Origin of the sequence: Rhizobium sp. Root1220 (assembly GCF_001426265.1) — a bacterium.
GTDB lineage: Bacteria > Pseudomonadota > Alphaproteobacteria > Rhizobiales > Rhizobiaceae > Rhizobium.
Genome location: NZ_LMDG01000010.1, coordinates 1 through 57,152, shown reverse-complemented (window position 1 = coordinate 57,152; position 57,152 = coordinate 1). Strand labels below are relative to the sequence as shown.

The following is a 57,152-nucleotide window of genomic DNA, read 5'->3' as shown; positions in this document are numbered from 1 at the left end:
GTACTTTGACTATATACCATCTTTTGGAAAAACTGGCAGTCCCTCATATGTTGATCAGTCAACCATGCCGGCAAGACCGGCCGATCATTCGAGGCACATCATGCCAATAGCTCTCTTTGCCCTGACGATCGCGGCCTACGCGATCGGAACTACGGAGTTCGTCATCGTCGGCTTGCTGCCGACCGTGGCAACCGACCTGCACATAACGTTGCCCCTGGCAGGGTTGATCGTCAGCGTCTATGCCCTCGGCGTCACCTTCGGCGCGCCGATACTGACCGCCCTTACCGGGCGGATCGAACGGAAGCCGCTGCTGCTTGGCCTTATGGCGCTCTTCGTTGTCGGCAACGGCATGGCCGCTCTCAGCCAAAGCTACTCGCCGCTGCTTGTCGCGCGCGTCCTTTCGGCCTTTGCGCACGGCGTCTTCTTCTCTGTCGGATCGACGATTGCCGCGGATCTCGTTCCTGAAAACCGTCGTGCCTCCGCCATTGCGATGATGTTCATGGGATTGACGGTCGCCATCGTCACCGGTGTTCCGCTCGGCACCTTCATCGGCCAGGTGTTCGGCTGGCGCGCAACCTTTGCTGCCGTCGCAGGCCTGGGGGTGTTCGCCTTTCTTGCCATCGCGCTGCTTCTCCCGTCGAACCTGAAGAAGGCACCCGCGGCAACGATCGGCGATCAGATAAAGGTTCTTGGCAGCGGCCGTCTCCTCATCGTCTTTGCCATGACTGCGCTTGGATATGGCGGCACCTTCGTCACCTTCACTTTCCTCGCATCGATCCTGCAGGAGGTCACCGGCTTCGCAGAGTCGACTGTCGGCATCATCCTCGTGCTCTATGGCATTGCCATTGCAGCTGGAAATGTCATCGGCGGCCGGCTGGCCAATCGCGATCCGGTACGGGCGCTGACAGGCCTGTTCATAGCCCAGGCCGTGGTCCTCGTGCTGTTCAGCTTCACGGCCGTCTCACCATGGCTGGCGATCCCAACACTGGCGGCACTTGGCTTCCTGTCCTTCGCCAATGTCCCCGGCCTTCAGATCTACGTCGTGCAGCTTGCCAAGCAGGTGCGCCCTGCCGCCGTGGATGTCGCCTCGGCGTTGAACATCGCTGCGTTCAACCTCGGCATCGCTGCCGGAGCCTGGATCGGCGGCCTGGTGGTCGAATCCTCGCTTGGTCTCGGCGCAACCCCCTGGGTCGGGGCGATCCTCGTCGCCGCTGCCGTAGGCCTCACGCTCTGGAGTGGCGCCCTGGACCGCCGCTCCCAAGGAACCGCCGGCACTGCCACGCAACCCGCCTGAACCAAGAACAAAGGAAGCAATCATGAAATTCGTCACCGCAAACGGCGCCTCGATACCGGCCCTCGGCTTCGGAACGTTCCGCATGCCCGGTCCCGATACCGAACGCATGGTGTCGCACGTACTGAAGAACGGATATCGCCATATCGACACGGCGCAGATCTATGGCAACGAGGCGGAGGTTGGTGAGGGGATCATGCGATCCGGCATTTCGCGCACGGACGTCTTCCTGACCACCAAGGTCTGGGTTGAAAACTATGCACACGCAGCATTTGTCGCCTCCGTGGACGAAAGCCTGAAAAAACTGAAGACAGACTATGTCGACCTTTTGCTGTTGCACTGGCCAAACGAAACGGTGCCTTTGGCCGAGCAGGTCGCTGCGCTGAATGATGTCGCCAATGCCGGCAAGGTGCGACACATCGGCGTATCCAATTTCACCGCGGCCCTGATGAAACAGGCAGTCGGGCTCAGCGCATTGCCGCTTGTTAACAATCAGATCGAGTATCATCCCTATCTCGACCAGACGCCGGTCGTCGATGTTGCCCGCGAATTGGGAATATCGCTGACCGCATATTACGCCATGGCGGACGGCAAGGTCCTCGTCGATCCCGTCTTGAAGGCCATTGCGGCGGCCCACGGAAAATCGGTCGCGCAGATCGTCCTTCGCTGGATCGTCCAGCAGGGCTTTGTCACTCTATCGAAGACAGTGTCGGAAAAGCGTGCGAGCGAGAACGCCGCGATCTTCGATTTCGAGTTGAATGCCAGCGAGATGACGGCGATCCATGCTCTGGCCCGGAGCGACGGTCGCATCGTCAGCCCGGACGGTCTTGCCCCGGTGTGGGACAAGGCAGCCTAGCCGTCCACTCGCAATCGGACCCAAGCGCCGTAGGGCGTGGCCCGCAAGCCGCGCCCTACATCCGGGAGAGAGTGACGATCGGCATTCCCCCGGCATCGAGAAGCAAGAGCTTGCCTGTCGCAGAATCGATACGCCAGCCGCGAACATCCTTTAACGCTGCATGAAACTTGGCTTCCTGATCCATGACGGCGGGTGGGCAAGCCATCCGGGTGCTTCCAAGCAGGCCGAATGTGATCTTGTCGCCGGTAATCGTTGCGTTGCCGAACATCCGATTGCAGCCACCGCTGCCACTGACGCTGCCATCCGCTGCCAGTTCCAGAACCGTCTGAAGATCATCGATGACGCCGCGGCCGCGGATATCCTCGGCCAGCCAGTGTCCTGCCAGCCCGACCTGCTGCTGCGGTTTGGAGGCGACCCGGGCGACGCGTTCGCGATGCGGGACCGTACCACTTGGTGTTTGCATTTTTGCGATTGCGGGTGCGGCGGTGATCGCTAGTACGCCCAAGACCACGAGCAGCCGCGACAAACCCTTGACACGCATTATTGTCTCCTCCCAGACGTGACCGACGCCGAAAAGCTAGGTCGTACGAACGCGTTTGCTATGGAGCGCCTGACACATGGCGTTGCATGAACGCTCCGGCAGTGGCAAGCGCGCGTCGCCCCGGCTCAAGATGGGCGTTCCATAGCGGCCATGCATGGATCATGTGCGGCCAGATTTCCAAGGTGACGGCGACATCCGCGCCGCCTGCGGCGGCTGCAAGGCGGGTAGCGTCGGCAAGCAGCGTCTCGGCGGAGCCCACCTGCACGAGGAGAGGGGGCAGGCCTTTCAGATCGGCATGGAGCGGCGAAACGCGTGGGTCCGTGCGGTCTATGCCCAAACCGAGATAGGCATCCGCCAGCTCGCCGAGATAGGCCGTGTGGATGATCGGATCGATTGCGTCCTTGGTCGCCAGCGTCGTGCCCGACATTGTCAGGTCGGTCCATGGCGAGATCAGCCAGCCACAGGCAGGCAACGCTGCCCCTTCGTCTCGCAAGCCGGTGAGGAGCGAGAGCGTGATCCCGCCACCGGCGCTGTCGCCGCCGACAACGATGTTCTCTGCAGCAAAGTCCTGGCGGCGCAGGAAACGCCAGGCGGCTATCGCGTCTTCAAGGGCCGCCGGGAACGGGTTTTCCGGGGCAAGGCGATAGGCGACGGCAAGTGTGCGTATACCTGCCGCACGACCGGCTTCCGTTACCAGACGGCGATGGCTTTGGATGGAACCCGAGCAATAGCCGCCGCCGTGAAAGAAGAGCAGGACGCGCGAGGGATCGCTGCCGGGCGCGAGGGACCATTCTCCCGATATGCCGTCCACGTCTACTGGTTCGAGATCGATGTCTTCTTCTACCGGCCAGATCGAGCCGACTTCATCGAGCCTCTGTCTTCGCTCAGCCCACCCCACGGGGCGGGGCTTGGAACCGAGTAACGTACGGATCGCATCGACTTCGCTTTGGTCAGTCATTTTTGAATCCACCCGGGAGCCCAAGCTTCGTAGCCTGAAAGCCTTCATCGACGGGATACGGTTGTCAATGGGTGGGCCCGGGCCGAAGAACACTGATGCCCGTCTGCATCTAGGCACAATTTTCCGCCGGCAGGCAGAGGTCCGCGAGTGCTGTCTGCCTTGACCTATTGGCGATTAGGGTTCATAGGATTCGAAATATATTGAAAGCCTAATGCACCGTAAGGTTGACGACCTGGAGCCGAGGGGGCTCATCCATGGCAGCTGTAGTGCGTGTAGTGACGGCCAGGATTTCTCGTTCCAATATCAGCCAGACTTATTGTGATTTCGTGGGTTGCGGGTTGGTTCGCGACCTCGGAAACCGTGTTGCACGGGAGTAAGCTGACGCCTCGTAGGGAGGGCGTCTGATCTGAGAGGGACAAGGGTCATGAGGTTTTATGCAAGGGGTGCCGCCGTTGTCGTGTTGGGCGTGACGGCGATCTGCGGTTCGGGTAGAGCAGCCGACGTTACTCAGCTTCTCGCTCCTGGCGCCGAGCAGGTGGAGACACAAAGCGGTTGGACGTTCACGCTGGCTCCATATTTCTGGGGTGCGGGCATGTCCGGCGATATCGCCCAGTTCGGGTTGCCGGAAGTGCATGTCGATGCGAGCTTCAGCGACATCTTCGACCACCTCGATTTTGCTGCGATGGCAATCGGCGAAGCGCGATACGGACGCTATAGTGTCTTTGGCGACGTCATCTATACCAAGCTTTCCAATGATGCCTCGACGCGGCGCGGAATCGTCGCCGACAGCATCGAGGTCACGTCCAAGACATTCGCAGGCCTATTGGGAGCGGGGTACACTGTTGTTGAAGGTCCGAGCGGCAATCTCGACGTCGTAGGTGCGGCGAGGCTCTGGTCGGCGGATACGACAATCTCCTTCAACGGTGGTCTTCTTGGCGGTGTCGAAAGGGACGACGACGCCACGTGGGTCGATGCTTTGGCGGGCGTCAAAGGAAGTTTCTTCTTTACACCGAGCATTTACGCAACAGGCTGGGCGATGGTCGGCGCAGGCGGGGCTGACCTCGATTGGGATGTGATGGCGGGCGTCGGCTACAAGTTCAACGAAACCGTTTCAGCGGTCGCCGGCTACCGCGCGCTGGGTGTTGACTACCGCAACGACGGCTTTGTCTTCGACGTCGTCCAGCAAGGACCTATCCTTGGTGTCGCGATCCGTTTCTAGGGGTCGCCGGCACGCTTGTACAAACCTGCAATGGCGCCTGAAGGGAGGTGGCATGGCCGAAGTTGAGGAGTGTGGCGGGCGCGTCCGCCGGGCGTCCGGTTGTGCCTGGCTGGGTTGGATCGTATTGACGCCGTTGTTGATCGGTCTGTCGGGCTGCGGCGGCCATCCCAGAGACGTACTGTTGCCGGTGGCCGACACGGCCCCGTCATCGAGCAAGGTGGACATGTTGGTGGCGACCACGCGCCGTTCGTCCACGGTACCGGGTGAAATGTTCTCCGGCGAACGCGGGCTAGCTCCAGCTTTTGCCAATATCACCGTTTCCATTCCACCGACGACAGTCCGGAAGGAGGGCGACGTTGCCTGGCCCAAGCGGCTGCCCGCCAATCCGGCGACCGATTTCGCGACGATGAAGGCGGAGGAAATTCCCGTGGATGCCGCAAAGGCGTGGCTCAATGCTTCGGTGAAGAAAAGCCCGGACCATAGCGCGCTTGTTTTCATCCATGGTTTCAACAATCGATTCGAGGATGCCGTCTACCGGTTTGCGCAGATCGTCGAGGACTCGGGTGTTCACAGCGCACCCGTTCTGGTGACCTGGCCGTCGAGGGGAAGCCTGCTGGCCTATGGATACGACAGGGAAAGCACGAATTATTCGCGCAACGCGCTTGAAGCGCTGTTTCAATATCTGGCGCGCGATTCACAGGTGAAGGAGGTTTCCGTACTCGCTCACTCCATGGGCAACTGGCTCGCGCTGGAAGCGCTGCGCCAGATGGCGATCCGCAATGGCGAACTCCCGGCAAAATTCAAGAACGTGATGCTCGCGGCTCCCGATGTGGATGTCGATGTGTTTCGCTCGATGATCGCCGACATGGGCAAGCCGCATCCGCAGTTTACGCTTTTCGTGTCGCGCGACGACAAGGCGCTGGCGTTTTCGCGCCGGATCTGGGGTGATATTCCTCGCCTGGGGGCAATCGATCCGGAGCAGGCTCCCTACAAACAGGAACTGGAATCCAACAAGATCACGGTCATCGATCTGACCAAGATTAAAGTTGGTGACAAGCTCAATCACAGCAAGTTCGCCGAGTCCCCGCAGATCGTTCAACTCATCGGCCAGCGCATCTCCGAAGGGCAGACCTTGACCGACAGTCGGGTAGGTCTCGGCGACCAGATCCTGGAAGCGACGACCGGGACGGCTGCCGCGGCCGGCAATGCCGCCGGCTTGATCCTTGCCGCACCGGTCGCGATAGTCGATCAGAACACACGCGACAACTACGCCAACCAGGTAGGCCAGTTGGCCGGGTCGGCAAACAGCCATGCGAAGGCCACAGCAAGCCCGACCTGCAATAACGGACAGAACGTTACGCCGCCATGCCATCGCTAGGTGGATATCCCGACGCCTACACGAGCAGTAAGAAAGCCAATGCGCCACCAAACGTGGTTGCTTTTTTAAGGCCAGAAGACCGAACTCACGCAAGCATCGAGTTCGGCCTTCGTATCAGTGAGGGCGTTGCTCGCTTCAAGTCCGGAGTGAGCGGAATCCTGCCCGCAATTCGTCGCAGAACACTTTCGGCTGCTCCCAGGCGGCAAAGTGCCCGCCCTTGGCCAGTTTGTTGAAGTAGATCAGGTTTGGATAAGCCTTCTCCGTCCAGCTCCGCGGCGCCGCGTAGATCTCGTCGGGAAAGACGCTGACTGCGACCGGTATCCTGACGTCCTTCGGCTGGAAGAACGCCAGCTTGTTTTCCCAGTAAAGACGTGCGGAAGACACGGCGGTGTTCGTCAGCCAGTAGAGGGTCACATTGTCGAGAATGTCGTCGCGCGACAGACCTTCGGATGTTCCGTCGAACACGCGCGCGATCAACTCGTAGCTCCGGATGTCGTGGTCGATCATCCATGCCGCCAGACCGACAGGTGAATCGGTGATGCCAACGAGTGTCTGGGGCCGGTTCGCCATTTCAATCGCATATCCAAGACCATGGGCGTAGAAGTCCGCGAGCTGGTCGTAGGCATGAGATTCGTCGGCCGACAAACCATCCGGCTTTTTGCCGCCCGGTTGCAAAGCAGTCGCGATGTCAGCCGGTACGGTCGCCGGCATGTTGACGTGAATTCCGAGAAGTTCAGGTGGCGCGATGAGTGCCATCTGCTCGGTGATTGCGTCCCCCCAATCGCCACCTTGCGCCACGTATCGGGCGTAGCCGAGGCGCTTCATCAACTCGATCCAGGCGTGGGCGATCCGAACGGGATCCCAACCCTTTTCCGTTGGCTTTCCCGAGAAGCCGTAGCCCGGAATCGAGGGGATGACGACGTCGAACGCGTCGGATGGCGAATCGCCGCCAGATGCCGGGTTCGTTAGCGGCCCGACGATCTTCATCTGCTCGATGATCGATCCTGGCCAGCCATGGGTGACGATGATCGGCAGCGCAGCTTCGTGCTTGGACTTCACGTGGATGAAGTGAATTTCAACTCCATCGATTGTCGTGACGAACTGGGGAAGAGCGGCGAGCTTTGCCTCGACCTTCCGCCAGTCGTAGTCCGTGGCCCAGTATTTCGCCAGTTTCTCGATGGTCGCGGACTGAACGCCTTGCGACGTGTCGTTGACGATTTCTCGCTCGGGGAAACGTGTGGCCTTGATGCGGCGGCGAAGTTCCTCGAGCTCGGCGTCGGTCGCCTTGTACTTGAACGGACGGATTTCTTTCCCATCGCTCTTGGCGATCGCGGCCTTCAACGGAAGCACACTTAGCGCCCCAGCGACGGCAGCAGTGGCAAGAAGGGTTCGACGAGTGACTGATTGTGTGGGCATGCAACTCTCCATTTGTTGGTAACCGGACGTGCCGGAGCCTCCCACTCGCAGTGGGCGCGATCTATTGCACCATGGTGTCGCCTATACCATTGGATCGGAGCGGTCCCGGTCGCACCGATGGCCGCCGAGGCCAAGGCAGCCGTCACGGGTCATCGAGCAAGTCAGACTCGATACCGGCGGCTGCGGCGGCCCTACGACCGCGAGTAATTCTCGCGACGCCTTTCCAGATAGAGACCCATCCGGAAAGATAGCCGGTTCAATTCGGCAGGGTCTCGCCGGACTGCTCTTTTACGAGGTAGTCGGCGTACCATGCCGGCCAGGCGTCGTCATGCTTGCCACCCTGGCGTTTTTCATGCTCTCCGTGGGCGACGGCGGCCCTTTGCAGTGCGCCGGCAAGATCGCTGGCCGACGAGAACGCCGCACCTTTGCCGTCGATACGGCCCGGAAATCTTGTCGTGACCTCCTGGAACAACCAGCCGTTACCGTCCGGATCGGAGAAGGAGGCGAAGGAGCCGTAGCTGGAACGCGAGGGATGCGGTCCAGGCAAGCGCCCTTCGGCGCCTTTGTGGTGGAAGACGCCGTCTGCATCGTGGAAGACGACGCTCATCTCCGCACCGCGAGAGGCGAGCGCGGCGTGGGCTTTCTCGATGTCGGATACGACGAGGTGCAGCCCTTGCGCGGAGCCTGGCGCGGCGGCCGTCACCTTCGATCCGAAAATGACTGAGCAGGGCGAACCGGGTGGCGTCACCTGGACGACCCTGAAGCCGTCCTTGCCGGAGACGTCGGCATCGAGCCGCCAGCCTAGGCGGGTGTAGAAGGACTTTGCCCGGTCGACGTCGGATACGGGAATGACGACGACCTCAAGCTTCATGTCGATGCCGTCGACACGCGCGGCCGTCGGTTTGTCCTGATCCTGGACGGTCATTTCGATCTCCCTCGTTTGGAATGCGTCAGCGGCTTTCTCGCCACGCCGGGGACGATGCGCCCATGCCGGGTGACTGTCCATTGTGCGAAGGTGTCGGAACGGCAAGCGCGCGGCAAACCGGTCCATAGGTACCGGCAATACCTTGGTGCAATAGCGTCCGGGCCGAAGCAGGCCGATCCCTGTATGGCACATAGACGAAGGACGTCATGTCAGTTGGAGCGGAGCCAGGACTGCCCAAAGGCGCCACCTCGCCGCGTGGGACGAGCCCGGACTGCGCTGACGATCCAACACGTGATGCTTAAGACAGGAGAGACAACATGACGAAACTGCTCAAGGGTACCGCGCTCATCACGGGCGCGTCTTCGGGGATCGGGGCGTTCTATGCCGACAGGCTGGCGCGACGCGGCTACGACCTTATAATTGTGGCGCGGAACCAGGAATCGCTTTCAAGGGTGGGCGAGGATATTGCGAATGCGACGGGTCGAAGCGTGACAACCGTGCGAGCTGACCTAGGTTATCGCGAGGATCTCCTGAAGATCGAAGGAATTCTCCGGAGCGATGCGTCGATCACCATGCTCGTCAACAATGCCGGCGTCGGCGCCGTAGAACCTCTCTTGATGTCGGATGTGGACGCCATGGAGCGCATGATCAGTGTCAACGTCACGGCGTTGACCCGCCTGGTCTATGCCGCCGCTCCTTCCTTCGTGGCGCGCGGGCACGGAACGATCATCAACATGGCCTCCGCATTGGGGATCGCACCCGAAGTCCTCAATGGCGTCTATGGCGCGACGAAAGCATTCGTTATCGCCCTGACATTTTCCCTTGAGAAGGAACTGGCGCAGAAGAACATCCGCATCCAGGCGGTTCTTCCCGGCGCCGTCGAAACTCCGTTCTGGGAGTCCTCTGGAGGCTCGCTCGACCGCCTGCCCGACCAGATCGTCATGAAGGCGGAGGACGCGGTCGACGCAGCGCTTGCGGGTCTGGACATGGGCGAGTTGATCACTCTTCCGTCGGTGCCCGACATCGACGATTGGACCGCTTACGAGGCAGCGCGCCAGAAGCTGATGCCGAATCTCTCGCGGAATATTCCGGCTCGACGCTATATGGAAGCGGCACTCGCTTCCCGATGAAAGCGTCGACGCGTACGACCTCAATGAAAGCACTCCAAATGCGAGATGAGCGATGCCCAACCGCGATCTATTGAAACGCTTTGCGCGCGTGTGCCTGATGCAAGGACCAACGCCGATCCAGCGGTTGGCTCGTCTCGAGCAGGTGCTTGGCGAACAACGACGAGGCGTTTCCATCTGGGCAAAGAGGGACGATCTCATGGAACTCGGCGGCGGAGGCAACAAGCTCCGGAAGCTCGAGTTTCTGATAGGCCAGGCGAAGTCGGAAGGGTGCGACACGGTCGTGGCGATCGGCGGGGTTCAGTCGAACCTCGGCAGACTGGCCGCCGCTGCCTGTGCGCGGACCGGGCTCGCCTGCGAACTGGTGCTGGCGCAGATGGTGGCCCGTGACAGCGAGATCTACAAACGCAACGGCAACGTGCTGCTGGATGAGTTGTTTGGCGCACGGGTTCATATCCTTTCGAGAGGTGACGATCCAGCTGAATTCGCCTCGCGTCGCGTAGCCGAGATCGCCACTTCGGGGCGGAAGGCGTTCATCGCGACCCTCGGCGGTTCGACGCCGGTCGGGTGTCTCGGATATGTCGATTGCGCTTTCGAAATTGCGATGCAGTCGGCCGAGATGGGCACCGATTTCGACCATGTCGTCATTCCGAACGGTAGCGGCGGCATGCACGCCGGCCTCGTGGCCGGAACGGTGATCGCCGGCAGTGATCTTTCCCGGATCAAGGCCCACACCGTTCTGTCACCTGCGGACGCATGTGTCCTTGCCACAGTCGAGAAGGTCAACGCGGTTTTCGAGATCCTATCGAGGGATGACCGTGTAGAGCCGAAAGACTTGACGATAAGCGGCGCCCAACTGGGTGGCGGCTACGGGGTGCCGACGCCGGAGATGATCGAGGCGGTGAGGCTCGTCGGTCGGTCGGAAGGCCTGCTTCTCGATCCTGTATACGGGGGCAAGGCGTTCGCCGGTCTGCTTTCCGACATTGAAGGCGGCATCATCGCGCCAGGATCGAACGTCCTGTTCGTGATGACAGGAGGTACACCCGGGCTCTATGCATATGCTGATGCCCTTAACGGACACTGATCCCCGACAAAGAATCGTCAACACACTAAGAGGATACCATGGCACTGAAACCAAGAATCGCCGTCATCATCGGCTCCACCCGTCCCACTCGCTTTGCCGACAAACCGGCACAATGGATACTGAAACAGGCGAGGGCGCGCGACGATATCGACGTCGAACTGGTCGACCTGCGTGACCATCCTTTACCGTTCTTCGACGAGGTGGCGTCAAACGCGTGGGCGCCAAGCCAGAGTGCCGAAGCAGTCCGCTGGCAGGAGACCGTCGGTCGTTACGACGGCTACATCTTCGTCGTCGCGGAATACAATCGCTCGATCACAGGCGTGCTGAAGAACGCGCTCGACCAGTGCTACAAGGAATGGGGCCGCAAACCGTTCACCGCTATCGCGTATGGCAGCACCGGAGGATCGCGCGCGCTCGAACACCTGCGAGGAATTGGTGTCGAACTGCAGATGGTTTCCACGCACGCAGCCGTTCATATTGGCGGTAGCGATTTCTTCACGGTAGCCGCGATGGGCGGCAACAAGCCGATCGAGGAGATCGAAGCGAACCTCCTGCCGTCAGCCAAGACTGCGCTCGATGAACTGGTCTGGTGGGCAAAGGCCACGATGGCTGCCAAAGCCGCGGAAATCTGACTTCTGGACAAAGATCGGCGTCGTGGAAGTTGAACAACTTCCAGACGCTTTTTTTTCATTGTGAGGGAACCAAGCGATGGAGGCTGACTAAAAAGGTGGTAGCATCGTGAAGAGTTATCCGGCGAGCATTCATTCACTCGGCGGAAGTCGGCTGCGTGCCGACTAGGCGACTTGAGCCGTCGAAGAGATTGCAGCGACCGTCTCCCTGGTGTCGACGATCGCGCTGGCATAGCTCGGGAGGTTGACCTCCAGCGCCGCGTGCATCATTTCCGGCGAGTAGTCCGCGACAGCGTCCTTCACGACTGTCACGTCGTAACCAAGTTCCGCGGCGTATCGGACCGTGGCCTCGATGCAGGTGTGGGCGACAAGCCCGATGACGATGACCCTTTGTATACCGTGCCGCTTCAGCTCGAGCTCGAGATCGGTGTTGGCGAAGCCGCTGGAGCACCAGTGCTCCGAAGCGACGACCTCGCCCGCCACTGGGACGAATTCGGCGCGGAACTCACCGCCCCAGGTTCCGAACTCGAAGCTCTTTCGGTTCCACGCCGCACGCTGGATAGGCGCCACGAACTTCCAGTTTTCGTAGTCGCCATCCCGGTATCGATGATGCATCGCGAAGAAGACGCGGAGTTTCGCGGCGCGCGCTGCGTTCAACACCTCCAGCATGTGGGGAACGCAGTTGTTGGCCTCCGCGACCTCCTTGATTTTGGGCCAAATCTTCCCACCCTCGGAGATGAAGTCGTTGTAGGGATCGACCACGAGCAATCCTGTATTGCTCCGGTCAAAGGACAATTCCGCCATGGTATTCTCCTTCAGTGGTCAGGCCGCTTTCGTGGACGAGTTCTTCAATGCCGCGCGCTCGATGCTGGCCGCAAACAACGGCGTCTCGCCCCTGTTGTGAGCGATCGACATCGGCTGGCGCTGGGTGCGGAACAGGTCGAACGGGATGCCCTGGCGGTCGAGGAAGGCCATCATTTCATCCGTCGCGTAGGACCTGACCCGGTTCGTAAACTCGCAATGTGCCGCATCGACCTTCTTCACACTCAGTTCCCAGGTGACATGGATGGTCACCCGGCCGTTTGGTGTAAAGACGTCGGAATCGGAGTCGAGGATCAGGTGATCCTTTTTACCCAAGGTCTCGATATAGTGCTGCACCATCAGGCTTCCGCCGATGGTCTCCACGTTGATGGACATTCGCTTGCCGTCGGGCGCAGTCGTGAAGCCTGCGGCGATATGCGCCGGCGAGCAACCCTGATACTCCTTTTCCGGCAGGTTGAAGCACCAGGTCGGAATGTCAATCTTCTCAATCGGTGCGTTGATCGTGGCTGAAAAGCTCGAATCGACGATCTGGTTTTCAGTGCTGTACATACGACGTCTCCATGGTTGGGCGGATATAGCGGCGCCCACCGAGGACGCGCGATCTCAATCATCTGGTTGGCGTTCGATAGTTGGTGCCCGCGCGACCTGCCATACCAATGCGCGAGCACCGCCTCTGCCTATTTTTCGGCCAGAGACTCCGTGTAGTGTCCAAGCCTTGCCTCGATATCCGGATCCGTCTGCAGGCCCATCTCCATCAGGCGGCCGATTTTCTTCTGCGCCGAGGGACGCTGCACGGACGTAATGAAGGCGTCCCACCCGGCACCAATTTCGGGGTCGCTCGGAAGACTTGCAAAGTCGACCAGGCGCTTCGTGTCGGCGATAGCCTGTCGATCGAATCCGGAAATCCTCGTGGCAAGTCCGTCGACGAACGCGTCAAGCTTGTCGTCGTCGAACGACCGGTTGACGTAGCCGTACTTTTCCGCGAGATCGCCGTCGATGTCGTCGGAGCCGAGCAGGACTTCAAGTGCCCTGCCGCGCCCCATCAGCCTGGGAAGCCGCGCCATCGGGCCTCCGCCTGGGACGAGGGCCGCCCCGACCTCCCATTGCGAAAGGATCGCCTTCTGTCGGCTGGCGAAGCGCATGTCGCTGGCAAGCGCAAGCTCGCTGCCGACGCCCGTCGCCCTTCCGCGGATCAGGGCGATCGAAACGACAGGGGACTTGCTTATGCGAACGAGCATGTCCGGAAGCGGATGGAGGCCGGTCGGTCCCGAGGGGAGGCCAGTGGACTCAGCAAGCGGCGGCGTGAAGTTGTAGTGGGTAAGGAAAAAGCCCGGCACAGCACTGTCGAACACCACGACCCTGAGATCGGGATCGGTCTCGATCTCAGCGACTACCTTTTCCATCTGGGGGATGGTCTCCGGTCCGAAGATGTTGAAGGGAGGGTTGTCGAACGTGACGCGCCAATAAGCAGGCGTCCGTTTCTGCACGGTGATCTGCGCCTGCCGCTTGTCGGACTGAGCCTTGATATCCGGGGGGCGCGCCACCTTTTCGGCGACCTTCGTCTGACCGGAAAGGGCGAGCGCCGGCAGGAGTAGCAGGGCTGTGGCGGTAAGGAGCGTCGAGGACATGGCAACGGCCCCTGTCGAAGTCCGTGGTCTGGCTTTCATGGTTGCCTCCATTCTGGGTTTGAAAGCGAATTCGTTCGCTAGGTTTCGATCTCGAGAACGAGTTCGATCTCGACGGGCATTCCGAGCGGTATGCTCGAAACGCCAAGAACGATGCGGGGTGGGAGCCTGTCGGGCCCGAAGACCGAAAGGAGCAGTTCGGACGCGCCGTCTGCGACTTTCGGATGCTCGCGGAAGTCACTCGGCGCCGCGATGTAGACGCCTAGCTTTGCGATAGTTCGAATCCTGTTCAACGATCCAAGGTACGAACGTGCCGCCGCCAGACCGCTCAAGCAGGCCGTTCGCGCGGCGTCGTAACCGTCGGCTACGGAGATGTCCTTGCCGACGAGTCCCATATAGAGGGGACTGTGTCCCACCACGGGAAGCATGCCGCTCAGAAAAAGCAGCGACCCGCTCTGTATCGCCTCGACATAGGCGCCGAAGGGCGTCGGTGCAGGCGGAATGGCAAGAGCGAGCTCCCGCACCCGCGCCTCTGCGTTCGGGGCTACCATTTCCCAAGGTGTGCGCCGTTATCGACGTGCAGCACTTCCCCGGTAATGTTGGCGGACTCGGCAAGATAGACGACGCCGTTGACGATCTCCTGAACGGCTGTGATCGTTCCCATTGGCGACAGAGATTTCAAAAACTCCCTTGGGTTCTTGGCATGCAGCGGCGTGTCAACGACGCCGGGCGAAACTGCGTTCACCCTGATGTTGTCGGCAGCGTATTCCAACGCGAGGCTTTTCGTGATCGCGTTGAGGCCGCCCTTTGTGATCATCGGTAACGACGCCGTCACGCCGGCAATCGGATGGTCCGTCAGCGACGAGGTAATGGTGACGATACTTCCCCCGGACGTCTGACGCAGCATCTGCCTGATCGCCGGGTTGGTGAAATTGATGAATCCTTCGACGTTCGTCGCCGAGAGGCGCCGGAAGTCATCGATCGTGTAATCGAGAAACGGCTTCGTGAGAAACACTCCGGCGTTGTTGACCAGGACGTCTATCGATCCGAATTGGTCAACGGCCGCCCGCGTCACCCGCTCGGCGGTTTGCGGATCGGCGACGTCGCCGCTGATCAGTTCAAGGCGGCCAGTGCGGTCGAAAAGGGTTGTCTCGCTGATGCTCCTCGAGGTTCCGACAACGTTGTAGCCCCTGTCGAGAAACGTTTTTACCAGCCCGGCTCCGATCCCTTGCGAAGCGCCGGTGATGACGACGGTCTTATGCACGCTCATGCTTGCCTCCATTCCCGCGATGCGGGCTCCCTTCGTCCGCCAGGTGGCGGTCCGTTCGCTTCGGTTTTCGATGTGTTGACGGCGACCGTCGGACTGAACGTTCTGGCGATCGCCGTCGGCCCACCGCTCTATCCGGACCATCGCGCCAAAAAACCCGCCCGGATATTGTACGAAGGTGTCCCCGATACTTTCGGATCGGCGTCAGTGTCAGGAAGACCAAGGTGCAATAGACGTGGAAGGCTGCCGCGGGTATCACGCTCGCAACGTCAATGCATGAAGTGGATGTAGACATGAAACGCTGGCCGGATCGACGCATTCTCGACCTGTTCGGAATAGACCTTCCCATCATCCAGGCGCCCATGGCCGGTGCGACGACGGTCGATATGGTCGTCGCCGCCGCCGAGGCAGGCGGTCTGGGTTCTCTTCCGAGTGCACAGTTGAGTGTCGCTGGATTGCGCGAGGCGCTGGGCGAGGTCCGAGCGTTGACGAAAGCGCCGATAAACGTGAATTTCTTCTCGCACGTGTCGCCACCCGCCGACCCGGCGGCGCAGATGCGCTGGAGAGCCTTGCTCGCGCCCTACTACGTCGAGTCCGACCTTAATCCGGCAGAATCTGTTGCCGGGGCCGGTCGCGCGCCGTTCGACGCGCTGTTTTGCGAAGTTGTGGAGGAGTTTCGGCCGGAAGTGGTGAGCTTTCATTTCGGGCTGCCCGAAACAACTCTGGTCCAGCGGGTGAAAGCGACCGGAGCAAAGATCGTATCATCCGCGACAACGGTAGCCGAAGCCGTCTGGCTCGAAGCGAACGGCGTCGATGCGGTCATCGCGATGGGTATCGAGGCGGGCGGCCACCGTGGCAATTTTCTCACGCACGACATGGCGACGCAGGTCGGTACGATGGCGCTGGTTCCGCAAGTGGTCGACGCCGTGAGTATCCCGGTGATCGCGGCGGGCGGCATCGCCGACGGGCGAGGCGTGGCCGCGGCATTAATGCTTGGCGCCGCCGCCGTCCAGGTCGGAACGGCCTACCTGTTCTGCCCGGAAGCAAGGATCCCGGCCGTCCATGCGGATGCGCTGGCTTCAGCCGGAGACGACAGCACCGCGATTACGAACGTCTTCACCGGCCGTCCGGCGAGAGGCGTCGTCAACCGGCTGATGCGTGAGCTCGGACCGCTTTCGGACACTGTCCCCGCATTTCCAACAGCGGGCGGTGTTCTAGCCCCCATCAGGGCGAAGGCCGAGGCGGCGTCACGCAACGACTTTACCAATCTCTGGGCCGGGCAGGCCGCCCGACTGGCGTCGAGGGTCGGTGCCGCCGAGCTGACACGAAACCTTTATCAGGCAGCATTGGACGTTTTGGACAGCCGCAAGCCTGTATGACCCGAATGCGCCAGTCCTGCCGCGCCGCGGCAGACTGCCTGCCGCCATCCGAGGGTTCACGCGTGCCATTGCGCACATTACCTCGACGCAATGCAGCGCGGCAAAGTCTGCGATGGTTCCTGACGGGAACCGTGCGCGAGCCCGAAGCTGCACCTCCTCTCCCAAGTGAAGGACAGCAAGATGTCGAGCCACAGTCCGAATCCATATGCCGTCGTGCTTGCCGGTTCCGCGTCGCTAGCCATCGCCATGGGCGTCGGCCGGTTCGCCTTCACGCCCATCCTGCCGATGATGCTTCACGACCAGGTGCTTGATCTATCCCTAGCCGGTGGGCTCGCCACCGCCAACTACGCTGGCTACCTTGCCGGTGCATTGGCTGCAATGCTCGCGCCCAGGCGGTGGGATCACACGACCATCATTCGGCTGACTCTGGTTTTCACCGTGCTCCTGACGGCTTTGATGGCGGCGCCCTTTGGTCACGTCTGGGTGCTGCTCCGGTTCCTCGCTGGCGTTGTCTCTGCCATCGGGTTCGTGTTCACGTCCGGCTGGTGCCTGGCCCAGCTTTCCGGGACAGGGAGTTCGATCGGAAGCGCGATATTCACCGGTCCTGGCGCAGGCATTGCGGTGTCGGGACTGGTCGCCAGCGCGATGACGGTTCTCGGTCTTTCCGGCAGTACGGCATGGCTCGTGTTCGCCGCGCTCTCGGCCTTCAGCAGCGCAATTATCTGGCGGACCTTTCGGCGGACTTCGAAGTCGTCGGAAGCCTATTCGGTCGGCCCGGCGACGAGTGCCTCCGGCAAGGTGCCGAAGTCCGAGATGCCTCTGTTCGCGGTCGCATACGGGCTTGCCGGCTTCGGCTATATTATTACGGCGACCTATCTCCCGGTCATAGCGAAGAACAGCATTCCCGGCTCGCCGCTCCTGACTGTATTTTGGCCTCTTTTCGGCATTTCAGGGGTCGTTGGGTCATTGCTTGCCGCACGGGTAAACCACACTGCCGACGTAAGGCTCCATCTCATTGGTGCATATCTTGTACAGGCGGTCGGGGTCGCGCTGTCTGTGGTCTGGCACGACGCGCTAGGCCTGGCACTGAGCAGCATTCTTGTCGGCCTCCCGTTCACGGCGATCAGCTTCTTCGCGATGAACGAAGTCAGACGAATCCGATCGAGCCACCACGCGCGCTATATGGGACTGTTGACGGCCGTGTTCGCGATGGGGCAGATCATGGGGCCGCCTGTCGTCGGCGCAATCATGGGCCGGGTGGTCAACGTCGATGCAGGGTTCGATCTCGCACTCGCCGTCGCCAGCATCGCTCTGGTCGTAGGGGCCGGGATATACGTCCTCATGATCCTGATGTTTCCGGGCGAGCGCCGTCGCAAAAAGCTTGGCGGAGCGGTTCGCCAACCCTGAAGAGGTCAAGAACCGAGCCGGTTTTCCGCGCCAGCGCGCGGCGATAACCCGGGAACCGCAACGGCATACCTGTCACTACCATTGGCCAATAGTCTCGCGTGAGCGCGCCAGTTCCATGTTCGACACCATGGTACAATGGATCGGGCGCTCGTCTTTGCGCATGCTGGTGGTGTGGACGAGCCGCGCCAGACAGCTAGGTCATCCGGTTCGCTCTCACATCCTGCAGCCAGGCGGACGCACGGCTTCGCAAATTCAATGGAGAAAATGATGAGCAAGATCCTGATGGTACTTACATCCCATGATCGCCTCGGAGATACGGGCAGGAAGACGGGTTTCTGGCTGGAAGAATTCGCCGCTCCGTACTACGTCTTCAAGGATGCCGGCGTGAGCATCACCGTCGCGTCCCCGCGCGGAGGGCAGCCGCCGATCGACCCGAAAAGCGATGAACCGGGCAACCAGACACCTTCCATGACGCGCTTCAAGGAGGACAAGGACGCTCAGATGGTGCTGGCGAACACGGTGCGGTTGGCGACTGTCGACGCCAAGGATTTCGACACCGTGTTCTATCCAGGTGGGCACGGTCCTATGTGGGATCTGGTGGAAGACCGGAAGTCGATCACGTTGATCGAAGAATTCTACGGCGCCGGCAAGCCGGTGGCGGCGGTCTGCCACGCTCCGGCCGTCTTTCATCACGTGACCTATCAGGGACATCCTCTCGTGAAGGGAAGCGGGTCACCGGTTTCGCGAATACGGAAGAGGAGGCCGTGCAACTCACGAAAATCGTTCCCTTCCTCGTCGAGGACGATCTCAGATCGCTCGGCGGGCAATACGAGAAGGCCGAGGACTGGGCGAGCTTCTCGATTGTCGACGGTCTCCTCGTCACGGGACAGAATCCTGCCTCATCGGCGGCTGCCGCGCGGTCCCTCCTGGGGCTTCTTTGACATGGGAGGAGCATGCCGATGAACGGGCAGTTGATCGAGATCGACGGCGACCAGACCAAGCAGGGGGACGGCAGCCCCCTGGACACGCTGATCGAATTCTACCGCGCTTTCAACTCGGCGGATCTGGCCGGGATCGAGGCCACATGGTTCGATGGCGCAACACCCAGCATGGACAATCCGATCGGCGGCATCCGGCGCGGGTGGGACCAGATCGCCGAGGGCTACTCGAAGCTTTTCCAGGGACAGGTCAAGGTCCACGTGACCTTCCACGACTTCACCAGTCAGGGTGGCGACGACTGGCATCTGTTCGTCGGCCGCGAACGTGGAACGTGCAGGACGCCGAAGGAGACGCTCGACGTCGCCTTCCGTACGACCCGCTGGTTCGTGCGCAAGAACGGGTCTTGGCGACAGCTCCATCATCATGGGTCGGTCGAGGACCCGAAGATGTTGGCGGATTACCAACGGCTAATCTTTGGATAGCGAGAGAGGAGCGCCGGCAATGTCGGCGCCCCTGAAACTGCGCGCCGCGTTAACTTAGGCCCTCACGCGGTCGGTCCTATTGGTGGTCGCGAACCAGGGGTCCAACCTCCGTGCCGAGCAACTCTATCGACCGACGCATGGCTTCGGTCTCGAGCGCGGCGGTGCTCATCTGGAACGTGAAGCGAGAAACCCCTCGCAGTATCCTGTTAACATTCAGCATCTTCGCGGCGACTGTTCGTGGGCTGCCGACCAGGAAGGCGCCATTCGGACCGCACATATGTTCGAATTGCGCTTGCGTGGGGGGCGGCCAGCCCCGTTCCTTTCCCGCCTCCGTGAACATTTGGAACCAGCCTGGAAAGAATGCTTCCTTCGCGGCGTTGTCGGTCTCTGCGACAAAGCCAAGAGCGTGGACGCCGATCCGCTGGTTCCCCGCAGGATGGCCTGCGGCAAGCCATGCGCGACGATAGAGTTCGACCAGCGGCAGGAAACGCTCGAAGCTTCCGCCGATGATCGCTACCATCAGCGGCAGTCCAAGCGTTCCGGCGCGGACGAATGATTCGGGTGTTCCGCCGACGCCCAGCCAGATTGGCAAAACCGCTTGATGCGGGCGAGGAAAAACACCCTCGCCATTGAGCGAAGGGCGAAAGCGGCCTTGCCACTTGATATTCGGTTGCTCTCTGATCTTGAGCAGCAGGTCGAGCTTTTCCACAAAGAGCGCATCGTAGTCTCGCAAGTCGAAGCCGAACAGCGGATAGGCATCCACGGACGAGCCGCGCCCGACCACGATTTCCGCCCGTCCGCGGGATATGAGGTCCAGGGTGGAAAATTCCTGGAAGACCCGCACGGGGTCCGCAGCGCTTAGGACCGCGACGGCGCTAGTCAGCCTGATCGTCTTGGTGCGAGCGGCAGCTGCCGAGAGGATCACGGCCGGCGCTGAGTCTAGTGCATTGGCTCGATGGTGCTCGCCCATTCCGAAGACATCCAGACCGACTTGATCCGCGAGTTCAACCTCAGTGAGCACGCTCGCCATCCGATCGACGGCGGACTGAAACCTGCCTGTGGCAGGGTCGGTCAGGAGCATTGCAAAACTATCGATCCCGATTTCCAATGATGGATCCTTTCAAGGCAACGTTTTCGCCTGAACTCACGAAGGGTCGATGCTGCCCCCGCAGAATGCGTGCCACTCATCACACGGGAGGCCGGCGCCGCGCCAGCCTCCTTTTCATGATGGAAACCATCGAAATATTCGATATGTGAAAGCATGACGAAGTGCCGCCGATCCGCCGCGCACCTTCCGTCACGCCCAGGAACTGGCGTCTCCCACCGCCTTGGCGAACGCCTCGGGGGCTTCCTGAGGAAGGTTGTGGCCAATTCCGCCCGAGACCAGACGGTGTTCGTATTTCGCCTTGAACTTCAGGGCGTAAGCCTTCGGATCCGGATGAGGCGCTCCGTTTGCGTCGCCTTCCATCGTGATCGTGGGCACGTGGATCTCTGGACCGGCGGCCAGCTTGGCTTCGAACTCGTCGAACCGCGACTCTCCTCCCGTCAGGCCGAGCCGCCAACGGTAGTTATGGACGACAATCGCCACGTGGTCAGGATTGGAGAATGCCGCAGCGCTCCGTTCGAACGTGGCGTCGTCGAACTGCCAATGCGGGGAGGCGAGCTTCCAGATCAGCTTGGCGAAGTCGTTCGTGTATTTTTCGTATCCTTCGCGGCCGCGGTCGGTAGCAAAGTAGAACTGGTACCACCACTGGAGTTCGGCGGAGGGCGGCAGCGGTGTCTTTCCGGCAGTCTGGCTTCCGATCAGATAGCCGCTGACGGAAACTAGCGCCGTGCATCGTTCCGGCCAGAGCGCGGCGACGATGTCGGCTGTCCGGGCACCCCAGTCGAAGCCGGCGACAGTCGCCGTATCGATGCTCAGGGCGTCCATCAGCTTAATAGCGTCGACGGCAAGCGCCGACTGCTGGCCATTGCGCATCGTGTCGTCGGACAGGAACCTTGTGCCGCCGTATCCGCGCAGATGCGGCACGACTACACGATGACCCTGGTCTGCCAGTAGCGGTGCTACCTCGGCGAAGCTGTTGATGTCGTAGGGCCAGCCGTGGAACAAGAGAACTGGCGGCCCGTCGGCGGGCCCGAGTTCTGCGTACGCGATACTGAGGTCTCCGGCGTCGACGCGCCCTCCCGCGACGAGACCGCCAGTTCTCATCCTTGTGGACTGATCCGCGCGCGCGGGCTGCCCTGCGAGGATTCCCGCGGCAGACAGTCCAAGTGCGACGCTACCGAAGGTGCGGCGTGTGAGGGTCGCGGTTTTAAGATTGCGCATGGCTGCTTTCTCCGATGATGGGATGGCGAATAACTGCTGTCCGAGGAGCTCCCAGAGAATCATTCGCTTCGCGGAGTTTGGGATAGGGAGGAAAACTTCGCTACTAAACGAAGGTATTGGCAATACCAACGTATTGCGGCACCCCCGCCGCCGCCCGACAAGCAAGCAGCGTCTATCCCCGTAGTGCCAGATCAAGTACAGGATGGTTTAGGGTTTGCGGCGGACTTCACGGCTAATTCCCTGTGTCCAGTTCTTGCACGTATCGGCAGCCCACAGAGGCCCGCTCGGTGGAACCTGGTGTTGAAGATCTCGGACCTCTTATTGCGTTCGACAGAAAATTCCTTGCTCCCGGGTTGATCGCGACTTCAAGAGTTGACCTCGACCGCGGCGGCCATGACCTCCGAAACAATGGTTTCGACGTCCGCCATCTCCGTGCGGTGGTTCACGAAGCAGGCGCGGAGCGCGAACTGTCCGTGGATCGTGGCATTCGAAAGGTAGACGCGTCCGCGAGCGACAACCCGCTGCAGGACCGCCTCATTGTTCTTTGAGCGATGCCGAAAGCAGACCGCGCTTAAGGGCACGGGGGCGAGAAGCTCCAGATCGGGAGCTTCCCTTATGCCTTGCGCCAGCATCTGCGCATGTCGAAGGTCGCGTGCGATTGCTTCCCGGAAGGCTTCGCGCCCGTGATACTGAAGGGACAGCCACAGCTTCAGGGCTCGAAATCGACGTGACAACTCGATCGTCTCATCAAAGAAGGCGAAGGCCTCGCCAGGGTCGGCGTTGAAGATTTTGACATAGTCGCCACTGTCGGAAAACGTGGTCCGGGCGGCGTCCCTTGCGCGGTAGAGAAGACACCCGCAGTCGATTGGTTGGTAAAGCCATTTGTGGGTGTCGAGCGAGATCGAGTCCGCCATGTGCAGACCTTCGAGCTTCTCCGGGGCTGCGAGAGCTGCCAGGGCGCCATATGCGCCATCAACATGAAGCCAGAGGTTTTCAGACGCCGCGATCTCCGCTGTCTCCTGCAGCGGATCGATTGCCCCTGTCGCCACCGTCCCGGCGCTGGCGACGATCGCGATAGGAATCCTGCCCGCCTTGCGGTCTTCCGCAATGGCGTTCCTCAGGAAATCCATCCGCATGCGAAACTCGCTGTCGACCGGTATGAGGCGAAGGTTGCTGCGCCCGAGACCAAGCAGGGATACCGCCTTCGGGATCGACATGTGCACTTGCTCGGAGGCGTAAACGACGCCGGGTCGGGCACCATCATCGTTGGCGGGAAGTCGGCTCTCGCGGGCCATCGCCAAGCCCATCAGGTTGGCGATCGAACCGCCGCCGCAAAGGCTGCCCGCAAATCCCTGGCATCCGATCGCTTCCGCGAGCCATCCGACGACCACGCGTTCTATGGTGACAGCGGCCGGTGCGGAACGCCACGCCGTGACGTTCTGGTTCATGACAGAGGCCAGAAAATCCCCCACCGCGCTCACGGGCTCACCCGAGCCGGCAACATAGCCGAAGAAGCGTCCGGTACACGGGCGAACATGCTCCGCGATCGCTCGCAAGTCATCAAGAACAGCGCCGCGCCGGCCCTCGACTGGCCATGCACGGTCAAAGAGATGCGAGGTTTCCGGCCCGCTCGTTTGTGGGTAGGATCCTCGATCGTCCAGGGACGTCCAGTAGTCGGTGGCGAATCTTGCCGTCTCGGCAAGAAGTACGGTCAATTCGCTGTCCGAAATCTCCAATGCGTGCATTGCGACATCTCCGCTGGACCTTTCCAAGCTCAACGTATTCCTGCCGAGCGCGGACGACAAGCGTTGCGCAGTTCGGGCAGCGGCTCCTTCCGGGCGTCGAACCGGCCTCCTTCCTCAGCGGCGCGTCGAGAAGTTCCAATGCATCGGCTGCATTGACCATCGAACCTTCGATGTCCGCGGCGGGTTGAGTGAACACGAGCCGCAGGTGGCTCGAGGAAGGGATGCGAAGTACCGCTCGGGGAGGCAAAGGCCGAGCTGGAAAGACTTGTGGCAGACGGCAGGTTCAAGGCGACCGAACGCCAGCGCGCCATTCTGCGATACCTCGCGGAGCGACGCTTCGCCGGATGCGAACAGGGGGTCAAGGCCTATGCTGTCGCGCTCGACGTGCTCGGCAGGCCATCCAACTTCGATCCCTCCACCGATCCCATCGTCCGCATCGAGATGAGCCGCCTGAGAACCTCCCTCGACACCTTCTACACCGCGTTCGGCAAGGATGGCATGCCCTCGATCCATCTGCCGAAGGGCAGCTATGTTGCGCTGTTTCCTAAAAAGCACGTAGCCCACGACCCCGCTGACGATCCGGACGAGGCCGCGGTGGAGGCGGGCGTTCCTTTCGCCGAGGGCCAAACCGCCGCACCGCCTACCACGCTACCGAGGCGGAAGATGGCCTGGGCATTGGCAGGCCTTCCGATACTTGTTCTCGGGACGATCGTGTCACCGATCCTCTTCTCAAGTCCTGTCCACACTGAAAAGCCCGTGGTCGCGTTGGTCTTCCACGCCGCGCAAAACGAACTGCGCGGCGAGGCTAGCCAGACCCGCGACATGCTGTTGGCCGGCCTCACGGAGTGGCAGACGCTCACGATCACATCGGAGGCGAAACCCGGCGACTACGAGGTCGATCTCAAGTACTATGGAAACGACGATGCGCGCAGCGTGTGGTGGCAGGTCGTCGACAGCGGCTCGCGCGACATACTCAAATCGGGGCTGGAGTCCATTCAGACCGACGGCCGGAGCGACGCCGCGATACGCGACGAACTTGCTTCCGCGCTCGCCCTCCGCCTAGGCGGGACGCGGGGTGTCATCAACGAGATGGAGCTTCAGAAGGCAGACGAGGATGCCATCGGCAACGTTTGCGTGCTGCGGGCCGAGAACGCGCTCGGCGAGGGCGGCACCGAGGGTCCGGCGGCTTCGATGGCATGCCTCACCCGGTCACTTTCCGAAGACCCCGCCGACAGCGACGTGCAGGCGCTTCTCGCACGAGTGATCGTCGCCGTCCCGACAGAAGGCAGGGAAAAGCAGCAGGGATTGGCGAGAGCCAGGTCTCTGGCGGCGGCCGCGGCGTCGGCCTCGCCGCTCTCCTCCCGCGCACAGTCCGCCATGATGGCGGTCGAGTTTGCGGAAGGCAGGGTGGAGGCCGCCGTCCGGTCAGGCAACCGGGCGCTCAAGATCAATCCGAACGACGCGGCTGCCGCCGCGGCTCTCGGGGCAGTCCTGTTTTCCAATGGTGACTTCGACGCCGCTCTCGCGCTTGCTCGCAACGCCTCGAGTTTGGGGGGAGCCGTGCCGCGCGACGCGATCGTGGTTCTGGCCCTGGACGCCTACCGCAAGCAGGACTGGGCGCAGGCCTCGCTACTTGCCGAACAGATGGACTGCAAGGACGCGGTCGTCGGAGCGCTGCGGGCGGCGGCACTGGGACAGCTTGGCTCGGATCTGGCACCGGGTCGACTTGCTGACGTTTCCCGTCACGACGCTCTGTCCGGCAAGTCCATCCGCCAGCGACTGGAGGCGAGAGGGCTGCAGCCGACCATCGTCACGGAACTCGAAGCCGGACTGGCGAAAGCGAGGCGCGTCCCGACATCATCCGGAGACAACCCGGCAGTAACCCTGCGATAATTTACGCCCGTTTGCGGTAACGTACTTCCGACCAGCGAGAAAAACGTCGAGGTGGGCGAAGGCTCGTAAACCGGACGCGAATCAGGTTGAGTATCGGGGGGATGGCACCAACTATCAGAGGGATTGCAGGATGCAGAATTCGACGGTGTTGTGTATGTCACTTCTGGCAGCAACTTTCTTCGTGGCACCGCCGACTTTCGCCGCCGATCTCGCACCCGCTTTCGCTCCACAGCCGAGCGAGCGAGACCCGGACCACTGGACGTTTTCCTTCGCTCCCTATCTCTGGGCCGCCGGCGTGACGGGCGACACCGGTGTTTTCGGACTGCCGGAGGTACACACCGACCAGACCTTTGGAGACATCCTCGCTGATATAGACTTCGGGTTCATGGGGGCGGGTGACGCGCATTATGGAAAGTACAGCCTCTTCACCGATATCAGCTACGCGCGGATAACAACAAGTTCCGCGACGGTGCGGGGCGTGCTGGCGGACGAAGTCAAACTGAAGACGGAGACCTTCACCGCCATGGTGGGTGCCGGATATACGGTGCTGGAAAGCCAGGACGGCAAACTGGACGTCGTCGGTGCGGTCAAGCTCTGGTCGACCGAAACCACGATCTCCTTGAGCGGCGGTCCGCTCGGTGGAGCTTCCGCCCGCGACGATGCCACCTGGGTCGACGGACTTGCGGGACTGAGGGGAACCTATTCGATCACGCCCACCATCTACCTCACGGGATGGGGGATGATCGGAGCAGGCGGCGCGGATCTCGATTGGGATGCGATGGCCGGCATCGGCTACAAATGGAAAGACAGTGTTTCCGCCATCGTTGGCTACCGCGCACTGGGTGTCGATTACAGCAACGGAAGCCTGACGAGCGACATCATCCAGCATGGTCCGATCATCGGGGCGGCCTTTCATTTCTGAGGTGTCGACGGCGGTTGGAAATCGTCTGGTTTTTCCGAAAAAATGGCCATCGCCACCGGTCATGGGCAGTCTGCAGGGTGGCAATGGAAACGGCACCGATGCCGACGGAAGCCAGGATCGCATCCCCTACCCGGGGAACTCTTCGCATCTGATTTCACCGAAAGCGCGGCTGGATTGGCGCAAAATTACCTGCAGTCCACCGCCGGGTTCAAAGGTGGGAGTGCCGATTGCTTCGAGATCCGACGGGGAGGCTCTCGCGACGCGATCCGACCTGCCAACACAGCTCTGTCGAACGTGACGGCCTCGCCACGGAAAAGCTTTCTCGAGAGGAGATCGATTTCCCGCCGCAGCTCGGGCGAGCCGTCATCGGCCCATTCTCTCAAGCTCCGGTACCCGCCACGCGCGCTCCACCTCATCAAAGCATCGTAAACCTGCGGCTCTGGCGCGCTCAGGATAGTCCGCCGCAGATCGCCCAACAGACGGCGTTCGGACCGTTGTCGGGGACGAGCGTCGTGGCGTCGGTGCGCCAAGGCGTAGGCCGAGACGCAGAGGAGAGCCGCAACGACCAACGCGGCGACGAAGATGCCGATCGATCGGGTTCGCGACCAGTCGCGCTCCGGCTCTTGTTCCTCGACAACCGGCGGAATTCCGATCGCGGCAACCTTCGGTTCGAAAGTCACTTCCGCTCCCGGAAGCATGGCAGTGGCCGCCAGGTGGGCGTCGACGTCAAACCAGGGGTATGCGATGGGCGGAAGCGCGAAGGTTCCCGACTGCTCGGCGACGTAAGCGACCGTGTCTGTCCTGCGGCTTCCAATCTCTCGGCCGACGGAAACGCCGTCCTCGATCCTCGGATCCCTTCGATAGCTTCGCAAGCCCGGTACTTCGGCCATTTCCACTGGAGGCATCGTCATGGCCTGCGTGTCCTCGGCATAGACCGTGATTGTGCGGAGCAGGGCGTCGCCCGCCTTGAGCGTCGAGAGATCCCGGTCAAATTCCTGCGTGATCGTCAAGGCGCGCGCGGCGAAGGTGGGCGCTGCCGCAAGAGTGGAGCCGACAGCGAATGAAACGGGCGTCGTTGCTATCGTCGCCTTCTTCGCCACGGCGTCTTCGGTATAGGAGACCGAAATCTGGAAGGAGGGAACGTCGAAGCGGCCGTCGGTTTCCGGGATGATCGAGTAGCCGCTTCGTATCCCGGAGAAATCGACGCCGTCGATCGATTGGACGAGATTTTGCGAGCGTTCATTTGAACGGGTTACGAGCGCGCCCGGAACGTCGAGCAACGGCAGTTCTGGAGCCGACGTAAAGAAGTCTGGCACGAGCACATCGACGAGAAGATGCACCTGCTGGCCCGGAACGATCTGTCCGTCCTCCTTCAGGGCGACGCGGACGATCGGTTCAGCCGCGTTGGCAACGAAGGGGAACGTGAGCGTCAGAAGCAACAGCAGGACCCTCATGGCTTCCTCGTCTGCAGTTCAAGCGAGAACTTTCGCGCCATCAGATCGGCCGGGCTGACGACGATGTTCTTCACCCACATCTCCGATGTCTGTTCGCCGACGTCCATGCGACCTGCCTTGCCCTTCTTGCCCTTGTCGTCGAACTCGACGCTGTCTGGCTTGAGATTGGGTTGCTCGGGCTGCTCCTCTTCCTTTTCCTTCTGCACCTTGAGCAGCCGCTGGGCCAAGGCGAGGTTGTCGGTCGCTTCCGGCCAGTCCTTCCGCCGTTCAAGCGCCTTTCGGTATGCCTCGACGCCTTCCTCGAATTTTCCGAGACGCAACAACGCGTTGCCCTGATTGAACCAGCTTTCAGGAGTATCTACCAAGGCGAATGCTTCGTAGGCTTCCTGAAAACGGCCCGCCCGGTAGTTTGCGACCCCCTTCCACATCGGATCGTCGAACGTTTTTCCGGCAGCCTCGTACTTCCCCTGTTCGAAGGCGACGCGGCCCTGCTGATCGCGTGTCAGCCACATGTCCGCGAATGTCCCGGCTTCCGCGCTGGACGGGGCGAAAGCCTTCAGCGCAATGAGCACGACCGCGACCTTCACGACCCAGCCCCTGCGGAACGACAATGCAAAAAGGAACGCAGCCGGGATGACGAGCCACCATCCTTTATCCATCCAGCGGTCGCCTTCGGCGGCGCTTCTCTGCGCGAAATTCGTCCGCACCCGCTGTGCCACCCATCGAACGTCGGTGCCGTCATCCGTCATCGTCGCGACAGCGGCCCCGTTGGCAGAGGCGAACGTTCGGAGCGCGTCGAGATCAAGCTTTGCTATCGTTCGAGCGCCGCCCTCGGCAAGGAGCTCCCCGTCCGGCCCTTTTACCAAACCACCTTCGGTCGTGCCGACGCCAAGCACGACGAGGCCTGAGGACAGGCCATCGATCTTCCGTTGGGCGGCGGCTTCCACGCCGTCGGTCATCAGGAGAATGGTCCCGGACACGCCCTCTGCCTTCAGCAGAGCGTCGGCCATTTTGAGTGCGGCACCCGTGTCCTTTCCCGGAGTCGGCATGATGCGGGTCGCAAGTGCGTCCGTGTAGTCCTCGACCAGATCCGCATCGTCCGTCAAAGGGATGACGAGATGTGCTGTTCCGGCATATCCGACAACGCCTGTCCTGGCGCCGGGTCTGGCGGCAAGCAGGTCCCTGATCTTCAGCTTTGCTCGCTCGATCCTGCTTGGACTGATATCGATCGCGTCCATGGTAGTTGACAGATCGACGACGATGACAAGCGATGCTGTGTCTTCGACGAAGGGAGGCGCTTCCCGCTGCCATGTCGGTCCGGCAGCTCCGATGGCCGCAAGCGCGAGGACGGCAGCCATCGCCCACTCAGGACGAAACCAGCTTCTTCGATCTGCCTCGATGATCAGGCTGTCGAGAAGATGCGGGTCCATCATGCCTTTCCAACTCGAGCGGATGTCGCCCGAGCGCCTCGACAGCCACACAAGCATGAGCGGCACGACAAGCGCTAACAGAAGCAACGGGCGCAGGAAATGGAAGTCTCCGATCACGCGGCAGCCCTCCTTCGGAACAGGCCGACGCCGCCAGAAACGAGGTAGTAGCCGCCTAGCAGCAATGCGGCGGCGGCCAGCGGCCAGTGAAACAGCTCCCGCCGCGGTCGCCAGGAAAGCGTCTTCTGGTCCTCCGGCGTGATCGAGTCGAGGGTGGCGTAGATGGTTGCCAAGGCGGCCTGGTCTTCGCCGAAGAAAAAGCGACCGCCGGTGTCGGCGGCGATCTTCTGCAGCGTCGCCGCGTCGAGCTTGTCTTCTCCGGTCGCCTGTGGATCTCCGATCCCGACGGCGTGGATCACGATCCCTTTCGCCTTTGCGATCTCGGCAGCCTTTAGGAGCGGCATCTTGCTCGCGGTATCGTTCCCGTCCGTCAGCAGGACGAGCACCTTCTCCGGCACGGCGGTCTTCTCGAACATCCGGATCGCAAGACCGACCGAGTCCCCCACGGCGGTCCTTGGCCCAGCCATCCCCGGCACGATGCCGTCTATCAACGTCCGCACGAGGGCGTGGTCCATGGTGAACGGCGCGAGCGGGTATGGCGCGTCCCCGAACGCGATCAGCCCAATGCGGTCTCCACTGCGCCTCTCGACGAAGTCCGAGACCACCGCCCTGACGGCGTCGACGCGGCTGCCGCGCGAACCATCGGGCTTCGGGAAGTCGCGCGTGTCCATCGACTGCGAGAGATCAAGCGAAAGCAGGATGTCGCGTTGCGGCTCGCGCTTCTCGATCGGCGGCTCGACATACTGGGGCCGGGCGAGCGCAAGGACGACGAGGCACCATGCAAGTCCTTCCACCATCATCTGGGACCAGGAGCGCCCTGGCACGACCGAACCCTCGGAAGGGGTGACGCCGGAAGCCTTCGCCACCGCGTCGAAGAAGGGAAGACGAATGGATGCTGCCGTTTCCCGGTGTGGCGGCCACAACCACCACACCAGCAGTGGCGCAGGCAGGGCGAGCAGCAGCCATGGGAGGTCAAGCTCGTACATCGTGCTTCTTGATCCAGCGGCGAGAGCTTTCCACGAGGTCCTCGCCGACGTTGGCGGGCATGACCACGACGGCCTTGTCCTCATGATATTCAAAGTCGTCCAGCAGACGCTGGAGCGCCTTTCCCTCGCCGCCGTCGAAAGACGTCGAGACGAGATCGTTCCACCCGGTTTCCGAGAGTGACGCAACCTGCTCCCGGGGCCAGGCGGCAAGTGCCGTGCGCTTCAGAAGTTCTGCAAGGCGGTGGACGCCGGCGACCCGCGTCGCGGGATGCTTCATTTCCTCGGCGACGGCGTCGAGCAGGCGCAGGGCCTCGCGGCGGTAGGCGTTCCGATGGTATCGGCGCATCGTGAAGAAGGCCCATCCAGCCAACGTCGCGAGCAAAAACGCGGCGACCACGGCCCATCCCCACGTCTGCGGAATCCATGAGACAGCCTGGGGCAGGACAACGTCATGCATCGAGCGGAGCGCCGTCTCGGTCAGTGGATCCAGCTTCGGGGCACCGTCCATCAGCGCCTCCGCTGCCGCCAGGCGGACTGCTCCAGTAGCCGTCTGAGCTGGGGTGCTGTCTCCTCGGCTGCCGATATCGGCAGCATCGACATGCCCAGCTCCTTCTGCCAGGCGCGAAGTTCACGTCCCCGGTTGCGTGCGAAAGCGTCAATCGATGTTCGAACGGATGCACGACCTAGCGGAAGTTCCGCCTGCAATCCTCCGGCGCTGACGACTATATCACCGCTCGTCGGAAGCTCCAGCAAAAACGGGTCGTAGACCAAGAGGCAAACAACGTCGTTGCTCGACGCAAGCCTGAGCAGAAGGTCGCGTGTCGACGGTCCATGTCCGTCGAAGTCGCTGACGATGATCACAAGATGGTCATGATGTGCGGTGCTCGATATTCTTCGGAGGGCTTCGTCCAGCATCTGCGGCGCGGGTGTCGCGTCATAGTCGGCGCGCAGCTTCCCGTTTTTCCCGGCGATCCTGTCGGCGAGCGCGATCACGGCGTTGCGGCTGCGATGCGGTTTCACCTCCTCGATGCCGTCGTCGCCGATCACGAAGCCTCCGACCCTGTCTCCGGACCCAAGGATGCGCCAGGCGCATAGCATAGCTGCCTCGGCCGCGGTCACCGACTTCATGGACCGTCGGCTGCCAAAGAACATGTTGATGCGCTGGTCGACGAGGATTAGGGCAGGGCGCTCCTTCTCCTCGCCGTAGACGCGGACGACAGGCTTCGACGTTCGCGCCGTGACGCGCCAGTCGATCGAACGAATGTCGTCACCCGGCAGGTATTCCCGCAGTTCCTCGAAAATCAGCCCGCGCCCCCGTAGCGCCGACTGCATGCGCCCCGCGAGTTGCTGGTGGCTCTTTGCTTTCTGGATGAAGGCGAGGTCGCGGGCACGAGCTTCGAGCGCCACGAGCTGCTCGGTCGTCGCATGGACCCCGTCATGCTCGCGCGCGCCGCCATTCATGACACCGCCACCAGCTCGGCGATGCGATCAATGACCTGATCCGGCGTCGTGTTCGAGGCGTGTGCGTCGTACGAGAGGATCAGGCGGTGCCTGAAGACGTCGTTCACCACGGATTTGACGTCGTCGGGGGTGACGTAGTCCCGACCCTTCAGCCACGCATACGATCGCGAGACCTTGTCGAGGCCGATCACGCCGCGCGGGCTGACGCCCACCTGCAGCAACTTCGCGAGTTCCTTGTCGTAACGATCGGGATAACGGGTCGCGAAGACCAGGGCGACCATGTATTTCTCGACAGGATCCGAAACAGTGACCGTGCCAATCTCGTTGCGGGCGTCGAAGACGGCTTGAGGATTGAGCTTCTGCGGTGTAGCGGCCTTCGCGGCCCCCGCGTGCGTCGCGTTTTCCTCATCGCGGTTCAGCCGCATGATCGCGGCTTCCGATGTCTCGTCCGGATAGCCGACCTCGACATGCATCAGGAAACGGTCGAGCTGAGCTTCCGGCAGGGGATAGGTACCTTCCTGCTCGATCGGGTTCTGTGTCGCCATCACCATGAAGAGGTCGGGCAGCGGGTAGCTTTTGCCGCCGACCGTGACCTGCCGCTCTTCCATCGCTTCAAGCAGCGCCGACTGCACCTTGGCGGGTGCACGGTTGATTTCGTCGGCGAGGATGAGGTTGGCGAAAATCGGTCCCTGCTGGAACTTGAATTCTCCCTTGCCGCCCTCGGAAAAATAGATCTCCGACCCCGTGATGTCGGCGGGCAGCAGGTCTGGCGTGAACTGGACGCGGGAAAGTTCGGAATCAAGGTTCTTCGCCAGACTCTTGATCGCCCGCGTCTTGGCCAGACCCGGGAGGCCTTCGACCAACAGGTGGCCGTTGGCGAGAAGGCCGAGCAATAGGCGCTCAACCATCGCGTCCTGGCCGATGATCGACTGGCCGATGCGCTGACCCAGGGCAAGGATGTCGTCACGTGCCGTCATGTGCGCTCCACGAGTTAAGAATGCACCGGTGCGGTTGCTCCGCGCCGGTGCATGTCAAGCGTCCTATTTTGCGTCCGCACCTCGATCGAGGGTCGACATCAGGGCATCCGTCATCTGGTCGAGACTGAAGCTCGCGCCCCGCTGGCTCGGTGGATAGTCCCGGAAGGTCTGCAGGAACGGTGCGACCTTCGAAATGCCCCACGAGGCCAGATAGGCGTTTCTGAAAATCCAGTCATAGTACTGGTCCGACACACTATCCGCCCGCTCGTACGGGTCCATTCGCAGGTTGAAGATCTTCGGCACCCTCAGGCAGGTCAGTGGATTGCTCCACACCTGGAAGCCGCCGGGCTGCCTCTGTTCGCAGAAAACGAACTTCCAGTTCTGATACCGTGATGCGACCAATTGCCCGTCGTCATCGAAATAGAAGAATTCCTCTCTCGCCGACTTCGGTTCCTTGCCAGTCAGGTAAGGAAGCTGATTGTAGCCGTCGAGATGTACCTTGAACTGATTTCCGTCGATGGCCTTGCCCTTGGCAAGCTCCTCCTTGATGCCAGAATCGCCCGCGGCGGCAAGGAGGGTAGGGAACCAGTCAAGCCCCGAAACCATCTCGTTGGAGACGGATCCCGGTTGTATATGTCCGGGCCACCGGACAAGCGCGGGCACGCGGAATGCGCCTTCCCAGTTGGAATCCTTTTCGCTTCGGAAAGGCGTCGTGGCCGCATCCGGCCAGGAGAACTGGTTGGGACCGTTATCGGTCGTATAGATGACAATGGTGTTGTCGGCGATCTTGAGATCGTCGAGCGCCTTCAGAAGCTGGCCGACGTGCCCGTCATGCTCGATCATGCCGTCCGCATAGTCGTTGCCCGGCATGCCGCTCTGTCCCTGCATCGAGTCCCGCACATGCGTGAAGGCATGCATGCGTGTCGTATTCATCCAGGTGAAGAACGGCTTGCCCTGCTTGACCTGGCGGCTCATGAAATCGACCGCTGCGGTCGTCGTTTCATCGTCGATCGTTTCCATCCGCTTGGTCGTCAGCGCTCCGGTGTCTTCGATCTTGCCGTCGGCGGAGGCTTTCAAGACGCCGCGCGGAGTATAATTCTTGACGAAGTCCTCGTCGTCCTTTGGCCAGTACGGGCGCTGTGGTTCTTCCTCTGCGTCCAGATGATAAAGGTTGCCGAAGAACTCGTCGAAACCGTGCTTGGTCGGAAGGAACTCGTCCCGGTCGCCAAGATGGTTCTTGCCAAACTGGCCAGTCGCATAGCCAAGAGGCTTGAGCGCCTGGGCGATCGTGATATCCCGCGATTGCAGGCCGACCGTCGCCCCGGGTAGACCGACCTTGCAGAGACCCGTCCGCAGGCAGACCTGACCGGTGATGAAGGTCGAGCGGCCCGCCGTGCAGCTATTTTCCGCGTAATAATCGGTGAACATCATGCCTTCCTTGGCAAGGCGGTCGATGTTCGACGTCTTGTAGCCGAGTACACCGAAGGAATAAGCGCTGACGTTGGTCTGGCCGATATCGTCGCCGAAGATCACCAGGATATTGGGCTTGGAGGTGTCCTGCGAGGTCGCGGGTTCGGTAACGGGGGCAGTTGTCGGCGCGGCCTGCTGCGCAGTCGCCGCTGTCAGGAAGGTCGTCGCCGTGAGCGTCAGGGCGGCTGCGGCCGTCACCGTCAGAAGTCGTCTGGAAAGTTTCATGCTCATCCCGCCCTCCGGCTCTTCATGTCGTTCAGCATCTGCTCTCTCCTTTGATCGGTTGGCCGCGCCAGCCAGACTGGATCGTCTTCATTCGACCGTGCCAGAGTTCTATGTTTGGGTCGCGCAGGGAAGTACGTTACTGTAAACGCGAGGACTGTTTACGCCGCGATCGCCGTAAACAGTCACCGAATGCGCGGCTGCGACTGCGCTCCGATCCGGAGTGAGCCGACCGCCGCCGCGCCGGTCGTTCCCACCTTGAGAACACAACGTCAGCGTCTGTCCGGTCATCAACAGCCGCAGACCGATGATCTGCACGATCTCGGGACTTTTGGCGAACTTGCCCGGGTGCAGGCTCTCTCCCGCATTCACCATCGCAAGATCGATCGCAGTGATCCCTCGCACCATGAGTGCGTTGCGGTAAACGGGTTGATGGCAGTCCCCTCTGGCCCGCAAATTTACAGTAACGTACTTCCCCGCCTGCGAAAAAAGCGCACGATCCCGTCTTCAAGCTCGGAAACATTGATGAAACTGCTCCTGGGCGCTTAGCGGCCGACCGAGGCTTTCTTCGACAAGACGTGGAAGCGGGATATTGAAAGGGCTACGCCATGAGAGCCAGTGGCGACGAACACGCGCCAGTCTTCATTCGGTCAGGGAGATGACATGAGTGCCATTGATGTCTTCGCCTGGATCGTCCTGATCGTCCTGGTTGCCAGTACGCTCTTCGTTGTCATCTTCCTTGCCATGCTGCCCGGCATGATCGCCAGGCGGCGGAACCACCCATGGAAGGAAGCCGTGGCCGTTGGTGGCTGGGTCACCTTGTTCCTGGGTTTTGTTCTGTGGCCGGTCGTCCTCATCTGGGCCTATGTCGACGTTCCGCGCAATGGCGCACGGGAGCATCAGCCATGATAGTCGTGCTGCTGAACACCTATCTGTTGATCCTGTTCCTGTTGGTGAAGTGCCGCATCGTTCCCTTCAGCCTGTTCTGGAAGATATCGCCGCTCATCGTCTTTCTGCTTCTCGCTATCGGTCTCTTCATCCCGATGGGATGGGGCGCCCCTCAGGGAGAAGCGCTCGTGGTGCGCAATTCGGTGGCGATCGTTCCGAACGTCGCTGGAGAGGTGACGGATGTCCCGGTCATTCCAAACATGCCGCTCAAAGCTGGCGACGTCCTGTTCACGATCGATCCGCGACCGTATCAGGCCAAGCTCGACGCACTGCAGGCGCAATTGAACCTCAACACCCAAAGACTGGCGGAGACCACACGGCTTCAGACCTCCGGTGCGGGGCGGACTTACGACGTCGAGCAGCGACAGGCGGAAGTCGAACAGTTGACGGCCGAAATTGCCGGCGCCCAGTGGGATCTCGACAAGACCGTGGTGCGTGCGCCGGCAGACGGCTATGTCACCAATCTGGCGCTTCGCACGGGAGCGCGTGTCGGCACCCTCTCGCTGTCCCCGGTCATGGCCTTCATCGACACCGCCGATACGATCGTCGGCGTCGAAATCTCGCAGATCAACGCCAGGTACGTCGTTCCCGGCCAGCCTGTCGAGCTCACCTTCAAGTTCGCGCCGGGACGCGTGTTCACCGGGACGGTCGAAACCGTCATACAGGCGGTCGCCAGTGGCCAGGTGCAGACGTCGGGGAGCGCCGTTGCACCGTCGGCGATATCGAGCGCGCCATTCGTCGTCAAGGTAAAGCTGGACGATCAGGCTTTCGCGGCAAGTCTTCCCGCCGGCAGCACCGGAACGGCGGCGATCTTCACCGATCATGTGAAGGCCGCGCATGTCATAAGACGGGTCGTTCTGCGGCAGGTCGCGATCATGAACTACGTCGATCCGTTTTGAACCAGGTGGGAGGCTGATGCATTCTCCCTTCCCATATCGGTCCCCGAATGAACCGAGCAGATGCCAACCTAGGCTGTATAAAATGTCATACGTCCATCAGTAGTAGTTCAACCGCGCTCACGCTTCTTAAGGGTTCGATGCAAGTCGCCCAGCGGCCCGCCAGGTTCTAGGATCGGTTCCGCATCAATCTTGATCCAATAATGCAGGCACAAGGCGAAATCACTGCTCAAGGGGCGGCGATGCAGAAGCGTCTCGCGCATGCAGGCAGGCAGACAGCCGCTGACGCCTCGTCTCGCCGAGGCGTTCCGGGACGCGCCCGGCCGGCGCTGACAATGCCAACGCCAAACGGCGGTTTTCCCCTGTCCTTGCTATGTGCGTCGGCTGGTTGGCGCTCATGGTGTTCATCGCGCTCTTCGCCCACATTATCGCGCCCTACGGCTATGCGCCGCCCGCCCCGGTAATCCATTGGTTAAGTTGTCCCCAAGTGGTTTGTTTTGCGCCACTCTTCGTACTCACCGCGGGCATCGTCATGCAGCGGATAGTAGCGCTGCAACGACCCGCCCCCCATAAGCTTCATTCGCGAAAACTCTTCCCAATCGTGATGCTTTTGCGATTCTTCGATTACCTTCGAGGCCATTGCGACTGGAAGCATCACGACCCCGTCATCGTCGGCGACGATGATGTCCCCGGGGATTACCGTGACACCGCCGCAGGCAATAGGAACATTGACCGCATTGGGATAGATGCTGGTTTGCACATGGTAATTGGGCGTCCAGCCGCGCAGCCACAGGGGGAGATCCAGCTTCTCGACATTGGGCCGGTCGCGCATGCAGCCATCGATCACGATGCCAGCGCCGCCTCTGCCTTTGAAATAAGTCGACATCATATCGCCGAAGACGCCCGAGCTCATGTCGCCGCGTGCGTCAACCACGACCACATCGCCCTCCTGAACATGATAAAGCACATGGCGGTGCAACTGCGTCTCCGGGTCTGCATATTCGCCCTCGTTGAAGAGGTCCGGCCGCTGCGGCATGAACTGAAGCGTCAAGGCCGGACCGACGATCGACTTCCCGCGATTCTGCGCCACGGGACCGACCATATGCGGATTGCGAAAGCCCATGTGGCCAAGCGTGCCGGAAATCGTCGCGGCACCTATTTCCTTCAACGCGTCGATCAACTCTTTGGGCGGTCGCGTAATGTCGGGCGTATGCGTCATTTTATGCTCCGGTGGTTGAAATTACCAGTTTGTGACCGAACCGTCGCGGCGCTTCAGGTGAGGCGCTTCCCAGAAGCGGAAGCTCTGTGCCTTGATCGCCTCTTCATTCACCTCGACGCCGAGCCCCGGCAGGTCGCTGACCGGATAACAGGGGCCGTCAAGCCGTGGCTGCACAGGGAAGAAGTCGGAGTTATCGAAGCCGAGATTTGCTTCGGGCGCCCTGGTCTCGAGCCAGGCGAAATTCGGTACCGCGGCGGCGAGATGGATCGTCGCGGCCGTGCAGACCGGGCCGAGAGGATTGTGCGGCATCAGGTCGACGTAGTGCGCCTCGCTCCAGCCGGCGACCTTCATCGCTTCGGTGAGCCCGCCGACATTGCAAACATCGAGCCGGTTGAACTGATGAATGCCACGCTCGATATAGGGCAGGAACTGCCACTTGCTCGAAAACTCCTCACCGATGGCGAACGGGATGTCCGTCATTGTGCGCAGGGATTCATAGGCCTCGGGTGTCTCGTCGCGTATCGGCTCCTCAAGGAAGTCAAGCACACCACGGCCGAGCTTGTTACAGAAGCTTGCCGCCTCGGCCACCGACAGCCGGTGATGGTAGTCGATGCCGAGGACGACGTCGTCGCCGAGTGCCTCACGCGCCTTGTTCAGCATCCGTGCGGTCGCGCCGATCGACTCCCGCGGCTCGAAGATGTCCCTGCTGCTTTGCCCTGCCGGGAAGAAGCGGATCGCCTGCCACCCCTGTGCGTACAGTTCCCGGGCTCGGTCGATGGCGACATCGCCTTCGGCCTCGTCCCCGGTCGAGGCGAAGGTCGGAATGCGTTCGCGCTGCCTGCCGCCCAGCAGTTCGTAGACCGGCACGCCGAGCGCCTTGCCCTTGATGTCGTGAAGCGCGATGTCGATGGCGGAAATCGCCGCCTGCAGCACGCGACCGCCTTCGAAGTACTGGCTGCGGTAGAGTTCCTGCCAGATCCGGCCAATCTGCATCGGGTCGCAGCCGATCAGAAACTCGCGATAGTGCTCGATAGCGCCAGTCACCGCCTTCTCGCGCCCGCTCAGGCCGCTCTCGCCCCAGCCGAAGATGCCGCTTTCGGTCTCGACCTTGACCAGCATCTGGTTGCGCGTTCCTACCCAAACTGGATAGGGCTTGATCGCCGTGATCTTAAGGTTGGAAGTCATCACGCCCTCGGTTCACACGCATCCACCTGCTCTCAATTGGCCTTGAGGGCCATTTCCGTCTCGCCATCGAACAGATGTATCCGCTCCTGATCGAACTCGAGCCAAATCTGTTCGTCGGGCGCGACGGCAATGGTCGGCGGGACACTGACATTGACGATGGCGCCGGACAGGAACGCTTGCACAAAAGTGACGTCCCCGGTCGGCTCCACCGTGTAGGCCTTGGCAGGGATGCTTCCAGGCATCGCGCTCTTGTGCAGCTTGATCGTCGAGTGACGTGCGCCGAGCACGACTTTCTTGGTTGTCGCCCCGGAGACCTTCCGGGCGTTTTCTGGCGAGAGGTCGAGGCGCCAGCCCTCGGCACTGGTCAACACAATGTTGCCGCTTGCCGTTGACGTCTCCAGCGGAACAAGGCTCATTGCCGGGCTGCCGACGAAGCTGGCGACGAACATGTTCACCGGATTGGCAAAGACCTGCGCCGGTGAATCGTATTGCTGCAGGTAGCCGCCGTTCATCACCGCCATCCTGTCGGCCATCGTTACCGCTTCGAGCTGGTCGTGCGTCACATAGATGATCGTCGCCTTGAGGTCCTGGTGGAAACGCTTGATCTCCGATCGCATCTGCACCCGCAGCTTCGCGTCGAGGTTGGAGAGTGGTTCATCCATCAGGAATACCGCCGGATCGCGAACGAGGGCACGGCCCAGCGCCACGCGCTGCTGTTGCCCGCCCGAAAGTTCGCGTGGCTTGCGCTCGAGAAGTTGCGTCATGTCGAGCACACGCGCTGCTTCCTTGACCTTCTTGTCGATCTCGTCGCTTGGCAGTTTGCGCATCTGCAGCGGGAAGGCCAGATTTTTGTAGACGGATTTCTGCGGATAGAGCGCGTAGTTCTGGAACACCATCGCGATGTCCCGGTCCTTGGGATCGAGGTCGTTGACCACCCGGTCGCCGATGACGATGTCGCCGGATGTTATGGGGATCAGTCCCGCCACAAGATTGAGTGTGGTTGTCTTGCCGCACCCCGACGGGCCGACGAGCGCAACAAATTCGCCGTCGTTCACCGTCAGCGAAACGTTGTTGACAGCTTTGAAGCTGCCATAGTTCTTGACCAGATCTTTGACGATCACGTGGGCCACCGGCAACTCCCCTAGTGCTTGACTGCGCCTTCGGTAAGGGCGCGTACGAAGTATCTCTGCAGGACGAGGAACAGGACCACGACGGGCACGCTCATCATGAAGCTGGCCGCCATCAGACCTGGAAAGTCCGTTGTATTCTCCGAGAAGAAGCGCTGGATGCCGACCGGCAGTGTCAGCTGCTCGTTCTTGGAGAGGAAGGTGTAGGCGTAGATGTACTCGTTCCACGCGCCAATGAAGGAATAGATCGCCGTGGCGATGATCCCTGGCGCCGAGAGCGGCATCACGATCAGGACAAAGGCCTGGAACCGCGTCGCCCCGTCGATGCGCGCCGCCTGCTCGAGTTGCACCGGGATGTTGTCGTAGAAGCCCTTGAGGAGCCAGATTGCCAACGGCAGGCCGAATGTAAGGTAGGTGAGGATGAGCGACCCATGCGTGTTCACCAGCCCGATCGCGCGCATCAGGATGAAGAGCGGCACGAGAAAGATCACTGCCGGGAACATGTTGCGAAGCAAGACGGCGAAAAACAGAAAGTTCCGGCCCGGGAAGGTGAAGCGTGAAAACGCGTAGGCCGCGGGAACTGCCACGATCACCGAAAGGATGGTCGTGGCTGTGGAGACGTAAAGGCTGTTCCAGAAGAAGCGCAGGAAGTCCTGGCCGACGCTATTTTGCGGATCGAGCAGCTTCTCGTAGCTGGCGAGGGTGGGTTGGTCCGGCCACCATTGCGGCGGAAATTGCATGGCCGCGAAGCCGGATTTGATCGAGGTGAGCAGCATCCAGATCATCGGTAACGCGGTGTAGAGCATCATGAACACAAGGAAAATGCGTCCGCCCCACCGCCATCCATCGATGCGCATACGGCGACGCGCCTTATCTCGATGAGCAGTCTCGGCAATCGCGCTCATTCGCTTCCGTCCCTCTTCTCGTTGCCGCTCAGCGCACGGACGTAGAAGTAGCCGAACGACATAAGGATCAGGAACAGCAGCACCGAATAGGCCGATGCCACCCCCCAACGCTGGCGGCCAAAGGCGAGTTCATAAATGTGGGTGATCCAGATATGCGATGCGTTCGACGGCCCACCGCCGGTCATGATCCAGGGGATGATGAAAGAATTGAAGTTGGCCACAGCCAGCAGAAGGATCGTCACCGTCGAGACGTTTCTCAAGTGCGGAAAGGTGACGTGCCAGAACCGCTGCCATGCATTGGCGCCGTCGACTTTTGCGGCGCGCAGCAGCTGGTCGGGAACCGTCTGCAGGCCAGCCATCATCATGATCATGGCAAACGGAAACTCTCGCCAAATATTGACGACGATCAGCGAGGGCAGCACCGTGCTGACGCTGTCGATGAAATTCGGTGGCCGGTCGGTCAACCCGAGGCTAACCAGCACCGCGCCGATGATCCCGAAGTCTGAATGGTAGATCCACTTCCAGATATAGGACGCGGCGACAGCGCTGATGACCCAGGGAATGATCAGGACGGCGCGCAGGATGCCACGGCCGACAAAGTCACGATGGAGCGCCAGGGCGCAGGCGAACCCCAGGACAAATGCGAAGAAAGTGGATCCAATTGTCCAGATAAGAGTGTTCGAGGTGACCTTCCAGAACACCGGACTTGTGAGGATGGAGATGTAGTTGTCGAGGCCGATGAAAATCTTGTCGCGGAGTTGCAGGCCAGGCGGCGTGTTAAAGAACGACAGCTCGATCGTGTAGTAGATAGGGTAGGCTATGACGATGAGCATCACGGCGATCGCGGGAAGCACGTACGCGTAGTCAGCGCGATGCTCCCAAATCTTTCGCAGCACGCCGGAGCTATCGGCTTGCAGTCTTCGGCGAGCCTCGGCCTTGCCAGTCAAGATCGTCACTGTGAGCTGCCCCTATTCTTCGGAAGAAACCGGCTGCAATCTAGTCGCAGCCGGTCAGATCGGCAGGCTTGGACTAGAGTCCGCCGTCCGTCAGCTCTTTTACCTTCTTGGCTGCATCGTCGGCTGCCTGGTCGACGGTCATGGCTCCGGTCAGGGCATTCTGCAGCATGTCCGGGACGATGATGTTCATGATCTCAGGGGACTGCGGCAGTGCCGGGAACGGGATGCCGTATGGCAGCATCGAAGTCGTGACATCAAGGAACTTGATGCTGTCCAGCCGTTCTTTCATCCATTTGGTCTTGAAGCCGTTAAGGTTTCCCGGGTTCGAGCCGGCATAGGCCATCTTCAGCGACCATTCGGGGCTCGTCCACATGCAGATGATAGCTTTTGCAGCCGGCTCGTCTACCTTGCCACCCTCGACATATTCGGGCTTCAGGATGTGAATGTTGGAGCCGCCAAACACGACGGCACGCTTGCCGTCGGGGCCAGTCGGAACCAGACCGTAACGCATGTTGTCAATGACGGTCTGCGCCTTGTCCTTGTCGGTATCCGTCGCCTTTTTTTGCAGGTCGAGCATGACGTTGTAGTCGGACGGGTGCGAGATCATCATGCCGAGTTGGCCAGCGAGGAAGAGGGGCTGGTTGTCGGCCTGCTGGTTGGTGAGCGCCGAAACCGGAACCGACTTGTCGCGAACATACATATCGTAGGAGGCTTGCAATGCCGCCTTGCTCTGCTGGCTGTCGAGCTCGACTTTCTTATAGGTCGGGTTAGCGGTAGCTTCATCGAAGACTCCGCCGCCGTAGGCCCACAACTGCGGCATGAAGCGGTACGGCGTATTGCCGGCATTCTTGCGAGCCACCAGGCCGTAACCGGCAATGCCGAGCTTGTCGTGAATCTGCTTGGAATACTTGACGACGTCGTCCCAGGTTGCCGGTGCTTTTTCCGGATCGAGGCCCGCACGCTTGAAGATGTCGGCGTTCCAGATGAACGCCATCGTCTCGTTGTTGGTTGGAATGCCGTAGGTCACCCCATCCCAGGCGACAGCCTTCATTGCGCCGGGCCAGAAATCCTCGGTCGAATACCCGACATCCTCGGGTTTGAGAGGCTGCAAATAACCCTTCGAGGCGAATTCGGTGCCGCCCAGGATTTGCAGGCGGACCGCCATGGGCGCTGCATTGCCAAGGAGCGCGGTCCGGAACTTGTCCAGCAGGTCGTTATAGGTGAGCGCCTGCTCCTCAAGCTGTATGTTTGGATAGGTTTTGCGGAAGGTCTCGAAGAACTCCTTGTAATACTGGCGCAAGAGGTCGGGATCGCCCTCGAATACGCCCTGATACCAGAAGGTCAGTCGCCCCTTGTAGTCGAGTGGGGTGACCTTGCTGCAATCGGCCGCCGTGTCAAAATCCTCTGTGCCGGCAATGGAGCGCACATATTGCGGTGACCACTTGCTCAAGTCGACCGGCGCTCCCAGCGCAGACGCGGCCATCAGCGATACCATCAAAGCAGTCGATACAGTGCCGCGCAGGACGGCACCGCCGAGTGAATTCCTCGTCATAGGGTATCCTCCAGGTTCTCCCATGCCGCTCTGCGTCGAGGCGAGCGGTCCTTGCTCCCCGGCCGGCGGAACTTTCCACCCAATGTATCCCTTCGGCCTTATCATACGTTTTCAGATTGTAGATTGCCTGTCAATCAGAGAAATCGTACATTGTTTACAGAAGGTTTGCGTGATATCCGATAGATATGAGTATTATTGGGGGCAGTCTTGGCCGATACAAGCGATTTTAAAGCAAAACCGCCCGAGGGAATCGACGCTATCGGGGCCTCCAGCGAGGGCGCCTCGCTTTATCAACTGATCAGGGAAGACATCATCGAAGGGCGGCTCGCTGCCAACGAACGGCTCGTGGTAACCGATCTCGCCCGGCGCCACGGCACCTCGACCAACCCTGTGCGCGAGGCTCTGCAATTGTTGCGCGGTGAGGGCTTTGTCACGTTGGTGCCCAACCGCGGAGCGCGCGTTCGGCCCATAGATCAGGATTTTGTTCGGGACATCTACGAGATAGGAGTCTTGATCGAGCCGGCGCTGACGCGATGGTTCGTGAACATGGCCACCGTCGAGGACATTGCGGAACTCGAACGCATTCAAGGGCTGATTGAAGAAAACAAATTCGCCGACACGGTCAGGCACAGCGAGCTGGACACCGCCTTTCACACCGTAATGTACCAAAAGCACTACAACCGCCACGCCGCCGAGCTTTGGTGGAAACATCGCGAAGTACTTCGAGCCGTGAGCCGGCGTTTCGACTTCACGCTCGCCCGGCGTGCCGCGATCCTTAGCGAGCATCGCGAACTCATCGCACACGTAAAAGCGGGAAATGCGAACGAGGCAGCCGAACTCATCGCACGCCACGTCGAGGGCTCCGGCCGGCACATCCTCGAACACATGCGTGCGCGCAACGCCGCTCGGGCAGGATAGAATACATAGCCCGGAACATCTTCACCCCGACCACTTCACACAAAGGCAGTTGAGATGAAAATCACCAGCGTTCGGCCGTGGCTAATCAAGTCTAATGCGTCTTATTGGGGAGAGTTTCTGTTCGTCGAGGTGACGACGGACGAGGGGGTGAGCGGCTGGGGAGAGATCACCACCACGACAAGGCTCGCCAATCGCGCCCTCTGCACGATCCTGCGGCAGATTGGTGCCGCTGTGACAGGCGAGGACCCGGCGCGTATCGAGTATCTGTGGCACAAGATATTCCGCAGCTTCACCTACATGGGCAGTCGCGGTGCCGCGGTCGAGTGCGTGAGCGCCATCGACATAGCCCTGTGGGACATCCAAGGTAAGGTTCTCGGCAAGCCGATCTACGAGCTGCTGGGCGGACCGGTGCGCGATGAAATCGCGCTCTACACCCATCCCAACCAGGCGAAATTTACCAGCAAGGAAGCGGTGGTCCGGGAAATCAGGGATATCGTCGAGTCCGGCCACACCGCGCTCAAGTTCGATCCTTTCCCCCACCAGGGCCGCGCCGCCGATGGACAGGCCCGCGAGCAGCGGGACGGCTATCTCGATGGCAGCATGACCCGCAGGGATGAGCGCGAAGCCGCCGAACTCACGGCTCTGATCCGCGAAACGGCAGGTCCCGACGTCGATATCCTCATCGACGCACATGGCCGGTTCGACGTTCCGACCGCGATTCGCCTCTGCCGGAGCCTCGAGGACGCCGGTCAGATCGACTGGTTCGAGGAGCCCTGTCCACCGGAGAGCCTCAACGCTCTCAGACAGGTCCGCGACAAGGTCAGCGCCCCCATCTCGTGGGGCGAACGCGGCCACACGAAGTGGGATTTCGTGCCGGTGCTCGAAAACAGGCTGGCCGACTACATCATGCCTGACGTCACCTGGACAGGCGGTATTACCGAACTCAAGAAGATTTCCGCCCTATGCGAAGCCTACTACATCCCGGTCTCGCCGCATGATGCCGCAGGGCCGATCAACGTGGTTGCGGGAGCGCAGGTGATGATGACCGTTCCCAATTTCTACAAGCTCGAAACGTCGGAGTGGAATCTGGGCAAATACGATCACCTCATCGACAGGCCACTCGATGTTTCGAACGGCAACCTGAAACTGACGGGCAAGCCTGGTCTCGGCGTCGAGATGAACCGCGATTACCTCGAAAATCACGAGATCGCGCTGGACTAGCCATCAACGCTCATCGCCGTGCAAGCGTGCGTGGCGGTGAGCCCCACCGGCCAGAACGAGGATAAATCATGCCAGATGCATATGGTGCTGATGAAGCGCTCAATCGGGTAAACACGCATTCCAAGCCATCAGACCTTCGCATCACCGACATGCGGGGCGCCGAAATCGTCGGCGCGCCGTTCACCTCGGTGCTGCTCAAGATCTATACCAACCAGGGCATCGTCGGGCTTGGCGAGGTGCGCGATGGCGCCAGCGCCACCTACGCACTGATGCTGAAAAGCCGGCTGATCGGCGAGAACCCTTGCGACATCGACCGGCTGTTTCGCCGGATCAAGCAGTTCGGCGGCCACGGCCGCCAGGGCGGCGGCGTGTCGGCTGTCGAGATCGCGCTCTGGGATCTTGCCGGCAAGGCCTATGGCGTCCCGGTCTACCAGATGCTCGGCGGCCGGTTTCGGGAGAAAGTGCGCGTCTATTGCGATACCGACGCCACCGTGCCGAGCGGCACCGAGACCGGCAAGCGCCTCAAGCAGCGCATGGATCTCGGCTTCACCTTTCTGAAGATGGATCTGGGGCTGATGCAGATCGCCGATGTACCCGGCGCGGTCGTGTTTCCTGCCGGCTCACTGGAAGGGTACCGCAACGATCCGAGCCGCGGGCCGCTGAAAACCGTTGAGGAGCGGCGCCGCCGCAACGCAGCGTATGATCTGCACAACGTCCAGCATCCGTTTACCGGCCTGCATTTCTCGGACAAGGGTCTCGACCTGCTTGAGCAATACATCGCCGAGGTTCGTGAGGTCATCGGCATGGATGTGCCGCTCGCGATCGACCACATCGGCCATATCTCGATGCAGAACGGCATTCGCCTCGCCAGGCGCATTGAAAAATACGTTCCGGCCTGGCTCGAGGATGTGATCCCGTGGCAGTATACCGAACAATATCGACAGTTGCAGGACGCCACGACAATACCGATCTGCACTGGCGAGGATATCTATCTCAAGGAAGGCTTCGAGCCTCTGCTCAAAAGCGGTGGTGTCTCCGTGATCCATCCGGACCTGCTGACCAGCGGGGGCATCCTCGAGACCAAGAAGATCGGTGATATGGCGCAGGATCGTGGTGTCGCCATGGCCATCCATATGGCGGAAAGTCCAATCGCTGCGATGGCCGCGGCACATGTCGCGACCGCGACCGAAAATTTCATGGCGCTCGAATACCATTCCGCCGATGTCGACTGGTGGGACGATATTGTCACGGGTCTTCCCAAGCCGCTGGTGAAGGACGGCTTCATCACCGTTCCGGACAAGCCGGGCCTGGGGATTGACGACGTCGTCGACGAGGTGATCTCGCGGCATCTGCAGCCGGGTGTCACCGGCATTTGGCGGCCTTCGGATCATTGGGACGACGAGTATTCCTGGGATCGCACCTGGAGCTGAGGCTAAAAGGAACGAAGATGAAGATCACCGATCTCCGCTGCGCCGTTATCGGCAAACACCCGATCGTCCGAATCGTTACGGACGAGGGCCTCTATGGCTTGGGCGAAGTCGAATTCACCAAATCCTACCTCAAGCCCTTTGTGCTGCATTTCCGCGAGGCGCTGATCGGCGAGGACCCGACCGACGTCGAGAGAGTAATGCTGAAGATCCGCCAACGCGGGTCGTTCAAGCCGTACGGTGCGGCGGTTAGCGCGATTGAGCATGCGCTGTGGGATATTGCCGGCAAGGCGGCGAATGTGCCCGTCTATAAGTTGCTCGGCGGCAAGGTGCGCGACAAGGTGCGCGTCTATAATGGCTCTATCCGCCAGAAGCGCACCGGCGACCGGCCGGACGACTACGCCGCAGACGTCAAATGGATGATGGAGCAGCCGCAGAACTTCTTCATGGTAAAGCAGGGGATCTCGTTCCACTCCAACATGAAGGACACGATCGAGGACTTCCACTACGGCGTAACGCAGACGAAGGCCGGCTATCACGGCGCCATGGATCAGGGCGTCATCAGCGAGCGTGGTTTCAATCACATGCTCGACTGCGTGATCGCGATGAAGGAAGTGCTGGGCGACAAGGTCAGCCTGGCGCTCGACTGCGGTCCTGGCTGGATGCTGCCGGATGCGATCAAATTTGCCCGCGCCGTCGAGAAGTACAATCTGATGTGGCTGGAGGACATGCTGACCGGCGACTACGTGCCGTGGGTCAACCCGCAGGCCTACCGCGAACTGACGACCTCCACCTCGACGCCGATCCATACCGGCGAGCAGATCTACCTGCGGCACAATTTCAAGGAACTGATCGAGACGCAGGCGGTGCGTGTCATTGGGCCCGATCCGGCCGATATCGGCGGAATCGCCGAGCTCAAATGGGTCGCCGAGCACGCCTACATGCACTCGATCCTGATGGCACCGCACGGAACCGCCAATGGCCTGCTGGGCCTCGGCGCGTTGATTAACGTCTGCGCCACCTTGCCTGCAAATTACGTCGCGTTCGAATATCCGAGCGCCTCCGACCCCTGGTGGGAGGACTTGGTCATCGGCTTGCCGCCGCAGATCGTCAAGGACAGCATGGTGGACCTGCTGGAAGCGCCGGGGCTGGGCCTCGATATCGACGCCGAAGCGGCCAGGAGATATCTGAGGGAAGAGGATGCGGGCTTCTTCGACTGAAGCTCCCTCCCACCTGCCGTGCCACCTTGTCGGGTGTCGGGAGGCTTGTCGAAACAAGCGGTTCGCCCGCTACGGATACTGTACGGGACGCTACTTGTAGCCAATGAACATGAAATGCACGAAAGCGGGAGATCGGTCGGCATACCCGACGCACTACCCGCGTGCGAACGCCTCAAACGGATTGGCTTCGGTAATCTGACGCAGTGATCCTTCATCCACACCGGCAACCTTGAGTAAAGGCATCAGATTGCCAAGGAGGTGCGTGTAGGGTCGTGGCACGCCGCCGCCAGGCTGAGCGGGATCGTACCACCCCAGGTCGTGGCTCAGCAATAAATGATGCGTCAGCTCGAATTCGATCGCCCTGGTCACCATCGCGAGCAATTCATCGTCGGGCGCGCGCCCGACATGATCATATTCAATCCACGCTCCACGATCGACCAACGCCCGGTGCAATCCGAAGTCCTGTTCCTCCTGGGTGTGAATCGAGATGAAGCGATCCGCCGAGCAGCCTTCGGCCTCGAGGATGTCGAGTTGCTCCATAGCGACCTTGCCCCGAATCGTATGTGAACCGATCACCGCGTCGGTTTGCACGGACGCACGTGCCGCTGCCCGAAGGATACGGGCTTCCAGCGGAGTAATTCCATTATCGCCAGCACTCACCTTGATCCATCCAGCGACAACGCCACTGTCCTCGATACCGCCGGTGAGTTCGCTTACCATCCACTGCTCCAGCGCCTCCTCGGTCGCGCCGGCCACCCAGGCCGGTATCCAAGGCTCGCGATAGTTGCCGGTGGGCACAACAATCGGCAAGTCAGTGGCCCTTGAAACGGCAAGATCGATATCGGCGCGTCGCCCCACACCGCAGGTGGTGCACTCAACGAGTGCCGTGACGCCTTGCGCCTTGATCGCTTCGATTTGCGGTGCCATCAACCTCACCACCGCGTCGGTATCGGCCTGGGCATAGCCAGGAGCGTCCGGCACCCTGAGATCGACGAAAACATGTTCGTGCGGGAGGATGATGCCAAGCTCTTCTCGCCGCTTAGGTCCCAATGTCGTGTAAAGATACTTCGTCATATGGATCTTCATCAGCCTCTTTGGGTGACGGCACGGGAGGACAGTGCAGGTTCAAACCACGACAGTGGACTATCACTGGTATGGAGGGGCCGGCGGTATCGATTCACAAAATGTCACGATGCACCTGCGATTGCAAAGGCCGCGGAATGGCGAGCTGGAGGGCCCGACATTCGCGGCTTCAGCCGATTGAAGCCTGGTTTTTTTGTGGTCAATTCCCGAGCTGGTTCGCGCCTCGACCTTGGCGAGTAAGATGCTCCGTTGGCGGACCAAGGTGGCCCACTAACAGGAAACGAAATTCTTCGCCTGCCGCGCAATTTGAACGGCCATTTCTTTAGTCCATGAAATTAGTAGATAATACTTTGCCTGCATCACCGAGTTGAGCTGGCTGCCTTCGTACTGGTGCCGGTCGGCTGCAAGGAGACGGGCAGGACATGGAAAGATCAGAGGCTTCATCCACGATCGACGATACTCAGAGCGTCTTCGAGTTTGCCCGGCGCTACCGGCTTTCGAAACGCGAGGAGAACAGGCTGCTGATGCTGTTCGGACCTGTGGCATCGAGCCGTGATCTATTGGCGAACGCAAGCCGTCATCAGCTCATCGGTTAGTCCAATCGATCAAGGCCAGGAGGCCAATGCGATGTTGAAGATCAGCGGAGTTCTTAGAGCAGCTGTTCGCCGGCTGCTGGAGCACAGACCTTCCGAACATAACCATCCTATTCGAAATGTGGCTTCTCACGATCAGGTGCGGGGTTTCGACACGCGTGAATACGAACTTTACTACTGGAGCGGCGCTCCGGGTCCCTGGTATTGAAAGGATGATCTGATGGCAGCCTTCGATTTGGATGCAAGAACTTGGCGCGAGCCTCGGCGGCCAATCATCTCCCGGCTTTGCCTGGCTGCTCACCGCGCCTCGATCGCCGGTTCGTTTGCGTTGCTTTTCGCACTCGTCTTCGGCCTCCTCTAACCAGGCGACGGTAGGTAGAATGACGCGTGTCCTCATCCTCCCCGGATTGTTCGGTTCTGCAGAGGGCCACTGGCAGCGTCATTGGCTGAACGAAAATCCAGACAGCCGCCTTGTCAAACAATTCGACTGGAACAGGCCTGTACTAAACGGTTGGCTCGCAGCTCTGGAAACCGAACTCGACGCGGCGGGCGAAGCCTATATCGTCGCTCACAGCCTCGGATGTGTTCTCGCGGCGCACCTGGCGCAGCGCGCTTCCGCAGGCAGGGTCAAGGGTGCGTTGCTTGTTGCGCCATGCGACCTCGTACCCACGCAGAGACTTCACCCGGGGCATATATCGTTCAGTACAATGCCGACGGCACCGCTTCCGTTCCCGGCCATCGTGGTCGGCAGTCTCAACGATCAATATATGACACTCGACCGCCTGACGCTGTTCTCGCGCCTTTGGAAGGCAGAGGTTCGAAACATCGGACAGGCCGGGCATATCAACATTGCCAGCGGTTACGGCCGGTGGGCGGGCGGCTATGCGCTGCTGGAGACACTTAAGATAAAGGCGGCGTATCTCAAAAAAATCCAGCAGAAACGACGCGGCGAAGACGCGCTCGCATGGACGGCCTCTTAGCACGCCTTTCAGCTTTGCAACATGTCGGGTACGACGGCTGTCTTTTGGGCAACATATGCCTGCCTCATTCGATCCTCCAATAGCGAATTGCGCGACGCCATAGCGGAGGCGCTGGACGACATGACGTTGGAAGAGCTGGCCAAAAGGGCAACAGACCGGCTGTGAACGCAACGCGGTTTGCCGCCATGGCATTGGGTCCAGCATCGTTGCAAAGGCAGCAATGTGGCCGGGCGCAAATGGCTGCCATGACACCCAAAGCGCAGTCAGCGCCGCCCAAGCCAATCAGAAGGGACCCGGTCAATGTTTGGTGCCCGGCTTCTCACATGTCTCGGGCCTTCACTTGGCTTTCCCGGTCCGTCGCACGCGCGCCGTCAGATCTTGCCTTTCCACGGAACAAGCACGGTCTCCAGGAACCGAATGCCGGCGGAAAAGGCGAAGGCACAGATGGCGATAATCCCAATGCCGACGAAGACGACGTCGGTGGCGAGGAACTGCGAGGCCGACATGATCATGAAGCCGATCCCGCGTGTGGAGGCAATCAGTTCGGCAGCAACCAGCGTTCCCCAGCCGATCCCGGCGGCGATCCGCACGCCCGTCAAGATTTCCGGCAGTGCCGATGGCAGGACGATATTGAGAAAGAGTTGCAGCCGGCTTGCTCCAAGCGAGCGGGCGGCGTTGACGCGTTCGATCGGCAAGGAGCGCACGCCGGCCTGCGCCGAGAGGCAGATCGGAGCGAACATCGCGAGCACCAGCAACGTGATTTTCGACGTCTCGCCGATGCCGAGCCAGATAATCATCAGCGGCAGATAGGACAGGGGCGGAAGCGGCCAATAGAACTCGATGGGCGTATCAAGAATGCCCTTTGCCCAACGATTGAGCCCCATCAGCAGCCCGAGCGGTATGCCAGCGGCGATTGCGATGATGCCGGCTACAACGATACGAAACAGACTGGCGCGGATATGCTCGAATAGCGACGCGCCGGCGTAACCATCGCGGTAGACGTTGCCTATCTGCGTCAGGACTTCGTCGGGCCGTGGCAGGAAAAGATGCGACACGAGGCCAAGTTTCGCTACGAACCACCAGAGAGCAATGATGGCCAATGCCGTCACGATGCTGATTGATACCGTCGGTTTTTCGCCGACGCCGAAGCTTGCCATTTTGACGAGCTTAACCTGTGGGGCCGCAGGCGCGGCCGCGCGCAATGATGATGCTTCCGTGACCTCGCTCATGCAGCGCTCCTGAAATCGTCGGCTCGATGAAGGATGCTCCGTATCTCCTCGCGCAACTCCGCGAATTCCGCCGAAGCCTTGATGGAGCGGGCATCACCGGTCTCCGCAAACCGATTGACGAAATCGAGATCGAAACGCGCCACCACGCGCCCTGGCCGAGGCGACATGACAAGGATTTGCGTGCCGAGAAACAGCGCTTCCTCGATTGAATGTGTGATGAAGAAGACTTTCTTGGCTGTTTGTGCCCAAACCGAAACCAGCAATTCCTGCATCTGCTCCCGCGTCAGGCTGTCGAGCGCGCCAAAAGGCTCGTCCATCAACAGGATGTCCGGATCGGTAGCGAGAGCACGGGCGATGCCGACGCGCTGGCGCATGCCGCCGGAAAGTTCATAGGGAAATGATTGAGCGAAGTCGGCAAGGCCGACGAGACGGAGCAATTCCAATGCTTGCTCATTGCGCGTCTGTCTCCTGACGCCCGCGAACTTCAGGCCGAGAGCCACGTTTTCGAGGACGGACTTCCAGGGCAGCAGAGAATCCTTCTGGAAAACGACGCCGCGATCGGCACCGGGACGCTCGACGGCCCGTCCCTCAAGCGTGATCGCTCCTTCAGAGAGCGGAAGGAAGCCGGCGATGGCATTGAGCAGTGTGGATTTCCCGCATCCCGAAGCACCAAGGGCGACAACGAAACCGCGTTCGGGGATGTCGAACGATACCCGGTCCAGCGCATGAACAGTGCGGCCATCACGGGCCGCAAAGAAGACGCTGGCATGATCGACTTTCAGCATGTGTCATTTCCAATGAGTTCGACGCCGGCGCACAGGATTGCGCGCCAGCGTCAGGGAGGATCAGTTTGTTGCGGTGTTCAAGGCGTCCGCGGTGACGAAGTTGCCGTAGTTCGGCAGGACTTCTGAGATTTTGCCCTGTTCCTTCAGGAAGCTGGCGGTGTCCTTGAGAATTTTTCCGGCACCGGACTTTTCGCCGCCGCCAAGCCAGGCGTCGGAGGCCTGAACTTCCGGTGTCAGAAGCGTCAGGTTCTTGAGAGCGGCAGCCTGCTGTTCGGCAGTGCCGCCCAGCAGTTTGGCAAGCGCCTTGGCGTTGTCGCTTTCCGGACCCCATGCGGCCTTGTCGGAAGCAAACGATGCATACTCCTTGCTGATGACTGCGGCGAAGCCTTTCAGGAACTTCGGATTGTCTGTCGCGAACTTCGATGTAGCCACCCAGGCGGAAAAGGTTGGCGCGCCCTTGTCGGCGACGTCCTTGGATGTGACGAGAACCTTGCCGTTCTTCTTGAGTTCGGACAGCGCCGGATCCCAGACGAAGCCGCCGTCGATGTCGCCGCGATTATAGCCGGCAACGATCTCCGGCTGAGGAATTGCGAAGACCTGAACGTCTTTCTCGGACAGGCCGAGAGACTTGATCAGTGCCAGCAGCTGATAGTGGTCGGTGGAGACCGGCGCTGCCGCAAGCTTCTTACCCTTCAGATCATTCAAGCTTTCGATGCCCGAGCCGTTGCGCACGACCAGCGCCTCATCGATTCCCGAGATCGAAGACAGGTAGAAGGCCTTCACTTCAAGCCCGCGTGAGGCAGCGGCCGCAAAGGGGCTGGAACCGACATAGCCGATCTGAACGTCGCCGGAGGCGATGGCAGCGAAGATTTCGGCGCCGGAATTGAACTTGCGGAAGTCGATATCGTATCCGGTTTCCCTGGCAAAATCGCCGTTTGCGATTGCCACTGACGACGGTAGAGCGTCGGTCTGGTAGGCAACGACGACCTTCTTGTCCGCTGCTTCGGCAGCCGTGGCGATGCTGACGCCAAACACGACCGCAGTCAGTAGATTCTTGAGATTCATGGTGATGCCCCTTGTTGTCCTGGCCTTCGCGCCTAAGAATTCACGCTCAAAGCCTAGCTGCCAAAACGGGCGGGGAAGAGAAATAACAAACTATTTTTATAGACTTTAAGAATAATTGTTTGCCGCGCTTTTGCTGCCCGCCAACATTCTTCACGAGGCCCGCCATGGCGCCTGCCGCGACTGCTTGCAATCGCCCGCTCCCGCGCCAGTTTCATCACGAACGTATTTGGAGGGGCAGATGGTCAACGACGAAAGAGCAAATTCGGTCCCAAGTCTACGAAATCTGACGCGCATGGCGGCCACGAACTGAAGGCTTGCGGCATTTGGCAGCCAGTAAACCAACAGAAGCACGAAATCCAAGGCTGTGAGCATGCCGAGATGGTTGAAGGCAGAAAGACTGCAAAACCGGCGCAAAGGGCTAAATTGGCTGGTGGATGACGACGTCGAGCCGAATTGGGCCTTCAGGAGAACGCATTGATTTACGATGTCATCGTGGTCGGCTCCGGTTTTTCGGCAATCGCGGTTACCTGCAATCTCATCGAACGCCTTCCCGGTTCTGCGGCGATCGCTATCGTCGGCGATGACCCCGGTTTCGGTCGTGGGACTGCCTACCGGACGGAGCTCTATCTTCATCGGTTGAATGTGCCCGCGGGCCGAATGAGCCTGTATCCGGGCCGGCCGCGGGACTTCGTCGACTGGCTGGAAAGCCGCAACAAACGACTGCAGGAGAGCGATTTTGCATCCCGCAGCGACTATGGTCTCTATCTCCGCGACACGCTGGCGGGGCTTCTTCGGAAACGCGCTGGACGCTGCCGGGTGGACTTTATAAAGGCAAAGGCGACCGGATGTGTCGAGCGGTACAGTGCCACGTTCGGTTTTCAACTCGACAATGGCGATGAGATCGCCGGCAAGAATATCGTGCTCTGTCTCGGCGTGGGCAATGCAAGTCTTCCCGTTGAGCCGAGTGGCATTCCCGCGCCTGGACGGTCGCGCATTGTCAGGAATCCGTGGCGGCTTTCGTGGCTGGGACGGGTGGCGTCGTCCGACGATGTTTGTATTCTGGGCTCCGGCCTGACGATGATCGACCAGGTTCTGGCACTTCGCGCCCATGGCCATATCGGTAGGATCGACGTCCTCTCGCGCCGGGGGCTTGCACCTCTCGGCCATGTCAAGGTGCCACCTTCTCCATCCCAGACTGATGTGCAAACGCTGCCGGACCGCATCAGTGAAATCTTGAGAATACTGCGTTCGAAGGCGAGGGAGGTGGAAGACTGGCGTGCGGTGATGGATGGTCTGCGGCCCGTGACTCAGGCACTTTGGCAGCGGCTTGCACCCGACGCGCGATCGCGGTTTCTGCGCCACGCGCTGCCATGGTGGAACATCCACCGCCATCGCGTTGCGCCGGACGTTTTTGAGAGATTCGAGACGCTTGTTGGCGACGGTACTGTCCGATTTCGCGCCGGATTTCTGAAATCGATAGAGATGGGCAAAGGAGGTGTCTTTGTCCGGTACAGGGTACGAGGTCGTCCAGACATTGCGGAAATTCGAACCGACTGGCTGGTCAATTGTACAGGCATGGAGCGCGCGGGAATTGGACATTCTCCGCTTCTGAGCGAGATGATGAGGACAGGCTTGATTGCGCCCGATCCCCTCGGCCTTGGCATCGAGGTGAATGACCGTTCCGCGGTGACGCCTGCTTCTCAAAATTCAGGGGGACGGCTTTTTGCAGTGGGCGCCCTGACGACTGGGCAATTCTGGGAGATAACGGCCGTTCCAGACATCAGAGTGCAGGCCAAGGCTGTTGCTGAAGAAATCGTTGCAGCCAACTGAGTGGCCATTCAGAGAAGTGTGCACATCCCAAAGTTAAGCTGTCCTGCGGCCGCTAAGCCACTCTTCGCGCCTTCACGCCGCGACAAGTCCCGGCCGAGGCAACAATGCGCGAACGCAGACCAACGCTGACAGAACGACTGGTAGACAAACAAGATAGGACGTACGGATCCCTATATGTTCCGCCACAAAACCGAGGAGTGGTGGAGCAAGAAAAAACACAACAAACGAGATTTGACCCAACGCGGCCACGTTCAAATGCGCTGCCCGGTCCACACGCTGCGCCGCTGCTGAAATGGCGAGCGGATAAACCGCACTGCAACCGCCCCCCATGAGAGCGAACCCCATAAGAGCAACGTGCGGGTTGGGGGCGAGCCAGACTGCACAGATCCCGATCGCTGAAACAACCAGCAGTACGGCCGCGACAGACCGAGAACCAAAACGATCGACAAATGGATCGGCAAACAAGCGCGTTATAGCCATAAAGAAGGTAAAGAGCGTGAGGCCTAACCCCCCGATGAAGGGTTCAGAGTGAAAAATGTCACGCATGTAGATCGCTGACCAGTCGATGCCTGCGCCTTCCACGAGAAACGCCGCAAAGCCAATAATGCAAAGTGGTAGCAAGCCAACCGTCGGCAGCGCTATGTGTCCGGCTTCGGTGTGCTCAGCCTGGTATCGGGCAGGGGTATTGCGCATCCCCAATATCACAAGGGCTCCCACCACCAGGACAAATACGAACGTTAGCGCAAGATGCAATTGCATAGATATGCCTGCTTGTCGGATGAAAGCCGATGTAAGCGCCGTCACGAAGAAACCAAGGCTCCAGAATCCGTGAGCCCTGTTCATTACGCTACGACCGATCTGTGCCTCGATGCGATCCAGTTCAACGTTGAGATTTATTTCGAGCGCTCCGGCCAGCAAGCCTTCGAAAAACAGCAGGCCAAAGACGAGAGGGGCCGCATTCATCCACGGAACAAGCGCGAGGAGCGCCGATGTACCGAGGACAGTGAGGAACGCGGTGGTCCGAGCGCCGAGGCGTGCGACCAACGGGGACGAAAATGTTAGTGAAACCAATGCGCCGATTGCCGCACCGATCAGAGTCAATCCCAACTCGGATTTACTGATCTGAAGAGCGTCTTGAAGATCCGGGAGGCGCGAAAGCATGGCTCCCATAGAGACCGCGAAAAGGAAGAAGCAGACGTAGATCCGCTGGTGCGGTTCAATTTGCATAAGGTGCTCCGGGGAATCTGTTTCACGGGCGAGATATGAATTGTAGCCAAGGGTGAGTGTCCCGGCAACGCAAAGCTAGTCGGGATCCTATGGAATGATGTCCGCGGCTTCGGCCAGTTGGCCTGCTAGTCTATACCGCTTCACCGCCATGACAGGGCCTCCGTGGCGCAACACGGTGTCCTATGAATCAGCGATCAAGCGATTTGGGAATGTCGATCCGTCCTAGCACTACTTTGGCAGAATGTATTTTGGCGATCTGAAGCGGATTCTGCAGTGAGGACATCGTTCTGGGGATGACGCTGATAGGAGGATGTTTATGACCGCGCGTCGGATGGCTGGTGAGGACATCGTTCTGGGGATGACGCTGATAGGAGGATGTTTATGACCGCGCGTCGGATGGCTGGATGCAGCGACGCTCGCAAAGATCGCCGACGAGAC

At 60.6% G+C, this 57,152-nt stretch carries 51 protein-coding genes and 2 pseudogenes; 22 read left to right on the top strand and 31 right to left on the bottom strand.

Annotated elements, in window-relative coordinates; translation table 11 throughout:
* Positions 1–100 precede the first annotated feature (100 nt).
* A complete protein-coding gene (locus tag ASC90_RS09010; protein WP_056538574.1) occupies positions 101–1,294 on the top strand; it encodes an MFS transporter in 1,194 nt (397 codons plus the stop codon).
* Between the two features lie 22 nt (positions 1,295–1,316).
* Positions 1,317–2,147, top strand: a complete 831-nt coding sequence (locus tag ASC90_RS09005; RefSeq protein ID WP_056538525.1) for an aldo/keto reductase — start codon at positions 1,317–1,319, stop codon at positions 2,145–2,147.
* 55 nt (positions 2,148–2,202) lie between these two features.
* Here the strand turns inward: ASC90_RS09005 and ASC90_RS09000 are convergent, their stop codons facing one another.
* Both ASC90_RS09000 and ASC90_RS08995 read right to left on the bottom strand, forming a co-directional pair.
* On the bottom strand, positions 2,203–2,688 hold the full coding sequence (locus ASC90_RS09000; RefSeq protein WP_056538523.1) for an META domain-containing protein: 486 nt from the start codon (positions 2,686–2,688) through the stop codon (positions 2,203–2,205).
* A 58-nt stretch (positions 2,689–2,746) separates the two neighbouring features.
* The gene (locus tag ASC90_RS08995; protein WP_056538521.1) at positions 2,747–3,646 is read right to left on the bottom strand and encodes an alpha/beta hydrolase; all 900 of its coding nucleotides are present in this window, start codon (positions 3,644–3,646) and stop codon (positions 2,747–2,749) included.
* A gap of 424 nt (positions 3,647–4,070) precedes the next feature.
* Here ASC90_RS08995 and ASC90_RS08990 point away from each other — a divergent pair, with 424 nt between their 5' ends.
* Entirely contained in the window at positions 4,071–4,865 is a 795-nt protein-coding gene (locus ASC90_RS08990) for a hypothetical protein (RefSeq protein ID WP_056538518.1), read from the top strand.
* A gap of 139 nt (positions 4,866–5,004) precedes the next feature.
* The gene (locus ASC90_RS08985) at positions 5,005–6,243 is read left to right on the top strand and encodes an alpha/beta hydrolase (protein ID WP_056538571.1); all 1,239 of its coding nucleotides are present in this window, start codon (positions 5,005–5,007) and stop codon (positions 6,241–6,243) included.
* 135 nt (positions 6,244–6,378) lie between these two features.
* Here the strand turns inward: ASC90_RS08985 and ASC90_RS08980 are convergent, their stop codons facing one another.
* Positions 6,379–7,659 (bottom strand): epoxide hydrolase family protein, encoded by a 1,281-nt coding sequence (locus ASC90_RS08980; RefSeq protein ID WP_056538516.1) that lies wholly within the window; start codon positions 7,657–7,659, stop codon positions 6,379–6,381.
* A gap of 256 nt (positions 7,660–7,915) precedes the next feature.
* The gene (locus ASC90_RS08975; RefSeq protein ID WP_056538513.1) at positions 7,916–8,584 is read right to left on the bottom strand and encodes a VOC family protein; all 669 of its coding nucleotides are present in this window, start codon (positions 8,582–8,584) and stop codon (positions 7,916–7,918) included.
* A 317-nt stretch (positions 8,585–8,901) separates the two neighbouring features.
* On the opposite strand from ASC90_RS08975, the gene ASC90_RS08970 reads away from it, so the two are divergent.
* The 3 genes from ASC90_RS08970 to ASC90_RS08960 are packed head-to-tail and all read left to right on the top strand — an operon-like array spanning position 8,902 to position 11,427.
* Complete coding sequence (locus ASC90_RS08970) at positions 8,902–9,714, top strand: SDR family oxidoreductase (RefSeq protein WP_056538510.1); 813 nt, start codon at positions 8,902–8,904, stop codon at positions 9,712–9,714.
* Positions 9,715–9,766: 52 nt separating this feature from the next.
* The gene (locus tag ASC90_RS08965) at positions 9,767–10,795 is read left to right on the top strand and encodes a D-cysteine desulfhydrase family protein (RefSeq protein ID WP_056538507.1); all 1,029 of its coding nucleotides are present in this window, start codon (positions 9,767–9,769) and stop codon (positions 10,793–10,795) included.
* Between the two features lie 38 nt (positions 10,796–10,833).
* Positions 10,834–11,427 carry an NAD(P)H-dependent oxidoreductase gene (locus ASC90_RS08960; protein ID WP_056538505.1) on the top strand — a complete coding sequence of 198 codons (594 nt, stop codon included), beginning with the start codon at positions 10,834–10,836 and terminating at the stop codon, positions 11,425–11,427.
* A 162-nt stretch (positions 11,428–11,589) separates the two neighbouring features.
* Here ASC90_RS08960 and ASC90_RS08955 read toward each other — a convergent pair whose 3' ends face one another.
* The 5 genes from ASC90_RS08955 to ASC90_RS08935 all read right to left on the bottom strand — a co-directional run bounded on the left by ASC90_RS08955 (position 11,590) and on the right by ASC90_RS08935 (position 15,141).
* Positions 11,590–12,228 carry an isochorismatase family cysteine hydrolase gene (locus ASC90_RS08955; protein ID WP_056538502.1) on the bottom strand — a complete coding sequence of 213 codons (639 nt, stop codon included), beginning with the start codon at positions 12,226–12,228 and terminating at the stop codon, positions 11,590–11,592.
* Positions 12,229–12,246: 18 nt separating this feature from the next.
* The gene (locus ASC90_RS08950; protein WP_056538498.1) at positions 12,247–12,795 is read right to left on the bottom strand and encodes a hypothetical protein; all 549 of its coding nucleotides are present in this window, start codon (positions 12,793–12,795) and stop codon (positions 12,247–12,249) included.
* A 128-nt stretch (positions 12,796–12,923) separates the two neighbouring features.
* The gene (locus ASC90_RS08945) at positions 12,924–13,913 is read right to left on the bottom strand and encodes an enoyl-CoA hydratase/isomerase family protein (protein ID WP_056538496.1); all 990 of its coding nucleotides are present in this window, start codon (positions 13,911–13,913) and stop codon (positions 12,924–12,926) included.
* A 38-nt stretch (positions 13,914–13,951) separates the two neighbouring features.
* Positions 13,952–14,422, bottom strand: coding sequence for a RidA family protein (locus ASC90_RS08940; RefSeq protein WP_056538493.1), 471 nt, complete (start codon positions 14,420–14,422; stop codon positions 13,952–13,954).
* Positions 14,416–15,141, bottom strand: a complete 726-nt coding sequence (locus ASC90_RS08935; protein WP_056538568.1) for an SDR family oxidoreductase — start codon at positions 15,139–15,141, stop codon at positions 14,416–14,418. Before ASC90_RS08935 ends, ASC90_RS08940 begins: the two co-directional genes overlap by 7 nt.
* A gap of 290 nt (positions 15,142–15,431) precedes the next feature.
* Between ASC90_RS08935 and ASC90_RS08930 the strand changes: the two genes are divergently transcribed.
* The 4 genes and pseudogenes from ASC90_RS08930 (at position 15,432) to ASC90_RS08915 (ending at position 19,345) form a co-directional block, all read left to right on the top strand.
* Positions 15,432–16,517 (top strand): nitronate monooxygenase family protein, encoded by a 1,086-nt coding sequence (locus ASC90_RS08930; RefSeq protein WP_056538563.1) that lies wholly within the window; start codon positions 15,432–15,434, stop codon positions 16,515–16,517.
* Between the two features lie 180 nt (positions 16,518–16,697).
* The gene (locus ASC90_RS08925; RefSeq protein WP_056538560.1) at positions 16,698–17,924 is read left to right on the top strand and encodes a YbfB/YjiJ family MFS transporter; all 1,227 of its coding nucleotides are present in this window, start codon (positions 16,698–16,700) and stop codon (positions 17,922–17,924) included.
* 267 nt (positions 17,925–18,191) lie between these two features.
* Positions 18,192–18,865, top strand: a pseudogene (locus tag ASC90_RS08920) (type 1 glutamine amidotransferase domain-containing protein).
* Between the two features lie 18 nt (positions 18,866–18,883).
* Positions 18,884–19,345: a nuclear transport factor 2 family protein gene (locus ASC90_RS08915; protein WP_056538557.1), complete on the top strand. Its 462-nt coding sequence runs from the start codon at positions 18,884–18,886 to the stop codon at positions 19,343–19,345.
* Positions 19,346–19,421: 76 nt separating this feature from the next.
* Here the strand turns inward: ASC90_RS08915 and ASC90_RS08910 are convergent, their stop codons facing one another.
* The 3 genes from ASC90_RS08910 to ASC90_RS08900 all read right to left on the bottom strand — a co-directional run bounded on the left by ASC90_RS08910 (position 19,422) and on the right by ASC90_RS08900 (position 23,416).
* A complete protein-coding gene (locus tag ASC90_RS08910) occupies positions 19,422–20,453 on the bottom strand; it encodes an LLM class flavin-dependent oxidoreductase (RefSeq protein WP_056538491.1) in 1,032 nt (343 codons plus the stop codon).
* 189 nt (positions 20,454–20,642) lie between these two features.
* On the bottom strand, positions 20,643–21,671 hold the full coding sequence (locus tag ASC90_RS08905; RefSeq protein WP_056538487.1) for an alpha/beta hydrolase: 1,029 nt from the start codon (positions 21,669–21,671) through the stop codon (positions 20,643–20,645).
* 365 nt (positions 21,672–22,036) lie between these two features.
* A complete protein-coding gene (locus tag ASC90_RS08900; protein ID WP_056538484.1) occupies positions 22,037–23,416 on the bottom strand; it encodes a pyridoxal-dependent decarboxylase in 1,380 nt (459 codons plus the stop codon).
* 267 nt (positions 23,417–23,683) lie between these two features.
* Here ASC90_RS08900 and ASC90_RS08895 point away from each other — a divergent pair, with 267 nt between their 5' ends.
* The gene (locus ASC90_RS08895) at positions 23,684–25,309 is read left to right on the top strand and encodes a tetratricopeptide repeat protein (protein ID WP_244480353.1); all 1,626 of its coding nucleotides are present in this window, start codon (positions 23,684–23,686) and stop codon (positions 25,307–25,309) included.
* Between the two features lie 154 nt (positions 25,310–25,463).
* On the top strand, positions 25,464–26,231 hold the full coding sequence (locus ASC90_RS08890) for a hypothetical protein (protein WP_156392887.1): 768 nt from the start codon (positions 25,464–25,466) through the stop codon (positions 26,229–26,231).
* A 185-nt stretch (positions 26,232–26,416) separates the two neighbouring features.
* Here ASC90_RS08890 and ASC90_RS08885 read toward each other — a convergent pair whose 3' ends face one another.
* From ASC90_RS08885 to ASC90_RS08850, 8 genes and pseudogenes are all read right to left on the bottom strand, one after another.
* Positions 26,417–27,685 carry a BatD family protein gene (locus tag ASC90_RS08885; protein WP_056538479.1) on the bottom strand — a complete coding sequence of 423 codons (1,269 nt, stop codon included), beginning with the start codon at positions 27,683–27,685 and terminating at the stop codon, positions 26,417–26,419.
* The gene (locus ASC90_RS08880; RefSeq protein ID WP_056538476.1) at positions 27,682–29,232 is read right to left on the bottom strand and encodes a VWA domain-containing protein; all 1,551 of its coding nucleotides are present in this window, start codon (positions 29,230–29,232) and stop codon (positions 27,682–27,684) included. Before ASC90_RS08880 ends, ASC90_RS08885 begins: the two co-directional genes overlap by 4 nt.
* On the bottom strand, positions 29,229–30,218 hold the full coding sequence (locus tag ASC90_RS08875; protein ID WP_056538473.1) for a VWA domain-containing protein: 990 nt from the start codon (positions 30,216–30,218) through the stop codon (positions 29,229–29,231). Before ASC90_RS08875 ends, ASC90_RS08880 begins: the two co-directional genes overlap by 4 nt.
* Positions 30,205–30,726: a DUF4381 domain-containing protein gene (locus tag ASC90_RS08870; protein ID WP_056538470.1), complete on the bottom strand. Its 522-nt coding sequence runs from the start codon at positions 30,724–30,726 to the stop codon at positions 30,205–30,207. Before ASC90_RS08870 ends, ASC90_RS08875 begins: the two co-directional genes overlap by 14 nt.
* Complete coding sequence (locus tag ASC90_RS08865; RefSeq protein ID WP_056538467.1) at positions 30,726–31,679, bottom strand: DUF58 domain-containing protein; 954 nt, start codon at positions 31,677–31,679, stop codon at positions 30,726–30,728. Before ASC90_RS08865 ends, ASC90_RS08870 begins: the two co-directional genes overlap by 1 nt.
* On the bottom strand, positions 31,676–32,656 hold the full coding sequence (locus ASC90_RS08860) for a MoxR family ATPase (protein WP_056538464.1): 981 nt from the start codon (positions 32,654–32,656) through the stop codon (positions 31,676–31,678). Before ASC90_RS08860 ends, ASC90_RS08865 begins: the two co-directional genes overlap by 4 nt.
* A 63-nt stretch (positions 32,657–32,719) precedes the next feature.
* Complete coding sequence (locus tag ASC90_RS08855) at positions 32,720–34,357, bottom strand: arylsulfatase (protein ID WP_056538461.1); 1,638 nt, start codon at positions 34,355–34,357, stop codon at positions 32,720–32,722.
* A gap of 102 nt (positions 34,358–34,459) precedes the next feature.
* A pseudogene (locus ASC90_RS08850) lies at positions 34,460–34,843 on the bottom strand (alpha/beta hydrolase); the annotation flags it as partial.
* Positions 34,844–35,011: 168 nt separating this feature from the next.
* On the opposite strand from ASC90_RS08850, the gene ASC90_RS08845 reads away from it, so the two are divergent.
* Positions 35,012–35,257, top strand: a complete 246-nt coding sequence (locus ASC90_RS08845) for a DUF3302 domain-containing protein (RefSeq protein ID WP_056538455.1) — start codon at positions 35,012–35,014, stop codon at positions 35,255–35,257.
* Positions 35,254–36,195, top strand: coding sequence for a biotin/lipoyl-binding protein (locus tag ASC90_RS08840; protein ID WP_056538452.1), 942 nt, complete (start codon positions 35,254–35,256; stop codon positions 36,193–36,195). The genes ASC90_RS08845 and ASC90_RS08840 overlap by 4 nt, the downstream gene beginning before the upstream one ends.
* A gap of 469 nt (positions 36,196–36,664) precedes the next feature.
* On the opposite strand, the gene ASC90_RS08835 is transcribed toward ASC90_RS08840, so the two are convergent.
* The 6 genes from ASC90_RS08835 to ASC90_RS08810 all read right to left on the bottom strand — a co-directional run bounded on the left by ASC90_RS08835 (position 36,665) and on the right by ASC90_RS08810 (position 43,136).
* Complete coding sequence (locus ASC90_RS08835; protein ID WP_056538449.1) at positions 36,665–37,411, bottom strand: ribonuclease activity regulator RraA; 747 nt, start codon at positions 37,409–37,411, stop codon at positions 36,665–36,667.
* Positions 37,412–37,432: 21 nt separating this feature from the next.
* Complete coding sequence (locus ASC90_RS08830) at positions 37,433–38,596, bottom strand: mandelate racemase/muconate lactonizing enzyme family protein (protein ID WP_056538446.1); 1,164 nt, start codon at positions 38,594–38,596, stop codon at positions 37,433–37,435.
* Between the two features lie 32 nt (positions 38,597–38,628).
* Positions 38,629–39,726, bottom strand: coding sequence for an ABC transporter ATP-binding protein (locus ASC90_RS08825; protein ID WP_056538443.1), 1,098 nt, complete (start codon positions 39,724–39,726; stop codon positions 38,629–38,631).
* Between the two features lie 11 nt (positions 39,727–39,737).
* Positions 39,738–40,628, bottom strand: a complete 891-nt coding sequence (locus ASC90_RS08820) for a carbohydrate ABC transporter permease (protein ID WP_056538441.1) — start codon at positions 40,626–40,628, stop codon at positions 39,738–39,740.
* Positions 40,625–41,584, bottom strand: a complete 960-nt coding sequence (locus ASC90_RS08815; RefSeq protein ID WP_056538438.1) for a sugar ABC transporter permease — start codon at positions 41,582–41,584, stop codon at positions 40,625–40,627. The genes ASC90_RS08820 and ASC90_RS08815 overlap by 4 nt, the downstream gene beginning before the upstream one ends.
* 73 nt (positions 41,585–41,657) lie before the next feature.
* Positions 41,658–43,136, bottom strand: a complete 1,479-nt coding sequence (locus tag ASC90_RS08810) for a sugar ABC transporter substrate-binding protein (protein WP_056538435.1) — start codon at positions 43,134–43,136, stop codon at positions 41,658–41,660.
* A 207-nt stretch (positions 43,137–43,343) separates the two neighbouring features.
* Here ASC90_RS08810 and ASC90_RS08805 point away from each other — a divergent pair, with 207 nt between their 5' ends.
* From ASC90_RS08805 to ASC90_RS08790, 4 genes are all read left to right on the top strand, one after another.
* Positions 43,344–44,054, top strand: a complete 711-nt coding sequence (locus ASC90_RS08805) for a GntR family transcriptional regulator (RefSeq protein WP_056538552.1) — start codon at positions 43,344–43,346, stop codon at positions 44,052–44,054.
* Positions 44,055–44,108: 54 nt separating this feature from the next.
* Positions 44,109–45,275, top strand: a complete 1,167-nt coding sequence (locus ASC90_RS08800; protein WP_056538433.1) for a mandelate racemase/muconate lactonizing enzyme family protein — start codon at positions 44,109–44,111, stop codon at positions 45,273–45,275.
* A gap of 68 nt (positions 45,276–45,343) precedes the next feature.
* A complete protein-coding gene (locus ASC90_RS08795; protein WP_056538431.1) occupies positions 45,344–46,705 on the top strand; it encodes a mandelate racemase/muconate lactonizing enzyme family protein in 1,362 nt (453 codons plus the stop codon).
* Between the two features lie 17 nt (positions 46,706–46,722).
* On the top strand, positions 46,723–47,922 hold the full coding sequence (locus tag ASC90_RS08790) for a mandelate racemase/muconate lactonizing enzyme family protein (RefSeq protein ID WP_056538428.1): 1,200 nt from the start codon (positions 46,723–46,725) through the stop codon (positions 47,920–47,922).
* Between the two features lie 153 nt (positions 47,923–48,075).
* Here ASC90_RS08790 and ASC90_RS08785 read toward each other — a convergent pair whose 3' ends face one another.
* Complete coding sequence (locus ASC90_RS08785) at positions 48,076–49,008, bottom strand: esterase (RefSeq protein WP_244480352.1); 933 nt, start codon at positions 49,006–49,008, stop codon at positions 48,076–48,078.
* Between the two features lie 419 nt (positions 49,009–49,427).
* Here ASC90_RS08785 and ASC90_RS29285 point away from each other — a divergent pair, with 419 nt between their 5' ends.
* Entirely contained in the window at positions 49,428–49,601 is a 174-nt protein-coding gene (locus tag ASC90_RS29285) for a hypothetical protein (protein ID WP_200950869.1), read from the top strand.
* 377 nt (positions 49,602–49,978) lie between these two features.
* Positions 49,979–50,578, top strand: coding sequence for an alpha/beta hydrolase (locus ASC90_RS08780; RefSeq protein ID WP_056538423.1), 600 nt, complete (start codon positions 49,979–49,981; stop codon positions 50,576–50,578).
* A 371-nt stretch (positions 50,579–50,949) separates the two neighbouring features.
* Here ASC90_RS08780 and ASC90_RS08775 read toward each other — a convergent pair whose 3' ends face one another.
* The 3 genes from ASC90_RS08775 to tauA are packed head-to-tail and all read right to left on the bottom strand — an operon-like array spanning position 50,950 to position 53,657.
* Positions 50,950–51,807, bottom strand: a complete 858-nt coding sequence (locus ASC90_RS08775; protein ID WP_056538420.1) for an ABC transporter permease subunit — start codon at positions 51,805–51,807, stop codon at positions 50,950–50,952.
* A complete protein-coding gene (locus ASC90_RS08770) occupies positions 51,804–52,592 on the bottom strand; it encodes an ABC transporter ATP-binding protein (protein ID WP_056538417.1) in 789 nt (262 codons plus the stop codon). Before ASC90_RS08770 ends, ASC90_RS08775 begins: the two co-directional genes overlap by 4 nt.
* A 60-nt stretch (positions 52,593–52,652) precedes the next feature.
* On the bottom strand, positions 52,653–53,657 hold the full coding sequence (tauA, locus tag ASC90_RS08765) for a taurine ABC transporter substrate-binding protein (RefSeq protein WP_056538414.1): 1,005 nt from the start codon (positions 53,655–53,657) through the stop codon (positions 52,653–52,655).
* A 474-nt stretch (positions 53,658–54,131) separates the two neighbouring features.
* On the opposite strand from tauA, the gene ASC90_RS08755 reads away from it, so the two are divergent.
* The gene (locus ASC90_RS08755; RefSeq protein ID WP_056538408.1) at positions 54,132–55,487 is read left to right on the top strand and encodes an FAD/NAD(P)-binding protein; all 1,356 of its coding nucleotides are present in this window, start codon (positions 54,132–54,134) and stop codon (positions 55,485–55,487) included.
* Positions 55,488–55,559: 72 nt separating this feature from the next.
* Here the strand turns inward: ASC90_RS08755 and ASC90_RS08750 are convergent, their stop codons facing one another.
* Positions 55,560–56,714 carry an MFS transporter gene (locus ASC90_RS08750; RefSeq protein ID WP_056538405.1) on the bottom strand — a complete coding sequence of 385 codons (1,155 nt, stop codon included), beginning with the start codon at positions 56,712–56,714 and terminating at the stop codon, positions 55,560–55,562.
* Between the last annotated feature and the right edge of the window lie 438 nt (positions 56,715–57,152).

Coding starts and splice junctions, on each gene's coding strand:
- ASC90_RS09010 (WP_056538574.1), top strand. CDS start 101: ATGCCAATAGCTCTCTTTGCCCTGACGATCGCGGCCTACGCGATCGGA.
- ASC90_RS09005 (WP_056538525.1), top strand. CDS start 1,317: ATGAAATTCGTCACCGCAAACGGCGCCTCGATACCGGCCCTCGGCTTC.
- ASC90_RS09000 (WP_056538523.1), bottom strand. CDS start 2,688: ATGCGTGTCAAGGGTTTGTCGCGGCTGCTCGTGGTCTTGGGCGTACTA.
- ASC90_RS08995 (WP_056538521.1), bottom strand. CDS start 3,646: ATGACTGACCAAAGCGAAGTCGATGCGATCCGTACGTTACTCGGTTCC.
- ASC90_RS08990 (WP_056538518.1), top strand. CDS start 4,071: ATGAGGTTTTATGCAAGGGGTGCCGCCGTTGTCGTGTTGGGCGTGACG.
- ASC90_RS08980 (WP_056538516.1), bottom strand. CDS start 7,659: ATGCCCACACAATCAGTCACTCGTCGAACCCTTCTTGCCACTGCTGCC.
- ASC90_RS08975 (WP_056538513.1), bottom strand. CDS start 8,584: ATGACCGTCCAGGATCAGGACAAACCGACGGCCGCGCGTGTCGACGGC.
- ASC90_RS08970 (WP_056538510.1), top strand. CDS start 8,902: ATGACGAAACTGCTCAAGGGTACCGCGCTCATCACGGGCGCGTCTTCG.
- ASC90_RS08965 (WP_056538507.1), top strand. CDS start 9,767: ATGCCCAACCGCGATCTATTGAAACGCTTTGCGCGCGTGTGCCTGATG.
- ASC90_RS08960 (WP_056538505.1), top strand. CDS start 10,834: ATGGCACTGAAACCAAGAATCGCCGTCATCATCGGCTCCACCCGTCCC.
- ASC90_RS08955 (WP_056538502.1), bottom strand. CDS start 12,228: ATGGCGGAATTGTCCTTTGACCGGAGCAATACAGGATTGCTCGTGGTC.
- ASC90_RS08950 (WP_056538498.1), bottom strand. CDS start 12,795: ATGTACAGCACTGAAAACCAGATCGTCGATTCGAGCTTTTCAGCCACG.
- ASC90_RS08945 (WP_056538496.1), bottom strand. CDS start 13,913: ATGAAAGCCAGACCACGGACTTCGACAGGGGCCGTTGCCATGTCCTCG.
- ASC90_RS08940 (WP_056538493.1), bottom strand. CDS start 14,422: ATGGTAGCCCCGAACGCAGAGGCGCGGGTGCGGGAGCTCGCTCTTGCC.
- ASC90_RS08935 (WP_056538568.1), bottom strand. CDS start 15,141: ATGAGCGTGCATAAGACCGTCGTCATCACCGGCGCTTCGCAAGGGATC.
- ASC90_RS08930 (WP_056538563.1), top strand. CDS start 15,432: ATGAAACGCTGGCCGGATCGACGCATTCTCGACCTGTTCGGAATAGAC.
- ASC90_RS08925 (WP_056538560.1), top strand. CDS start 16,698: ATGTCGAGCCACAGTCCGAATCCATATGCCGTCGTGCTTGCCGGTTCC.
- ASC90_RS08915 (WP_056538557.1), top strand. CDS start 18,884: ATGAACGGGCAGTTGATCGAGATCGACGGCGACCAGACCAAGCAGGGG.
- ASC90_RS08905 (WP_056538487.1), bottom strand. CDS start 21,671: ATGCGCAATCTTAAAACCGCGACCCTCACACGCCGCACCTTCGGTAGC.
- ASC90_RS08900 (WP_056538484.1), bottom strand. CDS start 23,416: ATGCACGCATTGGAGATTTCGGACAGCGAATTGACCGTACTTCTTGCC.
- ASC90_RS08890 (WP_156392887.1), top strand. CDS start 25,464: ATGTCACTTCTGGCAGCAACTTTCTTCGTGGCACCGCCGACTTTCGCC.
- ASC90_RS08885 (WP_056538479.1), bottom strand. CDS start 27,685: ATGAGGGTCCTGCTGTTGCTTCTGACGCTCACGTTCCCCTTCGTTGCC.
- ASC90_RS08875 (WP_056538473.1), bottom strand. CDS start 30,218: ATGTACGAGCTTGACCTCCCATGGCTGCTGCTCGCCCTGCCTGCGCCA.
- ASC90_RS08870 (WP_056538470.1), bottom strand. CDS start 30,726: ATGGACGGTGCCCCGAAGCTGGATCCACTGACCGAGACGGCGCTCCGC.
- ASC90_RS08865 (WP_056538467.1), bottom strand. CDS start 31,679: ATGAATGGCGGCGCGCGCGAGCATGACGGGGTCCATGCGACGACCGAG.
- ASC90_RS08860 (WP_056538464.1), bottom strand. CDS start 32,656: ATGACGGCACGTGACGACATCCTTGCCCTGGGTCAGCGCATCGGCCAG.
- ASC90_RS08855 (WP_056538461.1), bottom strand. CDS start 34,357: ATGAGCATGAAACTTTCCAGACGACTTCTGACGGTGACGGCCGCAGCC.
- ASC90_RS08845 (WP_056538455.1), top strand. CDS start 35,012: ATGAGTGCCATTGATGTCTTCGCCTGGATCGTCCTGATCGTCCTGGTT.
- ASC90_RS08840 (WP_056538452.1), top strand. CDS start 35,254: ATGATAGTCGTGCTGCTGAACACCTATCTGTTGATCCTGTTCCTGTTG.
- ASC90_RS08835 (WP_056538449.1), bottom strand. CDS start 37,411: ATGACGCATACGCCCGACATTACGCGACCGCCCAAAGAGTTGATCGAC.
- ASC90_RS08830 (WP_056538446.1), bottom strand. CDS start 38,596: ATGACTTCCAACCTTAAGATCACGGCGATCAAGCCCTATCCAGTTTGG.
- ASC90_RS08820 (WP_056538441.1), bottom strand. CDS start 40,628: ATGAGCGCGATTGCCGAGACTGCTCATCGAGATAAGGCGCGTCGCCGT.
- ASC90_RS08810 (WP_056538435.1), bottom strand. CDS start 43,136: ATGACGAGGAATTCACTCGGCGGTGCCGTCCTGCGCGGCACTGTATCG.
- ASC90_RS08800 (WP_056538433.1), top strand. CDS start 44,109: ATGAAAATCACCAGCGTTCGGCCGTGGCTAATCAAGTCTAATGCGTCT.
- ASC90_RS08795 (WP_056538431.1), top strand. CDS start 45,344: ATGCCAGATGCATATGGTGCTGATGAAGCGCTCAATCGGGTAAACACG.
- ASC90_RS08790 (WP_056538428.1), top strand. CDS start 46,723: ATGAAGATCACCGATCTCCGCTGCGCCGTTATCGGCAAACACCCGATC.
- ASC90_RS08785 (WP_244480352.1), bottom strand. CDS start 49,008: ATGAAGATCCATATGACGAAGTATCTTTACACGACATTGGGACCTAAG.
- ASC90_RS29285 (WP_200950869.1), top strand. CDS start 49,428: ATGGAAAGATCAGAGGCTTCATCCACGATCGACGATACTCAGAGCGTC.
- ASC90_RS08780 (WP_056538423.1), top strand. CDS start 49,979: ATGACGCGTGTCCTCATCCTCCCCGGATTGTTCGGTTCTGCAGAGGGC.
- ASC90_RS08775 (WP_056538420.1), bottom strand. CDS start 51,807: ATGAGCGAGGTCACGGAAGCATCATCATTGCGCGCGGCCGCGCCTGCG.
- ASC90_RS08770 (WP_056538417.1), bottom strand. CDS start 52,592: ATGCTGAAAGTCGATCATGCCAGCGTCTTCTTTGCGGCCCGTGATGGC.
- tauA (WP_056538414.1), bottom strand. CDS start 53,657: ATGAATCTCAAGAATCTACTGACTGCGGTCGTGTTTGGCGTCAGCATC.
- ASC90_RS08750 (WP_056538405.1), bottom strand. CDS start 56,714: ATGCAAATTGAACCGCACCAGCGGATCTACGTCTGCTTCTTCCTTTTC.